This is a genomic window from Isoptericola sp. NPDC058082 (assembly GCF_042885055.1).
Classification (GTDB): domain Bacteria; phylum Actinomycetota; class Actinomycetes; order Actinomycetales; family Cellulomonadaceae; genus Isoptericola.
In genome coordinates, this window is record NZ_JBHVSQ010000010.1 from 1 (window position 1) to 57,341 (window position 57,341).

Below are 57,341 nucleotides of genomic sequence, written 5' to 3' on the forward strand. Positions count from 1 at the left end.
CCCTCGCGAGGGGGTGGGAGAGTAGGACGCCGCCGGACACCCATTCACGAAAGGCCCACCCCACACCGGGGTGGGCCTTTCGCATACCCCCGAACCCCCACCTGGCAGCCCGAGGATCTCCCGCCCTGACGGCCACGGGGTTCTGCCGGTCCGCCTCGCGGCGTGCCTACCGCGCCTCGACGGACCGGGCGATGCCCGCTCCCGCGCCGACGGTGTTCCCGTGTCGGCCCTGGCGTGGGCCGGCGGCCTGCCCCGATGGTCGGGCGCGGACGACGGCGGCGGCACCTTGAAGACCACCGACCCCACTACTCCGTGTCCGTCGCGTCCGCGCCTCACTGGCCGCCTGCACGGCGCGCGGCGGCATCCGGGACGCGGTCTGCTGGTCGGGTCCGTGGCGGGTGAGGGTGTGGCGTGGTGGCATGGATCGCGGGGAAGACCGCGCGGTGCGCGGGGATCGACGGGGCATGCGATCGTGCCTGAGCCGGTGCCCGAGGGGTGCCGTGTCCGTGCCTGCCGTCACATCCGGTGAGGGCCGTGCACTCGCTCTTCGAGCAGCGTGGCGTGGGAGAATACCGCTCGTGTCGGCGTCGGAAAGGAAGATCGTGAGCGATTCAGAGCGGGACGGAAACAGGGGCGGTGCGGGGGGTCGCGCATCGTCGTCCCGTGACGGCTCACGCGATCGAGCTCGTGACGGTGGTCGCGGCTCGTCTTCGTCGTCGGGGGCGTCGGGCCGCGGCGATCGCCCGCAGCGCGCGGGTGGTCCGGGCGCGCGCCAGGGCGGGGCACGGCCGGCGGGTGGTGGCTCCTCCCGCGACGGGCAGGGGGCGCCCGGCGGTCGTGGACGCGAGTACCGGGAGAACCGCGCGGGTGGTGCGGAGCGCCGGGGGCGTGCCGACGGCCCGTCGCGCGGCGACCGGGAGCGCACCGGCCGGCGGCCGGAGGACGGCCGTGGGTCGGGCGGCGACGCCCGGGGCTCGCGCGACCGCCGTGACGGCGGTGCGCGGGAGTGGCGCGACGACCGCCCCGGCCGGGGCCGCGACCTGAGCCGCGACGGCTACGGCCGACGGGAGGACCGCGGCGGGGCCGCGAACCGTACGGACAGGCGAGACTCTCGGGACCGGGACACCGCCCGCGAGGAGCGTCCTCGTTCGGCACGTCGGCCGGGCGGGCACGACGCTCGCGGTGCCGGTGAGGACCGGGCGCGCCAGGGGCGCCGGCCCGATGAGCGCGAGGCTCGCGACGCGCGTGGCTCGGGCGAGCGCACCGGACGCCGTCCGGACTCGGGGTACGGCCGCACCCGCGACACCCGCGACGACCGCCCTCGCGGCCCGCGTCGCGACCGCGACGACGACCGTCGCCCCGCGCGCGGGGACCGGGACGGCAGCGGACGTCCGGACTACCGCTCCGGCGGACGACCGGACGGTGGAGGGCGCGGCCGCTCGGACGGCCAGGGGCGCGCGGCGGGTCCGGGACGACCCGCACGGCCCGCGGCGGGTGCGGAGCGGCGCCCCCGCGTCGTGGAGCCGGAGATCGCCGACGACGCGTCGATGGGTCAGCTCAGCCGCGACGTCCGCGGCCGCCTGCGCGGGCTGACCAAGGAGAACGCCGAGCGCATCGGCCTGCACCTCGTGATGGCGGGGCGGCTCCTCGAGGTCGACCCCGAGCGCGCGTACGAGCACACACAGGCAGCGGTGCGTCGCGGCGGCCGGGTGGACGTCGTCCGGGAGGCTGCGGGCATCGCGGCGTACCGGACCGGGCGCTTCGCCGAGGCGCTGCGGGAGCTTCGCACGGTGCGACGTCTCAACGGCTCCTCCGAGCACCTGCCGCTGATGGCGGACGCGGAGCGTGGCCTCGGGCGCCCCGAGCGCGCGCTCGCCCTCGCCTCGAGCGAGGAGGCGCGCACGCTCGACGCCGAGGGGCGCACCGAGCTCGCCATCGTCGCGAGCGGAGCACGCAGCGACCTCGGGGAGCACGACGCCGCGCTCGCCGTGCTCGACCGGATCCCCGCTGCCGAGCGGCGCGGCGACCTCGGGCTCCGGGTGCTCCAGGCCCGCGCGGCGGCTCTGGAAGCGGCCGGCCGCGAGGAGGAGGCGGCACGGCTCTTGGCGGGGGTCGACCCGGCCGAGCTCGCGCGCGCCTCCGGCGTGCCGGAGCAGTCCGACGACGTCGTCGTCTACGACACGTACGACGAGGATGCCGTCGACGCGGACGACGCGGACGACGCGGATGACGCGGACGACGCGGCCGCGGACCCCGGCGACGCGGACGACGCGGCCGCGGACCCCGGCGACGCGGACGACGCGGTTGCCGTCGGCGTGGACGACGACGGCGAGAGGGCTGAGGCCGAGGACGCTGCGGGGTCCGACGTCGCCGGGTCCGACACCGACCGGACGGAGCAGGCGAAGGAGCCCGGGACGGACGCGGGCCAGGCATGACGGCGTCCCTGTCGGGCAGCACGGGCCCCCTCGCAGCGGCGCACGACCTGGCCCTGGTCGACCTCGACGGTGTCGCCTACAAGGGTCACCTGCCCATCCCGCACGCGGCCGAGAGCCTGACGGCGGCACGGGCCGCAGGGCTGCGGCTGGTCTTCGTGACGAACAACGCGTCGCGCGAGCCCGAGGAGGTGGCAGGCCAGCTCACCGGGCTGGACATCCCGACCGACGCGGACGAGGTCATGACGGCGGCCCAGGCGTGCGCGGCGCTGCTGCGCACGCGACTGGACCCCGGCGCCCGCGTGCTCGTCGTCGGCGGGGCGGGCCTGAGGACGGCGGTCGCCGGAGCGGGCCTGACGGTCGTCGACTCCGCCGACGACGCCCCCGACGCCGTCGCCCAGGGCTACGCGACGGGCCTGGCCTGGAGCGACCTCGCCGAGGCGGCCTATGCGGTCGCCGGCGGTGCCTGGCACGTGGCGAGCAACCTCGACCTGTCGCTCCCGACGGCGCGGGGCTTCGCTCCCGGCAACGGGGCGCTCGTCGGGGCGGTCGTGGCCGCCACCGGGGTCGAGCCGGACAGCGCGGGCAAGCCGTCACCCACGATGTACCGCCTGGCGGTCGACCGGGCGGGCGCGGAACGCCCGCTGGTGATCGGGGACCGCCTCGACACCGACCTCGCGGGTGCCCGCGCCGGCGGCATTCCCGGCCTGCACGTGCTGACGGGTGTGTCCACGGCGCGCGACGCCGTGCTCGCGGAGCCCGGCCTGCGCCCGGACTTCGTCGGCGCCGACCTGCGCGCCCTGCTCGAGCCGCACCCCCTCCCGGAGCGATCCACCGACGGCTGGTGGACGTGCGAGGGCCGCGCGGCACGGGTGGTGGACGGGGCGTTGGAGCTCGATCGTCGGGGCCCGCAGGGGATCGACGTCGTCCGCGCGGCCTGCGCTGCCGCGTGGGACGCCGCGGACCGAGGCGCCCCGGCGGCGGCGTCGACCGTTCCGGAGCTGCGCGCCTGACCGCGCGGTCGCGGGGCCCGGGGCACGCCCCGCCGTCGTGCCGCCGCCCGGTGGGCGCGGGCGGCGGAGGACATCTCGGGAACGGTCGCGACGGACCTGGTCGCGGGCTGTGCGTCGTGCGCTCGACGCCCGCGCCAGCAGGTAGCGTGGACCCGGACCTCGGACGGCGGCACATCCCGCGCGACCAGCCGCCCCTCGGACCGGCGGTCCGCGTGCACCCGCCCGGGTGCCGGCGACGAGACCACGACCGTGAGCGGCAGGGAGGGACCATGACGCAGGACCAGCCGACGACCGGAGCCGTGCCCGCCGACCCGACGGCCGACCGCGCCACCGCACCCGCTGCCGAAGCTCCCGCCGCGGCCCGGCCGACCCCTCGGCCTCCCCGCGCCCCCGGCGCCGATACCGGCCCGCGGACCGGTGTCGACGAGCTCGAGGGCCTGGACGACCTCCCCGTCGCCGAGCACGTGGAGCGGTTCGCCGCGGTGCACGACGCGCTGCGCGCACGGCTCGACGGCGCACCGGACGCCGGGCAGGACGACGGCCCGGCGGCAGGGCCACGGCGTTGACGGCGGTGGCACGCACGGACGTCCGGATGGACGCGGAGCTCGTCCGCCGCGGCCTGGCCCGGTCGCGCCGGCAGGCGGTCGAGCTGATCGACGCGGGCCGGGTACGGCTGGGCGACCGCGTGGTCACGAAACCCTCCGCGCCCGTGCCCGACGGCGCGTCCGTCACGGTGCTCCCGGACCCCGAGGACCAGGCGTACGCGTCGCGCGCCGGCGGCAAGCTGGCCGGGGCGCTCGACGCGCTCGCGGACGACCCCGCCGGGCAGGAGCTGCTGCGGGCGGTCGACGGCGGATGGTGCCTGGACGTCGGCGCGTCGACCGGCGGTTTCACGGACGTGCTGCTGCGCCGGGGCGCGCGGCACGTGGTGGCCCTCGACGTCGGGCACGACCAGCTCGTGCCGTCGCTGCGGGCCGACCCCCGGGTCACGGTCGTCGAGGGGTTCAACCTGCGCGACCTCACGCCGTCCGACCTGGAGCGCGCCCCCGACGTCGTGGTGGGCGACCTGTCCTTCATCTCCCTCACGCTCGTGCTGGGCCCGCTCGCCGCCGTGCTCTCCCCGGAGGGGCACGCCCTGCTGCTGGTCAAGCCGCAGTTCGAGGTCGGCCGCGAGCGGCTCGGCAGCGGTGGCGTCGTCCGCGACCCGGCCCTGCACGCCGAGGCGGTGCTCGCCGTCGTGCGGGCCGCGGCGGATCACGGCCTGCGCGCGTGCGCGGTGGTGCCGAGCCCGCTGCCGGGGCCCAGCGGCAACCGCGAGTACTTCTGCTGGTTCCGCCCCGACGGCGAGGCCGCGGCGGCGGCCGCCGACACGGCCGAGCACGCCGTGGTGGCCGCCGTCGCCTGGCAGCCGGGCGCCCCCGACGCGCCGTCGTCCGTCCCGCCCGTCCTGCCCATCGGAGGAGCACAGTGAGCCGCCGAGTCCTCATCGTCACCCACGGGGGCCGCCCGGAGGCCGTGGCGGCGCTGTCCGAGGCCGTGCGCGAGCTCACCGAGGCGGGCTTCGAGGTCGCCCTGCACGACGACGACCTCGCCGAGTCGTTCGGCGACCACATGGCCGCGGCGCGCGCCCGGGAGGGCGTCACGGACTCCGAGGCCGTCATGGTGCTCGGCGGCGACGGCACCATCCTGCGTGCCGCCGAGCTGACGCACGGCACCGGGGTCCCGCTCCTGGGGGTCAACCTGGGGCACGTCGGCTTCCTCGCCGAGAGCGAGCGCGACGACCTGCGCCACGCGGTGCGGCGGCTGGCCGCCCGCGACTACGAGGTCGAGGAGCGCGCCGTCGTCGACGTCGCCGTGCACCTGCCGGGGGAGGAGACCCCCCGGACCGGGTGGGCGCTCAACGAGGCGACCGTGGAGAAGGCGCGGCGCGAGCGCATGGTCGAGGTCGGCATCGCCGTCGACGGTCGCCCGCTCTCGTCGTTCGGCTGCGACGGCGTGGTGATGTCCACGGCGACCGGCTCGACGGCGCACGCGTTCTCGGCGGGCGGGCCGGTGATGTGGCCCGAGGTGGACGGCGTGCTGCTGGTCCCGCTGTCGGCGCACGCGCTGTTCGCGCGCCCCCTGGTGATCGGCCCCCGCTCGACGTACACGGTCAAGGTGCTCGAGCGCAGCCCGGTCCCGGCGGTGCTGACCTGCGACGGCCGGCGGCGCATCGACCTGCCGGTCGGGTCGTGGGTGGAGGTGCGGCGGGGCGCGCTGCCGCTGCGGTTCGCGCGGCTCTCGCCCGCGCCGTTCACCGACCGGCTGGTGTCCAAGTTCTCGCTGCCGGTCGTCGGATGGCGCGAGCTGGCGGCCCAGCGCCCGGACCATCGGGCGCCGGCGCCCGGGCCGGGCGACGACGAGAAGCTCGACGAGCACGACAAGGAGGCGTGAGGTGCTCGAGGAGATCGCGATCGAGAACCTGGGCGTGATCCGCGCCGCCCGGGTGCCCCTGGCCGACGGGCTGACCGTCATCACGGGCGAGACGGGCGCGGGCAAGACGATGGTGCTCACCGGGCTGGGCCTGCTCATGGGCGGCAAGGCCGACCCCGCCGCCGTCCGACCCGGCGCGGACGGCGCCGTCGTCGAGGGCCGGCTCCGCGTCGCCGCGCACCCGGGCGTCGCCGCGCGGGTCGACGAGGCGGGCGGCGAGGTCGACGACGACGGGACCGTCGTGGTGCTCCGCACGGTCGCGGCGGCAGGCCGCTCCCGCGCCCACCTCGGCGGGCGTGGCGTGCCGCAGGCCGTGCTCGCCGAGATCGCGGACGAGCTCGTGACCGTGCACGGCCAGGCCGACCAGCTGCGGCTGCGCACGGCGGCCAAGCAGCGCGAGGCGCTGGACACCTTCGCCGGCCCCGACCACCAGGACGACCTCGACACCTACCGGGCGGCGTGGTCCGAGCGTGCCGGGCTCCTGGCGGAGATCGACGACCTCACCGCGCGGGCCGCCGAGCGCGCCCGGGAGGCGGAGCTGCTGCGGCTCGGCCTGGCCGAGGTGGAGCGCGTGGACCCGCAGCCGGGGGAGGACGCCGAGCTGACCGCACTCGTGGGGCGGCTGGGCAACGCGGAGCAGCTGCGCGTCGCGGCCCAGGAGGCGCACGACGCCGTCGCCGGCGACGACGTGGAGACGGCCGGCAGCGCGGTGGAGGCGGTCGAGCGGGCGCGGCGGGCGCTGGAGGCCGCGGCCCCGGACGACCCGACGCTCGGTGGCCACGCGACCCGGATCGCCGAGGCGGGGTACCTCCTCGCCGACGTCGCGACCGAGCTGTCGTCGTACGTGAACGACCTGCAGGCGGACCCGGCGGGCCTCGAGACCGCGCACGCGCGGCTCGCCGCGCTCACGACGCTCACCCGGAGCTACGGCGAGACCATCGACGACGTGCTGCGGTGGGCGAGCGACGCCGGGCTGCGCCTGCTCGACCTCGACGACGGCGGCGAGCGGCTCGCCGGGATGCGCGAGCGCACGGCCGAGCTGGACGCCGAGCTCGCCGGCGCGGCGGAGCGGCTGACGACGGGCCGCCGCAAGGCCGCGGAGGCGCTCTCGGACGCGGTGACGCAGGAGCTGTCCGGGCTGGCCATGAAGGGTGCGCGGCTCGTCGTCGACGTCGCGCCCGCCGACGAGCCCGGGCCCTGGGGCGCCGACCAGGTCGCGTTCCTGCTCGAGCCGCACCCCGGTGCGCCCGCCCGCCCGCTGGGCAAGGGCGCGTCCGGCGGCGAGCTGTCCCGGGTGATGCTGGCCGTCGAGGTGGCGCTCGCCACCGCGCGCGTGGAGGCGGGCGCGGGATCGGGCCGGGCCACGACGCCCCTGCCGACGTTCGTCTTCGACGAGGTCGACGCCGGCGTCGGCGGTCGCGCGGCGGTCGAGGTGGGGCGGCGCCTGGCGGTGCTCGCGCGCAGCACGCAGGTCGTCGTCGTGACGCACCTCGCCCAGGTGGCCGCGTTCGCGGACTCGCACCTGGTGGTGACGAAGTCCACCCCCGAGGGCGGCGGGGCCGCGGCGGACGACGGCGCCGACCCGGGGGCCGGCATCACGGTGACGGGCGTGCGCGAGGTCACGGACGACGCCCGGGTCCGCGAGCTGGCGCGGATGCTTTCGGGGCAGGAGGAGTCCGCGACCGCCCGTCAGCACGCGGTCGAGCTCCTGGAGTCCTCCACCGTGGGACGATAGGGGCGATGAGAATGATCCTGCGCAAGTCCGAGCGTGCGCCCGACGCCGGCGACGAGAACACCGACGTGACAGGGCCGGCCCGGGTCGGATCGCGGACCAAGGACCTCACGAAGCGTCTGCACGCCGGTGACGTGGCCGTCATCGACCACGTGGACATCGACCGGGTCGCGGCGGACGCGCTGGTGGCGGTCAGCCCGGCGGCGGTGCTCAACGCCGCCCGCTCGACGTCGGGCCGGTACCCGAACGCGGGGCCGGGCATCCTCGTCGACGCCGGCATCACCCTGGTCGACGACCTGGGCCCCGCCGTGATGGCGCTGCCCGAGGGCGCCGCGGTGCGGATCGACGGCGGCACCGTGGTCGTCGACGGCACCACCGTGGCGGAGGGCGTGCGCCAGTCCCCGGAGACCGTCGCGGCCGACATGGTCGCGGCGCGCGAGGGGCTGTCGGAGGAGATCGAGAACTTCGCCGAGAACACGATGACGTACCTGCGTCGCGAGCGGGACCTCCTGCTCGACGGCGTCGGCGTGCCGGACGTGCGGACGAAGTTCGACGGCCGGCACGTGCTGATCGTCGTGCGCGGCTACCACTATCGCGAGGACCTGGCGATGCTGCGGTCCTACATCACGGAGAACCGGCCGGTGCTGGTCGGTGTCGACGGCGGTGCCGACGCGATCATCGACGCGGGCTGGAAGCCGGACATGATCGTCGGCGACATGGACTCGGTGTCCGACCGTGCGCTGTCGTCGGGGGCGGAGATCGTGGTGCACGCGTACCGCGACGGCAACTCGCCCGGGCTGGACCGCGTGCAGGCGCTCGGCGTCGAGCCCGTGGTGTTCCCCGCGACGGGGACCAGCGAGGACATCGCCATGCTCCTCGCCGACGACAAGGGGGCCGAGCTGATCGTCGCGGTCGGCACGCACGCGACGCTGGTCGAGTTCCTCGACAAGGGGCGGGCGGGCATGGCCAGCACCTTCCTCACCCGGTTGCGCGTGGGCGGCAAGCTCGTCGACGCCAAGGGTGTGTCCCGGCTGTACCGCACCCGGATCTCGAACCTGCAGCTCACGCTGCTGTCCCTGGCGGGCGTGGCCGCCGTCGTCGCGGCGCTGTGGTCCACCGCCGCGGGGCAGACGCTCTTCGGGCTGATCGGTGCCCGGATCGACGACCTCGTCTCCTGGGTGGGTAGCCTCTTCGGCGGGTGACGCTGCTGCGCGCCCCCCTGGCATCCCGCCCGACCTGACCCGACCGCCCCGACCTGACCGCCCCGACCTGACAAGGAACCTCTGCCGACCGTGATCGACTTCAGGTATCACCTCGTCTCGCTGATCTCCGTCTTCCTCGCCCTCGCGGTGGGCATCATCCTGGGTGCCGGCCCGCTCCAGGGCACGCTCGGGGACCAGCTCACCGAGCAGGTGGACGCGCTGCGCACCGAGCGCAACACGCTGCGCGAGGAGCTCGGGCAGGCGCAGACCACGGCGCAGGACCAGCGGCGCTTCATCGAGACCGCAGGCGACCAGCTGGTCGCCGGGTCGCTCGCGGGGATGAACGTCGCCGTCGTCGAGGTGGACGAGGTGAGCGACGCGAGCCGGAAGGCCGTGCTGGACCAGCTGGAGGCGGCGGACGGCACGGTCGTCGCGCAGGAGCGGCTGGCCGCGTCGTGGACGTCGGCCGACGAGCTGACCATGCGGGAGACGGTCGCGGACGGGCTGCGCGAGAAGCTGCCCGCCGAGGCGGTCGAGGGAGTGATCGACGAGGACTCCGGCCCGGCCGAGCTGCTCGCGGCGTCCCTCACCGTGGCGCTCACCGACGCCGCTCCGGCGGGCGCGGGCCCGTCCTCGTTCAGCGAGGCCGCCCTCGAGCAGCAGCACCTCCTGGAGCAGGTGGGCCTCGTGGAGCAGGTGGCCGAGCCGAGCGCGCCGGCGGACGCGATCCTGCTGCTGTCGGGCGGCGCCACGGTGGCCGACGAGGAGGAGCAGACGCAGGACGCCGACCCGGAGCAGACGGGGATGGGCGCGCTCGCCGCGCTCGCGGGGACGTCCGCGGAGATCGCGGGGACCTCGGTGGTCGCCGGGCCGACGACGCAGGACGGGGACCTGATCGCCACGATCCGCGCCGACGACCGGCTCAGGGATCTGGTGAGCACGGTCAGCGGGGTGGAGCAGACGACGGGGCAGATCGTCGTGCCGCTCGCGATCGCGGCCCAGGACGCCGGCGCCGTCGACCAGTACGGCTTCGAGGAGGGCGCGTCCGTCCTCCCGCCGGTGGTCGAGCAGGGTGAGACGCAGGGGAACGGCTGATGGCGGGCGGTACCGGCATCGGCGCGCTGCTGCGCGGCGCGGCCGTCGCGGCGGCGGGCACGGCGCTCGCCCGGCGCGCGCTCGAGACCGACCCGCCCGGCGGCGCCGCGCGCTGGACCCGCACCAACCACCGCGGGGAACCGGTGAGCATGCTCGAGGGCCCGGCCGTCGCGGCCGGGCTCGTCGCGGGGACCCTCGCGGCGGGCGGCGGACGGGCGCGGACCGGGGCCGCGCTCGCGACCGCCGGTGCGGCCGCGTTCGGGCTCGTCGACGACCTCGCCGAGGACACCAGCACCCGCGTCAAGGGCCTCCGCGGCCACCTGGGCGCGCTCGCCGAGGGGCGCCTCACGACGGGCGGGCTCAAGGTGCTCGGCATCGGCGCGACGGCGCTCGCCGGCGCGGCGGTCGGCACCCGTCGTCGCCCCGGCGGGAGCGCGGCAGGTCACCTGCTGGACGTCGCGGTGAACGGCGCCCTGGTGGCCGGGACGGCCAACCTGCTCAACCTCCTCGACCTGCGTCCCGGCCGGGCGCTCAAGGCGTCCGCGGCCCTGAGCCTGCCCGTGGCGGGCGGCGCGGCCGGCGCGGGGACCGGCGTCGTCCTCGGGGCGGCCGCCGTCGCGGCGCCGGGTGACCTCGCCGAGCGCGACATGCTCGGCGACGGCGGCGCGAACGCGCTCGGCGCGCTGGTCGGTGCGCAGTGGGCGTTCGGCGCCCCGCGCGGGGTGCGCCTCGCCGCGCTGGCGTCGGTCGTCGGGCTCACCCTCGCGTCCGAGCGCGTGAGCTTCTCCGCCGTCATCCAGCGCACGCCGTGGCTGCGTGCCGCGGACGGGTGGGGTCGCCGCCCGGCGGCGACGCCGGACCGGCCGCAGGACCCGGCGCGGGAACCCGCCGCGGGGGAGTGAACCCATGACGTCGCGCCCGGGCGGGCTGCGGGCGGCGACCCAGACGCTCGCCGGCGCCGCCGTCATGATCACCGTCGTGACGGTGGCGAGCCGGCTGGTCGGGTTCGCCCGGTCGTTGGTGCTGTCGTGGGCGGTGGGCACCGAAGGCGTCGGCCCGGCGTACAGCGCGGCCAACCTGCTGCCGAACGTGCTGTTCGAGGTGGCCGCGGGCGGCGCCCTCGCGGGCGCCGTCGTGCCGCTGCTCGCCGGGCCGATCGCGCGGCGCTCCGCACGGGAGACCTCCGGGGTGGCCTCGGCGCTGCTCGGGTGGACCCTCGCGGTCCTCGTGCCGCTCGGCGCCCTGCTCGCGATCCTGGCCGGGCCGATCGCGACGCTGCTCATGGCGGCCAAGCACCCCGAGCTCGTCGACGTCACCGCCACGTTCGTGCGGACGTTCGCGCTCCAGGTGCCCCTGTACGGGCTCGCGGTGGTGCTCGGCGGCATCCTGCAGGCCCACAAGCGGTTCTTCTGGCAGGCGTTCGCCCCGCTGCTGTCCAGCGTCGCCGTCATCGTCGTGTACCTCGTGTTCGTCTCGATGGCGGGCGGGAACCGGGACGACATCGAGGCGATCTCCACCTCCGCGATCGGCTGGCTGGGCTGGGGCACGACGGCGGGCGTCGCCGTGCTCGCGCTGCCCCTCGTGCTGCCGGTGCGGCGGACGGGGACGCGGCTGCGCCCCACGCTGCGGTTTCCGGGCGGCGAGGGTACCCGCGCCCGCAACCTCGCGCTGGCGGGCGTCGGCGCCCTCGTGGCGCAGCAGCTGTCCGTGCTCGCCGTGATGGGCGCGGCCCTGCAGTTCGGGCCGTCGCAGACCTTCCCCACGTACACGTTCGCCCAGCAGGTGTACCTGCTGCCCTACGCCGTGCTGGCGTTCCCGCTCGCGACGAGCGCGTTCCCGCGCCTCGCCGAGCACGTGGCGCACGGTCGCCACGACCGGTTCCGGGGGCTGCTCGCCACGACCACCCGCACGCTGCTCGTGGTGTCCGGGCTGGGCGCGGGCGCGCTGGTCGCCGCGTCGCAGGCCGTGGAGGCGGTGTTCGCGCGCATCGCGAGCGGGTCGGTCGCGGGGCTCGGCGACGCCGTCGCGTGGATGGCGCCGGGGATCGTCGGGTTCGCGCTGATCCTGCACCTGTCGCGGGCGCTGTACGCGATCGACCACCAACGGGTGGCGGTGGTCGTCACGGCGGCCGGGTGGCTGGTCGTGGCCGTGGCGGCGTTCGCGCTGCCCGCCGCGACGGGCGTCCGGGACCAGGCGGGGGTGCTCGCCCAGCTCGGGCTGGCCACGGCGGTGGGCATGACCGTCGCCGGGGCGGGCCTGCTCGCGGCCGTGGGCCGGTACGCCGGGCGCGAGGCGCTGCGGGGCGTCCCGCGGACCCTCGTCGTGCTCGTCGTCGCGACCGGGCTCGGGGCGTGGGCGGGGTCGCTGGTGTCGGGCGCGCTGCTCCCGGCGGACGCCGCGATCCTCCCGGCGCTGGGCGTCGGGGTGCTCGCCGCCGTGGTCGGGGGCGTCGTCGTCGTGGGCGGCTTCCTGCTGGCCGACCGGTCCGCCGTGACGGGGATCGTGCGGCGTCGCGGCCCCGCGCCGTCGGACGAGCCGGCCGAACCGGCCGACCGACCCGCGGAGTGACCAGACACACCGCGGGGCCCGCGTGCCGCCGTCCGACCCGCTGTTAGGATGGAGTTCCGTGGCCGACACCGCGAACAGACTCCAGCCCCGCTCCTCCAGCCGTACGGGTGCCACGCACCAGACGCGGCACATCTTCGTGACGGGCGGTGTGGCCTCGTCTCTCGGCAAGGGACTCACCGCCTCCTCGCTCGGGCGCCTGCTGCGCTCGCGGGGCCTGCGGGTCACGATGCAGAAGCTCGACCCGTACCTCAACGTGGACCCGGGCACGATGAACCCGTTCCAGCACGGCGAGGTCTTCGTCACCGAGGACGGTGCCGAGACCGACCTCGACATCGGTCACTACGAGCGGTTCCTCGACGTGGAGCTGCCGGCCTCCTCGAACGTCACCACCGGTCAGGTCTACTCCCGCGTGATCGCCAAGGAGCGCCGCGGCGAGTACCTCGGCGACACCGTCCAGGTGATCCCGCACATCACGGACGAGATCAAGTCGCGCATGCGTGACCAGGCGGGCCCCGACGTCGACGTGATCATCACCGAGATCGGCGGCACCGTCGGCGACATCGAGTCCCAGCCGTTCCTCGAGGCCGCGCGCCAGGTGCGGCACGAGCTCGGCCGTGACGACTGCTTCTTCCTGCACGTCTCGCTCGTGCCGTACATCGGCCCGTCGGGCGAGCTGAAGACCAAGCCGACCCAGCACTCGGTGGCCGCCCTGCGCTCCATCGGCATCCAGCCCGACGCGATCGTGCTGCGGGCCGACCGCGTGGTCCCGGAGTCGATCAAGCGCAAGATCGCGCTCATGTGCGACGTCGACAACGAGGCCGTCGTCAACGCGGTCGACGCGCCGAGCATCTACGACATCCCGCGCGTGCTGCACGCCGAGGGCCTGGACGCCTACGTCGTGCGCCGCCTCGACCTGCCCTTCCACGACGTCGACTGGGACGGCTGGAGCCAGCTCCTGGAGCGCGTGCACGAGCCGGAGCACAACGTCGAGATCGCGCTCGTCGGCAAGTACATCGACCTTCCCGACGCGTACCTGTCGGTGACCGAGGCGCTGCGCGCCGGCGGCTTCGACAACGACGCGAAGGTGGGCGTCCGGTGGGTGGCCGCCGACGACTGCCAGACCCCCGAGGGCGCGCAGGAGGCGCTGGAGGGCGTCGACGCGGTGCTGGTGCCCGGCGGGTTCGGCGTGCGCGGCATCGACGGCAAGGTCGGTGCCCTGCGCTGGGCGCGCGAGAACCTCGTGCCGACGCTGGGCATCTGCCTGGGCCTGCAGTCGATGGTCATCGAGTACGCGCGCAACGTGCTCGGTCTCGAGGACGCCTCGTCGACCGAGTTCGACCCGAACAGCACGCACCCCGTCATCGCGACGATGGCCGAGCAGCTGGCGATCGTGGGCGGCGACGGCGACCTGGGCGGCACCATGCGCCTCGGGGCGTACGACGCCCACCTCGGAGCGGGTTCGGTCGTCGCCAAGGCGTACGGCAGCGAGCGGGTGTCGGAGCGCCACCGCCACCGGTACGAGGTCAACAACGCGTACCGCGCCCAGCTCGAGGAGGCCGGCCTGGTGTTCTCGGGCACGTCCCCCGACGCGCAGCTCGTGGAGTTCGTGGAGCTGCCCGCGGACGTGCACCCGTACTACGTGAGCACCCAGGCGCACCCGGAGTTCAAGTCGCGCCCGACCCGCTCGCACCCGCTCTTCTCCGGGCTGGTCGCGGCGGCGCTCGAGCGCCAGGGCGCGTGACGGCGCCCGACGGCGCACCGGGGGCCGGCCCGTCTGTCGTGGACGAGCCTTTCCCGCGGCCGGTGCTGCGGCACGAGGTGCTGCAGCACGGCCGCATCGTCGACCTGGTGCGCGACGACGTCGACCTCGGCGCCGCGGGCACGGTGACCCGGGAGTACGTGGTGCACCCGGGCGCGGTCGCGGTCGTCGCGCTCGACGACGCCGACCGGGTCCTGCTGCTGCGGCAGTACCGTCACCCGGTGCGGGCGCGGATGTGGGAGGTCCCGGCCGGGCTCCTCGACGTCGACGGCGAGCCCCCGGCGGAGGCGGCCGCCCGCGAGCTCGCGGAGGAGACCGACACCACCGCGGCGCGGTGGCACGTGCTCGCCGACTTCGCGTCGTCGCCCGGCAGCAGCGACGAGGCGGTGCGCGTCTTCCTCGCCCGCGGCCTCGGCCGGGTGCCCGACGCCGACCGGCACACGCGCACGGGCGAGGAGTCCGAGATCGAGCTCCGGTGGGTGCCGCTGGACGAGGCGGTCGCCCGGGTGCTCGACGGCAGCCTGCACAACCCGTCGGCCGTGGTGGGCGTCCTCGCCGCGGCGACGAGCCGTGCGGGCGGGTGGGCGTCGCTGCGGCCGGCGGACGCCCCCTGGCCCTCGCGGCGGGGCGCGTGAGCGGCCGGTAGGCTCCACAGGCGTGCGTGACGCCCTCGACCCCGCTGCCGCTCCCGACGACGCGCCGGCGGGCGCGCCCGGGGTGCGGGTCCTCGGCCCGGTCCGGGTCGCGGGTCCGGACGGAGCCGAGCGCGCTCCCCGCGGGGCCCGTGCCGCGGCGCTGGTCGCGCTCCTGGCCCTCGCCGGGCACCGGGGCGTCTCCTCCGGCGCCCTCGTCGACCGGCTGTGGCAGGAGTCGCTTCCCGGCGACCCGCGGGCCGCGCTCCAGAACCTCGTCTCGCGGCTGCGTGCGGTCGCCGGCCGCGGTGTCGTGCGCGCGACCGAGACCGGCTACGCCCTGGGCGTCACCTCCGACCTGGACCGGGTGCGCGACGGGCTGACCCGGGCGCGCCGCGAGGTCGTCTCGGGGGACCCGGCGGTCGCCCAGGCGACCGCGGAGGACGCCCTGCGCCTGTGGGCCGGCACGCCCGGCGGCGACCTCGAGGGCGGCGAGTTCGCCGACGTCGCGCGCGAGCTGGCGACCGTCGCGCAGCGCTGGCGCGACGAGCTCCGTCTGGTGCGTCGTGACGCGGCCGAGGCCGCGGGCCAGCACGCCGTCGTCGCCGAGGCCGCCGGGGCGGACGTCGCCGCGGACCCCACGGACGAGGACGCCGCCCGCGCGCTCATGGGGGCCCTGGGCGGGCTCGGCCGGCCGGCGGAGGCGCTGCGCGTCTTCACCCGCCTGCGGTCGGTCCTGGTGCGCGAGCTGGGCAGCGAGCCCGGCCCCGCCACCGTCGCGCTCTACGAACGCCTCGCCGCCGACGTCGCCGGGGACGGCACGCCGGCGGTGCCGTCCCCGGCCCCGCCCTCGGCCGTGCCGACCGGCGCGGGGGGAGCGGCCGCGGCGCCCGCCCGTGCGCCCGCCGGGACGGCCCGCGGCCTCCGGCGCTACCCGACGCCCCTGCTGGGACGCGAGGCCGATGTCGCCGCCGTCCGCGACGCCCTCGGGACGGCGCGGCTCGTCACGGTCCTGGGGCCGGGCGGGCTGGGCAAGACGCGGCTCGCGCAGGAGCTGGCGCGCCGCGCGGTCGACGACACGGGCCTCGTGGTCGTCGTCGAGCTGGTCGGCGTGCGCTCCGACGACGACGTCGTCCTGGCGCTCGCCGACGCGCTGGGCGTGGCGCCCGGCTCGAGTACCCTGCGCCTGGCCGACCGGCTCCAGGCCGGCGACCTGGCGAGCCAGGTCGCCGCGCGGCTGCGCGACGCCGACGCGCTCGTCGTCCTGGACAACTGCGAGCACGTCGTGGAGGGGGCCGCCCGGTGGGCCGGCACGCTGCTGGACGTCTCGCCGCGGCTGCGGGTGCTGGCCACCAGCCGGACGCCGCTGCTGCTGGAGGAGGAGTCGACGTACGCGCCCGCGCCGCTCGGTGCCGACCCGGACGGCGAGGACGGCGGCCCCGCGGTGCGGCTGTTCGTCGAGCGGGCCCGCGCGGTGCGCCCTGACGCGCTGCTGGACCGCGCGGCGGTCGCGCGCCTGTGCGACCGCCTGGACGGCCTTCCGCTGGCCATCGAGCTGGCGGCCGCGCGCGTGCGGACCCTCAGCGTCGCCGAGGTCGAGGCGCGGCTCGACGAGCGGTTCGCCCTGCTCCGGGTGCGCGACCGCTCGGTGCCCGACCGGCACCGCACGCTCGAAGCCGTGCTCGACTGGAGCTGGAACCTGCTCACGGCCGGGCAGCAGGCGCTGTGGCGGCGTGCCGCGACGCTCCCCGACGGCTTCTCCGCGGAGGCGGCGCGCGCCCTGCTGCCCGGCGTGCCCGGGTGGCAGGTGGACGACGACGTCACGGCGCTGGAGCTGCAGTCCCTGGTGCGCGTCGAGGAGGCCGACGGCGCCACCCGGTACCGGATGGTCGAGACCGTGCGGGAGTTCGGGCTGCTGCGGCTCGCCGCGGCGGGGGAGGAGGCGGCCGCCGACGCGGCCGTGCTCGCGTGGTCGCTGACGGTGTCCCGGCGGTGCGCCTCCCGGATGCTGAGCCCGCGCCAGCGCGACGCCGTCGCGGAGCTCGGCCGGGAGCAGGAGAACCTGTTGTTCGCGGTGCGGCGCGCGATGGAGCTGGGCCGGCCCGACGCCGTGGTGCACGGCTTCGTCGGCCTGCTCGGCACCTGGGCCGTGCGCGGCGCGGAGGAGCGCGTCATCGGTCTGGTGCCCGGGGTGCTGCACTCCCTCGAGGGGTGGGCGGTGCCCGAGGAGCATGCGGACGCCACGGCGATCGCGCTCGAGGCGATCGCGGCGGCGTCGGTCTTCGGCGTCCCCGGCGAGGCGGCGCGCCCGCTGGCGCGCCTGCGGCGGTTGCTGCGTACGAGCGGGTCGGTGGGGTCGCGCACGCGAGGGCTCGCGGACCTCGTCCTGGCCAGGACCCCCGAGGACGTGCAGGTCGTGCTCACCCGGCTCCAGGGGTCGGACGACGGGTACACCGCCCTGCTGGGGCACATGTTCGAGGCGCAGCAGCGGGAGAACGACGGCGAGATCGCGCGGGCCGTCGAGCTCGCGCGGGCGGCGCACGACGTCGCGCGCGGGATCGACGACGCCGCGGCGTCGGCCATGACGGCGATGGTCCTCGCGTCGTTCCTCGCGGAACGGGGCGAGTCGGCCGAGGCGGTCCGCTGGGTCGCCGCCGCGAAGCAGGGCGTGATCGCGATCGGGGCGGAGGAGATGCAGTGGCAGGTCCGCTGGATCGAGCTCGGCGCCGCGCTCACCCTCGGTGATCTCGGCTCGGCCGAGGCCGTCGTCGCGTCGATGGTCCCCACCGTCGAGGGCGCGCACGGCGGGCGGGAGGCCCAGGCCCGCGGCGTCGTCGAGCTCGGTCGCGGCGAGCTGGCGTGGGCACGCGGCGACCGCACGGCGGCGCTCGCGCACCTCGCGCGGTCGCTGGAGACGTTCGGCGCGGGACAGCCGGAGGGGGACGCCGCGCCGTGGTTCCTCCTGCTGGCGTCGGCCACTCTGGTCCGGCGGGTGCAGGCGGGGGCCGACGAGGCCGGCCTCGCGCGCCGGATCGTCGACGTGGGTCGGAAGGTGCGCGGCGGCGGGCGCGGCTTCGTCGACCGGCCCGTGCTGGCGACGTCGTCGGTCGGCGTCGCGTACTGGGCTTGCCTCGTCCCCGCGGGGTCGGGCGACCTGGACCCCGGGCGGGTGACGGAGGGCGTCGAGCTGCTGACGATCGCCGGCCTGCTGGGGGCGCGTCAGGACCTGCCCGCCCTGCGGCTCGACGCGCTGCGTGCGGAGGTGGTCGACGCCCTCGCCGCGCACGGCGCGGACGTCGTGCGCGCGGGGGAGCGGCGGGCCGAGGCCCTCGACCGCGGCGACCTGGTGGCGCGCGCGGACGAGCTCCTGGTCCGCCTCGTGGGGGAGGCGGACCAGGAGCTCGGGCACCACGGGCCGGATCAGGCCTTCTTCATGTAGCTCCGCACGGCGAGCGGGGCGAACACCGCCACGACGACGGCGCAGCTCAGCAGCGCGATGCCGACCTGGCCGGTCACGCTGCCGGTGCTGGCGAGGTCGCGCACCGCCGTCACCAGGTGCGACACGGGGTTGACGTTGACGAAGCCCTGCAGCCAGCCGGGCATCGTGTCCACCGGGACGAACGCGTTGGACAGGAACGTCAGCGGGAAGAGCACCAGGAACGAGATGCCCTGGACGGACGACGCGGAGCGGCCGATGACGCCGAAGAACGCGAAGATCCAGCTCAGGGACCACGCGCAGACGATGACCAGCAGGCCGGCGAGCAGCACGCCGCCGACGCCACCGCCCGGTCGCCAGCCCATCACGAGGCCCATGACGATGGTCAGCGTCGTGGCGATGAGGTAGCGGACGAGGTCCGCGACCAGGGCACCGGCGAGCGGGGCGATGCGGGCGATGGGCAAGGACTTGAACCGGTCGAACACGCCCTTGTCCATGTCCTCGCGCAGCTGGGTGCCGGTGACGGCGGAGGCCGTGATGACGGTCTGCACGAGGATGCCGGGGATGATGACCGGCAGGTAGGCCGCGATGCTGCCGGAGATCGCCCCGCCGAAGATGTACGTGAACATCAGGGTGAAGATGATCGGCTGCACCGTGACGTCGATGAGCTGCTCGGGCGTGCGGCGGATCTTGATGAGGCCGCGGCGCGCCATGGCGAGGGAGTCGGACACGGCCTGACCGACGGTGACGCGGTTGCGCAGGGTGCGGTCGGCTCCGGGGACGATGCGTCCGCCGTGGACCTGGGCCGGCGCGGTGGTGAGGGTGGTCATGCGGAGATCTCCTCGAGCTCGGGGGAGCCGGCGGCGGCGCTCGCGGACCGGTCCGTCGCGGACTGGTCGGTGGCGTCGTGGCCGGTCAGGGTCAGGAACACCTCGTCGAGGGTCGGCTTGTCCATCGACAGGCCGTCGAGGTCGATGCCGGCGCCGCGCAGGCGGACCAGCAGGTCGGTCACGCGGGCCGGGTCGGCGACGGGCACGGTGAGGCGTCGGGCCTCGGGGGAGACCGTCGCCGCGACGCCGAGCACCTCCTGCACCGCCGCCTGGGCGGCGGGGGCGTCGTCGGGGCGCACGAGAGCGAGCTGGAGGGACTGCTGCCCGACCGACGACTTGAGCTCGTCGGCGGTGCCCTCGGCGACCACGCGGCCGCGGTCGATCACGGCGATGCGGTCGGCGAGCTGGTCCGCCTCGTCGAGGTACTGCGTGGTGAGCAGCACGGTCGAGCCCGTCGCGACGAGGCGGCGGATGGTGTCCCACATCTGGGCGCGGGTGCGCGGGTCGAGGCCCGTGGTGGGCTCGTCCAGGAAGAGCAGCGGGGGCTGCGCGATGAGGCTGGCGGCCAGGTCGAGGCGGCGCCGCATGCCGCCGGAGAAGTTCTTCAGCGGGCGCGCGGCGGCGTCGGTGAGGCTGAACTCCTCGAGCAGGTCGCGGGTGCGGCGCGTCGCGGCGGAGCCCTTGAGCCCGTTGAGCCGGCAGAACAGCAGGAGGTTCTCGGTGGCGCTGAGCGTCTCGTCGACGGACGCGTACTGCCCCGTGACGCCGATGAGCTGTCGCACGACGAATGGCTCGCGCGACACGTCGTGGCCGAAGACGGACGCCCGGCCGGCGTCGGGCCGCAGGAGCGTCGCGAGCATGCGGATCGTGGTGGTCTTCCCGGCGCCGTTCGGGCCGAGGACCCCGTAGACCGTGCCGGTGGCGACCTCGAGGTCGACCCCGTCCACGGCGCGGTTGTCGCCGAAGGTCTTGACGAGGCCCTCGGCCTCGATCGCGGTGGTGGTCATGGCACCACCGTGCGGGGTGCCGCTCCCAGCGTGCTGTCACGGCGCTGTCACGCGCTCGCACGCCTGCCGTCGGCGACCTACGGCACCTGCCAGGGCAGCGCGGCCACCCGGCGCCGGATCTCCTCCACGGGCCTCGTCGCGTCCGGGAGGTCCACCCCGTCGACCGAGGCGACGGCGACGATGCCGATCGAGTTGACGAGGAACGCCCCCGCGAAGCGGCCCAGGTCGTCGACGTGCACGGCGGCGGTCCGGGACGGCGTCGTCTCCTCGACCAGGGCGAGTCCGGTGCCGCGCAGGTGCGGGGCGTCGGGCCAGGTCACCTCGCCCGCCGGCCCGAGGAGGCCGACGTTGGCGATCGTCGACTCCGCGACGGCGCCGTCCGGGGCGACGAGCAGCGCGTCGTCGTAGCCCTCGCGCCCCACCTGCCGCGCCCACTGGGCCTGCGCGAAGCCGCCCAGGTGCTTGAGGTGCGCGAACGGGCGCAGGTACGGCACGGAGCGCAGGCGCTGGGGAAGGGCCGGGGGAAGGCGAGGCTCGCCCACCTGCACGGCGACGTGCTCCGGGTCGCGCAGCACGACGCGGACCGAGGCGTCGTCCTGACCGGCGAGGGCGTGCCGGAGGAGCCCGCGGACGCGGTCGCCGTCGAGCCCCTGCCCGAAGATCTCGCGGTGCGCGGCGTCGAGCCGCGCGAGGTGGTGGCTCAGTCCCTGCACGCCGCCGCCGCGCACCTGCATGGCGGTGAAGTGGCCGTCGGTGGACACGACCTGCTCGGCCGTCGCGGGGCGGCCGTCGACCTCGATGTGCACGGCGCCACGGTAGCGCGGCGGCCCGGGGACGCCGGGCGTCAGGACCGGGTGCGCAGCCGCAGGACGGCGTTCGCGGTGGCCCAGGCGAGGCAGCCGGCACCCACGAGGTGGAAGCCGACGAGCAGCTCGGGCAGGCCGGTGAAGTACTGCACGTAGCCGATGAGACCCTGCGCCAGGGTGACGGCGAGCAGCAGCCACGCGCCCTTGCGGGCCGCGGCGACGCGCGGGCCGGCGGCCGCGCGGTGCAGCAGCACCAGCAGCACGACGAGCGAGACGAGGAACAGCCACACGGACTCGGAGTGCGCCCGGGTCATGGTCAGCGGGTCGAGCGCCAGCCGGTACCCGACCGTGTCGTCCCCCGAGTGCGGACCGGAGCCCGTGACGAGCACGCCCAGCGTGACGACCGGGATGAGCAGCAGGCCGAGCAGGGAGCCGACCGTCGCGACGCCGCGGCCCGCGACGCGCTGCGGGGGGCCGTCGCCCTCGCCGTGCCGGTGCAGCAGGTACGCGCTGAACCACACGAGCGCCACGGAGACGCCGAAGTGCAGGGAGACCCAGCCCGGGTGCAGGTGCAGCAGCACCACGATGCCCCCGATGACCGCCTGGGTGAGCACGCCCGCCAGGGGCACGATGCCGAGGGCGCGGTAGGACTCCGACCGGCGGCGGTCCGTCCAGACCAGGAGCAGCACCATGACGCCGATGACGCTCAGCACGCCGGTCATGGTCCGGTTGCCGAACTCGACGAACGAGTGGATCGAGGACGCCTCGTGGAACACGGGGGTGAAGTGCCCCGGCTCGCACATGGGCCAGGTGGAGCAGCCGAGCCCGGAGTCGGTGAGCCGCACCGCGCCGCCCGTGCCGATGACGAGGATCTGCCCGATGACGTTCGCCAGCAGCACGCCGCGGGTCCAGGGGCGGAACCGGGCGAGGCGGTCGGGGCGGTCGGTCCGGTCGGGCGTGGCGCCCGCGCCCGCCTCGGGGGCGGGCGCGGCGGGGCTCGGCGAGGTCACGGGTCCACGCTATCCCTCGGTCCGGGCCCCTCGGGCGGCGACGGCCGCCCCGCGATGTGACGTTGGCCCGGTCGGGTCAGCGTCCGGTCACTGCCACCGGAAGAAGCGGGCCGCGGCCCATCCGAGCAGCGCGGTCCAGGCGGCGAGCACCACGAGGGCGAGCGCGGGGACGCCGGTGCCGAGCAGAGCGCCGCGCATCGCCTCGCCGAGCGCCCCCGAGGGCAGGAACGTCGCGAGGTGCTCGAGCGCGCCGGGGAGCTGCTCCGGCGGCACCAGCAGCCCGCCGCCCACGACGAGGAGGACGAGGACGAGGTTGGCGAGCGCCAGCACGCCCTCCGCGCGCAGCGTGCCGGCCAGCAGGAGCGCCAGCGCGGTGAAGCACGCCGTGCCGAGCAGCCCGACGCCCACGGCCGCCAGGATCCCGCCCGCCGCGGGCTGCCAGCCCAGCGCGAGCGCGACCGCGCCGATCACCACGACCTGCACCACCTCGACCGCCAGGACGCCGAGCAGCTTGCCGGCGAGGAGCCCGCCGCGGCCGAGGGGCGTCGTCGCCAGCAGCCGCAGCACGCCGTTACGACGGTCGAACGCGGTGGCGATGGCCTGCGAGGTGAACGCCGTCGAGACGCAGGCGAGCGCGAGGACGCCCGGCGTCACGAAGTCGATGCGGGCCAGGCCGCCGGTGTCGATCTCGACGACGCTGGTCCGCGTCAGGCCGAGGAGCACCATGACCGGGAGCACGATCGTGACGAGCAGCTGCTCCCCGTTGCGCAGCACGGCCCGGGTCTCGAAGCCTGCCTGCGAGAGCACGCGCCGCCAGGCGGGAGCCGCGACGGCGGGGGCAGGGCCGGTGGTGGTGGTCATCGCAGGTGCCGTCCCGTCAGGTCGAGGAAGACGTCCTCGAGCGTGCGCCGGCCCACGGTGAGCCGGCTCGCGAGGACGTCGTGGTCGGCGAGCCACGCGGTGAGGGCGGCCAGGGTGCGCGGCCCGACGGGACCGGCGACGACGTACGAGCCGGGCTGCGGCTCGGTCACCGCCCAGGGCCCCCGCTCGCCGACCGAGCCGGACGACGAGCCGGACGACGAGCCGGACGACGTGTCGAGCGTGGCGTCGAGGGCGCCCACGACGGCGGCCGGGTCCAGCCCCGCGACGGCGTCGAACCGGAGCGTGCGGTCGTCCTGCGCGTCGGGGGAGAGGAGCTCGGGCACGCTGCCGCTCGCGATGACGCGGCCGTGGTCGACGACGTGCACGCGGTCGGCGAGGTCCTCGGCCTCGTCCATGAGGTGCGTCGTGAGGACGACGGCGGTGCCCCCGTCGCGCAGCTCCCGCACGAGGTCCCAGACGGCGTGCCGGCTCTGGGGGTCCATGCCCGCGCTCGGCTCGTCGAGGAAGACCACCTCGGGCCGTCCGACGACCGCCGCCGCGAGGGACAGCCGCTGGCGCTGACCGCCGGACAGCCGACGCACCGTGGTCCGGGCGAACGAGCCGAGGCCGAGGCGCTCGCCGAGCTCTCCGAGGTCCCGCGGCGCCGCGTACATGGAGGCGACGTGGCGCAGGACCTCGCCGGCGCGGGCGCCGGTGGGCAGGCCGCCGTCCTGGAGCATGACGCCGACGCGGGGGCGCAGCGCGCGCGCGTCGGCCACCGGGTCGAGGCCGAGCACGCGCACGGAGCCGCCGTCGGGGTAGCGCAGCCCCTCGCAGCACTCGACGGTCGTGGTCTTGCCCGCGCCGTTCGGGCCGAGCACGGCCGTGACCGCTCCGGCGTCGGCGACGAGGTCCAGGCCTGCGACGACGTCGCGCCCGTCGTAGCGTTTGACCAGGCCCCGCACGCGGACGGCGGCCCCGGCGACGGGGTCGACGGAGCCGGCGCGCAGGTCCTCGGCAGAGTGCGCGGACGGCGTGACGCCGTCCGCGCCCGATGGCGCGATCGAGGTGGGCACCGGAAGATTCTACGGACGTCGCCCGGCCGGGTGGCGCACGCTCGTACGACTCGAGGAGCAGGACGGACATGACCTTCTACGCGTTCACGCCGCCCCAGGACGTCGCCGCGCTGGCGCGGCGGCTCTGGTACTGGCCGGTGGTGCGGGGCGTGCTCGCGCTGCTGTTCGGCCTGCTGGCGATCTTCCTGCCGGACAAGACACCGACGGTGCTGGTCCAGGTCTTCGGGGTGTTCGTGCTGGTCGACGGCCTGGTGAGCATCGTGGACGGGATCCGCCGGCGCGGGACGTCCGCGGGCTCGGTCAACACGGGCATCGGGATCGTGGCGCTGGTCTTCGGCGCGCTCCTGCTGCTCCTGCCCAAGGTGTTCCTCGGCGTCGTGCTGATCCTCGTGGCCATCTGGGCCCTGATCTTCGGCCTCCTGCAGCTCTTCGTCGTGCCGGCCATGCGGCGGCGCGGCGGGGCGTCGTGGGTGTGGAACCTGCTCGCCGGCCTGCTGCTGGTGGCGCTCGCGGTGGTGTGCTTCGCCAACCCGCCGAAGGCGATCGTGGGCCTGTCGATCGTGATCGGTGTGTTCGCGGTGGTCATCGGGATCGTGATGGTCGCCCTCGGGATCAAGCTGCGCCAGCTCGGCCGGCAGGGGCCCGGCGGGGGCGCGGGCGGCCGCCCGGGCGAGGTCATCGAGGGGCGCATCGTCACCGACGAGTGACGTTCGCGACACCGGGGCTCCTGGGGACCCCGGTGAGGCTTGCCTTGCTTGACATCCTGGATTACGCAACAAGGATGTTCCCTATATCGACGTCGTTCCCGGTGGTCGAGGTCTGCAGTGGGAGACCCGCCCCCGGGTGGTCCACGAGCCGGATGGGGGGATGAGCGCATGCCGACGAGCACGACCGCCCGCACGCCCGCGCGCCGTGCCCCCGTCGCCCCGGTGATCCTCGACGGCGTCCCCGAGACCGACGGCACCACCCGCCGTCGCGTCCTGGAGCTCGTCGCCGGCGAGGGCCCCGTGACGGCGGGAGAGCTCGCCGACCGTCTCGGCCTCACCTCGGCCGCCGTCCGCCGCCACCTCGCCTGCCTCGAGGAGGACGGCACGATCGCGGTGCACGCCGGACCGTCGTCGGGCCGCAGGGGCCGCCCCGCCCGCCGCTACGTCGTCAGCGCGCGCGGCCAGTCCGACCTCGCCGGCGGGTACTCCGAGCTCGCGGCGCAGGTCATGCGCTACCTGCGCGAGACCGGGGGCACGGACGCGGTCGCGCAGTTCGCCGCCGACCGGTACGACGCCGTCGTCGCGCGGTACGCGCCCCGCCTCACGGCCACCGACCCGCAGGAGCGTGCGGCCCAGCTCGCCGACCTGCTCTCGGCCGACGGCTACGCCGCCTCGGTCCGCCCGGTGAGCGGCCCGCTGCTGCCCACCGTCCAGCTGTGCCAGGGCCACTGCCCGGTGCAGCACGTCGCCGAGGAGTTCGGTGAGCTGTGCGAGGCCGAGGCCCGTGCGTTCTCGGAGCTGCTCGGCACGCACGTCCAGCGACTGGCCACGATCGCGGGCGGCGCGCACGCGTGCGTCACGAACGTGCCGATCGTCTCCACACCGACGTCCCCCCAGAACCTCCCCACCCCGGCCCACCGCACCCGCGGCACGCAGGAAGGAACACGATGAGCGCTCCCACCCAGGACGCCGCCCAGGCGGCTTTGGCACAGGGCACCGAGAAGCGGTCCGATGACGAGATCATCGACTCGATCGGCGCGTACCAGTTCGGCTGGCGCGACAGCGACGCCGCCGGCGAGGCCGCCACGCGCGGTCTGAACGAGGACGTCGTCAAGAACATCTCGGCGCTGAAGGACGAGCCCGAGTGGATGGCGAAGTTCCGTCTCAAGGCGCTGCGGCTGTTCGGGAAGAAGCCGATGCCCAACTGGGGCGCCGACCTCACGGGGATCGACTTCGACCGGATCAAGTACTTCGTGCGCTCCACGGAGAAGCAGGCCGCCAGCTGGGAGGACCTGCCCGAGGACATCAAGGAGACCTACGACAAGCTCGGCATCCCCGAGGCGGAGAAGCAGCGCCTCGTGGCCGGCGTCGCCGCGCAGTACGAGTCCGAGGTCGTCTACCACCAGATCAACGAGGAGCTCGAGAAGCAGGGTGTCATCTTCCTCGACACCGATACCGCGCTGCGCGAGCACCCCGAGCTGTTCCAGGAGTACTTCGGCACCGTCATCCCGGCGGGCGACAACAAGTTCGCCGCGCTGAACTCTGCCGTGTGGTCGGGCGGCTCGTTCGTCTACGTGCCGCCGGGCGTGCACGTCGAGATCCCGCTGCAGGCCTACTTCCGCATCAACACGGAGAACATGGGCCAGTTCGAGCGGACGCTGATCATCGCGGACGAGGGCTCCTACGTGCACTACGTCGAGGGCTGCACCGCGCCGATCTACTCGAGCGACTCGCTGCACTCCGCGGTCGTCGAGATCGTCGTGAAGAAGAACGCCCGCGTGCGGTACACGACCATCCAGAACTGGTCGAACAACGTGTACAACCTGGTGACCAAGCGCGCCACGGCCGCCGAGGGCGCCACCATGGAGTGGGTCGACGGCAACATCGGCTCCAAGGTGACCATGAAGTACCCGGCGATCTACCTGCTGGGCGAGCACGCCCGCGGCGAGACCCTGTCGATCGCCTTCGCGGGCGAGGGCCAGCACCAGGACGCCGGCTGCAAGATGGTGCACGCCGCGCCCCGCACGTCGTCGTCGATCGTGTCGAAGTCCGTCGCCCGTGGCGGCGGCCGCACGTCGTACCGCGGCCTGGTGCAGGTGCTCGAGGGTGCCAAGCACTCCGCGTCGACCGTGCTGTGCGACGCGCTGCTCGTCGACCAGATCTCCCGGTCCGACACCTACCCGTACGTCGACGTCCGCGAGGACGACGTGTCCATGGGGCACGAGGCGACGGTCTCGCGGGTGAGCGAGGACCAGCTGTTCTACCTCATGTCCCGAGGCATGGAGGAGACCGAGGCGATGGCCATGATCGTGCGCGGGTTCGTCGAGCCCATCGCGCGCGAGCTGCCCATGGAGTACGCGCTCGAGCTCAACCGCCTCATCGAGCTGCAGATGGAAGGGTCCGTCGGCTGATGGCCATCACTACCGATCACTCCCGCGCCGTGGCCGACGGCGCCCACTCCCACGGGGTCGTCCCGGCGGGCTCGCGCGCCGAGCGCAAGACGTCGTTCGACCTCGCCGACATCCCCGTGCCCACCGGGCGCGAGGAGGAGTGGCGGTTCTCGCCGGTCGCGCGGCTCCAGCCGCTGTTCGGCGACGACCTCGGCGCCGGCGGCGTCCTCACGGGCGTCGTCGAGACGCCGGAGGCCAAGGTCGAGATCGTCGGCAAGGACGACCCGCGCCTGGGCACGGCCGGCAAGCCGGGCGACCGCACCGCCGTCACCGCGTGGAACGCTGCGACCGAGGCGACCGTCATCACCCTGCCCGCGGAGGCCGTCGCCACCGACGTCACCTCCGTGCGGGTCGAGGGCGCGACCAAGGACGCGACCGCGCAGCACCTGCTGGTGCACGCGGAGCACCACGCCGAGGGCGTCGTCGTCATCGACCACCGCGGCGAGGCCGTCCTCAACCAGACGGTCGAGATCGTCGTGGACGAGGGCGCTCACCTCACCGTCGTCAGCGTGCAGGACTGGGCCGACGGCGCCGTGCACGCCTCGAGCCACCGTGCCCGCATCGGCCGCGACGCGAAGCTCAAGCACGTCGTCGTCACCTTCGGCGGCGACGTCGTGCGCATCACGCCCGACGCAACGTTCACCGGCGAGGGGGGCGAGGTCGAGATGGTCGGCCTGTACTTCGCCGACGCCGAGCAGCACCAGGAGCACCGCCTCTTCGTGGACCACGCCGTGCCGCGCTGCAAGTCGCGCGTCACCTACAAGGGCGCCCTCCAGGGCGCCGGCGCCCACGTGGTGTGGGTCGGGGACGTGCTGATCCAGGCCGAGGCCGAGGGCACCGACACGTACGAGCTCAACCGCAACCTGGTCCTCACCGACGGCGCCCGCGCCGACTCGGTGCCCAACCTGGAGATCGAGACCGGCGAGATCGAGGGCGCGGGGCACGCGTCGGCGACCGGCCGGTTCGACGACGAGCAGCTCTTCTACCTCATGGCCCGCGGCATCCCCGAGGTCGACGCCCGTCGCCTCGTGGTGCGCGGCTTCTTCGCGGAGCTGATCGACCAGATCGGCGTCCCGTCGGTCGAGGAGCGCCTGCTCGCGTCGATCGAGGCCGAGCTGGAGAAGTCGATGAGCGCCATCACCGGCGTCGCGGCGACGCCGGCGACGGGCGAGTGACGTCCCGATGACCTCCCAGCTGGCCTGCATGGCCGACGACCTCGCCCCCGAGGAGGCCATGCTCGTGGAGCTCGACGGCGCGGACGGGGCCCCGGTCCCGGTCGCCGTCGTCCGCGACGCCGACGGCGACTGGCACGCCCTCTCGGACATCTGCTCGCACGGACAGGTCTCCCTGTCCGACGGGGAGGTCGAGGGCTGCCTGGTCGAGTGCTGGCTGCACGGCTCGCAGTTCGACCTGCGCACCGGCAAGCCGGTCCAGCTCCCCGCGACGCAGCCCGTGCCGGTGTACCCGGTGACCGTGGACGGCGACCGCATCCTCGTGGACGTCGACGAGCGGCTCGCCGTCGCGTCCTGACCTGCCTCAGACTTTCGCAACACAGACCTGGAGACACGAAGCATGCCCACCCTGGAGATCCGCGACCTGCACGTCAGCGTCGAGACCAAGGAAGGCGCCAAGCCGATCCTGCGCGGCGTCGACCTCACCATCAACTCGGGCGAGACGCACGCCATCATGGGGCCGAACGGCTCCGGCAAGTCGACCCTCGCCTCCGCCCTCGCCGGCCACCCGAAGTACACGGTGACCTCGGGCACGGTCACGCTCGACGGCGAGGACCTCCTCGCGATGACCGTCGACGAGCGCGCCCGCGCCGGCCTGTTCCTCGCCATGCAGTACCCGGTCGAGGTGCCGGGCGTGTCGGTGGCGAACTTCCTGCGCACCGCCAAGACCGCCATCGACGGCGAGGCGCCCGCCCTGCGCACGTGGGGCAAGGAGGTCAAGGGTGCGATGGAGAACCTCCGCATCGACTCGACCTTCGCCGAGCGCTCCGTCAACGAGGGCTTCTCCGGCGGTGAGAAGAAGCGCCACGAGATCCTGCAGATGGAGCTCTTCAAGCCGCACTTCGCGATCCTCGACGAGACCGACTCCGGCCTCGACGTCGACGCGCTGCGCGTCGTGTCGGAGGGCGTGAACCGCGCCAAGTCGAACACCGACGTCGGCGTCCTGCTCATCACGCACTACACGCGCATCCTGCGCTACATCAAGCCGGACTTCGTGCACGTCTTCGTCGACGGCAAGATCGCCGAGGAGGGCGGCCCCGAGCTCGCGGAGCAGCTCGAGGAGAACGGCTACGACAAGTACGTCGGCACCGGCGCGACGATGGCCTGACCTCCTCGTCGAGAGGATTCGACCAGGAGCCGTCACCAGGAGGACAGCATGACCACCACCGACACCGTGCGCCCGTCGCTCACCGCGGCGGAGCTCGCCGCCGTGCGCGCGGACTTCCCGCTGCTCGGGCGCACGGTGCGGGGTGGCCAGCCGCTCGTCTACCTGGACTCCGCCGCGACGTCGCAGAAGCCGAACGTCGTGCTCGAGGCCGAGGTCGACTTCTACGAGCAGCGCAACGCGGCCGTGCACCGGGGCGCGCACCAGCTCGCGGAGGAGGCGACCGAGGCGTTCGAGGACGCCCGGTCGGCCGTCGCCGCCTTCGTCGGTGCGGACACCGACGAGATCGTCTGGGCGTCCGGCGCGACAGCGGCGCTCAACCTCGTCGCCTACGCGTTCTCGAACGCGACGGCCGGGCGCGGGGGCGCCGCCGCCGAGCGGTTCCGGCTCGCCCCGGGCGACGAGATCGTCGTCACCGAGGCGGAGCACCACGCCAACCTCGTGCCGTGGCAGGAGCTGTGCGCCCGCACGGGCGCCGTCCTGCGCTGGTTCGGGGTCGACGACGACGGGCGGATCGACCTGTCCGACGTCGCGAGCGTGATCACCGGGCGCACCCGCGTGGTGGCGTTCGGCCACGTGTCGAACGTGACCGGCGCGATCGCCCCTGTGGCCGAGCTGGTCGCCGCAGCCAAGAAGGTCGGGGCGCTCACGGTGCTCGACGCGTGCCAGTCCGTGCCGCACCTGCCCGTGGACCTGCACGCCCTGGACGTCGACCTCGCGGCGTTCAGCGCGCACAAGATGCTCGGCCCCACCGGCGTCGGTGCGCTGTACGGGCGCCGGGAGCTGCTCGAGGCCATGCCCCCGGTGACCACCGGCGGGTCGATGGTCGAGGTCGTCACCATGGCCGAGACCACCTACGCCCCGCCGCCGCAGCGGTTCGAGGCGGGCACGCAGATGGTCGCCCAGGCCGTCGGCATGGGCGTGGCCGCGCAGTGGCTGGACGAGCTCGGCATGGACCGTGTCGCCGAGCACGAGCGCGAGCTCGCGGCCGAGCTGGTGCGCATCGGCGAGATCCCGGGCGTGCGGATCGTCGGTCCGGCCGACGCGCGCGACCGTCTCGCCGTCGTGTCGTTCGTCGTCGACGGCGTGCACGCGCACGACGTCGGGCAGGTGCTCGACGACAAGGGCATCGCCGTCCGCGTCGGGCACCACTGCGCGCAGCCGCTGCACCGCCGGTTCGGTGTGGCCGCGACGGCGCGCGCGTCGGCCTCCGTGTACACCACGGCCGAGGAGATCGCCGCGTTCCGGGAAGCATTGGCGGGCGTGCGCGCGTTCTTCGGTGTGGACTGACGTAGGCGGAGAGGACAGCAGTGAGCTCGCTCGAGCAGATGTACCAGCAGGTGATCCTGGACCACGCGAAGCGCCCGCACGGGCGGGGTCTCGTGGACGCGCCCGCCGACCACCGGTCGGGGCAGTCGCACCAGGTGAACCCGACCTGCGGCGACGAGATCACGCTGCGCGTGGACGTCGACGGCTCCACCGTGTCGGGCGTGTCCTGGGAGGGACAGGGCTGCTCCATCTCGCAGGCGTCCGCCTCCGTGATGACCGAGCTCGTCACCGGGCACGACCTGGCCGACGTCGCGCGCCTGGACGCCGTCTTCCACGACCTCATGGCCTCGCGGGGCAAGGGCCTGGACGACGAGGACGCCCTGGACGCCCTCGGCGACGCGAGCGCGTTCACCGGCGTCTCGCAGTACCCCGCCCGCATCAAGTGCGCGCTGCTCGGCTGGGCAGCGCTCAAGGATTCGCTGGCGCGCAGCGGCGCGCTGGGCTGAAGCCGACCTGAACCTGAGAGGACACGATGACCGAGAACACGACCGACGCGGCCGCCCCGCCCGTCGCCGAGCCGGCCGCGGCCCCCACGCCCACCACGGCGGCGGACGTCGAGGAGGCCCTGCGCGACGTCATCGACCCCGAGCTGGGCATCAACGTCGTCGACCTGGGGCTCGTCTACGGCATCCAGGTGGACCAGAACAACATGTCCACGATCGACATGACGCTCACGTCGGCGGCCTGCCCGCTCACGGACGTCATCGAGGACCAGGCCGGCACCGCGCTCGAGGGGCTGGTCGACGGCTTCCGCATCAACTGGGTCTGGATGCCGCCGTGGGGACCGGAGAAGATCACCGACGAGGGCCGCGAGCAGCTGCGGATGCTGGGCTTCAACGTCTGAGAGACAGTCGGCGACGTCGGATCGAAGGTCTCGTCCCTCTCGGGGCGAGGCCTTCGTCGTCCTCCCGGGGTCGCGACATCGGCTCGACCGGTCGTGACGGGCGGCACCGCGGGCCGGGCTCGCCCGGGGTCAGACGGTGAAGCCGGCGGGGAAGGGGTCCGTCGGATCGAGCACGAACCGCGCCGAGCCGGTCACCCAGGCCCGGCCGGTGATGGCCGGCACGATCGCCGGGTAGCCGGCGACGGTCGTCTCCTCGACGACGCGGCCGGTGAACTCGGTGCCGATGAACGACTCGTTGACGAAGGCCTGGCCGCGCTGGAGCCGCCCGCGGGCGTGGTGCACGGCCATCAGGGCGCTCGTCCCGGTGCCGCCGGGGGACCGGTCGAGCCAGCCGGGGTGGTTGATCAGCGCGTGCCGGGCGCGCGCCGCGTCGGATCCCGGAGCCAGGAACACGGTGTGCTCGCAGCCGGAGTAGCCCGTCTCCGGGTGCACGGGCCGGGCCTGGTCGTTCACGGCAGCCATGACGGCGCGACCGGCGACGATCAGCTCGTCGACGCGGTCCCGCGCGAACGGGATGCCGAGCGACTCGGCGTCGACGAAGGCGTAGTAGTTGCCTCCGAACGCGATGTCGCACAGGACCTCGCCGTACCCCGGGACGTCGAGACGCCGGTCGAGCTCGTGGGCGTACGACGGCACGTTGACGATCGTGACGTCCTCCGCACGTCCGTCGCGCACCCGCACCTCGGCGGTGATCAGACCGATGGGGGCGTCCAGCCGGATCGTCGTGACAGGTTCGACGACGGGCACCATCCCGGTCTCGACGAGCACGGTCGCCACGGCGATCGTTCCCGCCCCGCACATCGGCAGCACTCCCGTGACCTCGATGAACAGCACGCCCCAGTCCGCGTCGGGGCGGGTGGGCGGCTGCAGGACCGCCCCGGACATCCAGCCGTGGCCGCGTGGTTCGCACATCAGGTAGGTGCGCAGCTCGTCCGAGTTCTCGATGAACCACCGACGCCGCTCGGCCATGTCGGCGCCCGGGAACGCCTCGACCCCGCCGGTGACCACGCGCACCGGGAGACCCTCGGTGTGCGCCTCGACGGTCTCGATCGTCCGGTCGGTCCTCATCGTGCCCACTCCTCGAGCTCGTCACGTACCGCCGCGGGCAGCCGCACGGTGGCGGACTCGGGCTTGCGTCGACCGAAGTCGGCGCCGTGCTCCGCCGCGAGCCGGCGGTGGTGCGCCTCGGCGCGCTCCACGAAACCAGGATCGAAGGCGGACGGGTCGAGCAGCAGGAGGAAGAGCCCGACCGCCGGCGAGACGCTGCCGCGGTCGAACGGCGCCGCATCGACGGAGAACGCGCCACCCGAGAGCGTCGCGAGCATCTCGACCATGACGGCGACGTTCGCGCCCTTGATCCCGCCGAACGGCAGGAGTGCGCCGGCCAGCGCGGCTGAGGCGTCGTCGGTCGGCGCGCCGTCCGGCCCGAGGGCCCACCCGGCGGGGATCGGGTCGCCGCGCTCGGCGGCCTGTCGCACCGAGACCCAGGCGGTCTCGCTCGCCGCCTGGTCGAACGCCCGAGGCCCGTCGGGGTGCGGCAGCGCGAACGCCAGCGGGTTGGTGCCCGTGATCGGCACACGGGAGCCGTAGGCCGCCAGCAGCGCCGGCGAGTTCGTGGCGGCGAGGGCGACGAATCCCGCTCGCGCCGCCGCCAACGCGTAGTGGGCGAGCTCGCCCGCCGGGAAGCAGTTCCGGATGCTCAGGGCGGCGACACCGGCCTCGCGTGCCCCGTCGAGCACCGTGGGGAGCGCGCGGGCGAACGCGACCTGGGCCGCGCCGCGATCGGCGTCGGCCACGACGATCGACGTACGCCGCCGCTCGACCACGGGGCTCGGATCGCCGTGGAGGCGGCCGTCCGAGATCGCGCGGACGAAGTCGAGCAGGTGCACGACGCCGACGGCCGGCCTGCCGCGGAACTCGGCGGCGACGACCGCCTCGGCAAGCGCACGAGCCGTGTCGGGCGAGCCGCCGGCGCCCCGCACGGCCCTCTCGCACAGGTCGACGAGCTCGGTCCGCTCGACGGTCCGGTCGGATGCGGCGGCCGTCGCGGATGCCGCGACAGGGAATTCGTCGTGATTCATACGCGGCCCACCGTATCCGGCACCGCGGCCTCACTGCGCCACGGTGCGCCATTTCAGCGCAGCACGAATCCGGGGGTCAGCGTGTCGTCCGGGTCGACCTCGAACACGGACGTGGCGACGTGGTGGGCGGCGCCGGTGACGACCGGGACGACGGCGCCGCGGCCCTCGTCGGTCATACGCTCCAGGACCCGGGCGCGGAACCGGGTGCCGACGATCGAGTCGTGGACGAGCACCTGTCCGTCGCCCAGCCGTCCCGTGGCGGCGAGGACGGCGACCCGCGCCGCCGTGCCGGACCCGCAGGGGGAGCGGTCGACCTGGCCGTCGGCGAAGATCGTCACGTTCCGCTGGTGCGGGCCCCCGTCGGGCGACGTGCCGAGGTCGTCGACGACGATGGTCCCGTACAGGCCGCTCAGCCGCGGGTCGGTCGGGTGCTCGAGGCGGGCGTCGCCCGCGAGGGCGGCCTTGACCTCGCGGCCGAGGGCGATGAGCTCGCCCAGGTTCTCGGGCGTCACCGTGAGGCCGGCGCTCGCGGCGTCGACGCACGCGTACAGCGCGCCGCCCCAGGCGAGATCGACGCGGATCTCGCCGCGGCTCGTCGCCACCGGCACCCCGGCGTCGACCAGCGCGCTCGGCACGTTCACGAAGTCGACCTCGCGCACCCGGCCGTCGTCACCGGTGCGCACGTGGGCGGTCACCCGCCCGGACGGCACGTCGATCACCACGTCGGTGACCCCGGACGGGTCGGCGGGCACCAGGCCGGAGCGCACGGCCCATGCCCCGAGCGCGATCGTGCCGTGACCGCACGCGGTGGAGAACCCGTCCTTGTGCCAGAACAGGACGCCGAGGTGCGCGCCGTCGTCGTCCGGCGGGGTGACGAAGCCTCCGTACATGTCGGCGTGACCGCGCGGCTCGAAGCACAGCAGGCGGCGCAGGCCGTCGACGTCCGGGTCGTCGATCGCACGCTCACGACGCTCGGCGACGGTCGCGCCGGGGATCGGCACGGGAGGCGCCGGCACGATGCGGAACGGCTCGCCCGCCGTGTGGTAGTCGATCGTCCGCACCGGCCCCAAGATCCGAGGCCGTCCGTCGGTGGCGGCGGCGGCGCCGCTCTGGTCGGTCATGCGCGCGACCCTACGGCAACCCGACGACGCGGGGCTCCCCGTCGAGACCGTGCGCGAACCTTCAGGTCAGAGCATGCGGGAGTGCTCGCCTCCGGAGGCGGCCGCGAGCGCGAGCCAAGTGTCGACGACGGTGTCGGGGTTGAGGGACACGGACCCGATGCCGCGCTCGACGAGCCACTGGGCGAAGTCGGCGTGGTCGGACGGCCCCTGCCCGCAGATGCCGATGTACTTGCCGTGGCGTCGGCAGGCGTCGATGGCGAGACCGAGGAGCTCGCGGACCGCGGGGTCGCGCTCGTCGAACGCGTGGGCGACGAGCGCGGAGTCACGGTCGAGGCCGAGCGTGAGCTGGGTCAGGTCGTTGGACCCGATGGAGAAGCCGTCGACGTGCTCGAGGAACTCGTCGGCGAGCAGGGCGTTGGACGGCACCTCGCACATCATGACGACCTGGAGGTCGTTCTCGCCGCGCCGCAGCCCGTTCTCGGCGAGGAGGGCGACGACCCCCTCCGCCTCGTCGAGGGTGCGCACGAACGGGATCATGACCCGCACGTTGGTGAGCCCCATGTCGTCGCGCACGCGGCGCAGCGCCTCGCACTCCATGTCGAAGCACTCGCGGAAGTCGGGGGAGAGGTACCGGGACGCGCCCCGGTAGCCGATCATCGGGTTCTCCTCGTCGGGCTCGTACAGCGTGCCGCCGAGGAGGTTGGCGTACTCGTTCGACTTGAAGTCGCTGAGCCGCACGATGACGGGCTCGGGCGCGAAGGCGGCGGCGATCGTGGACACCCCCTCGGCGACGCGCTGCACGAAGTACTCGCGCGGGGTGGGGTACGCGGCGACGCGGTTCGCGACCTCGTCCCGCAGCTCGGCGGGCAGGTCGTCCGCGTCGAGGAGGGCGCGGGGGTGGATGCCGATCTGCCGGTTGATGATGAACTCGAGACGGGCCAGCCCGACGCCGTGGTTCGGCAGCCGGGCGAAGGAGAACGCCTGGTCGGGCGTGCCGACGTTCATCATGATCTTCACGGGCGGCTCGGGCATCCGGTCGAGCTCGGTCGCCTCGTCGTCGAACGCCAGCAGCCCGGCGTAGACGCGTCCCTCGTCGCCCTCCGCGCAGGAGACGGTCACCTCGTGCCCGTCGGGCAGGTCGTGCGTGGCGGAGCCGGTGCCCACGACGGCCGGGATGCCGAGCTCGCGCGCGATGATCGCGGCGTGGCAGGTGCGCCCGCCGCGGTTCGTCACGATCGCCGCGGCGCGCATCATGATGGGTTCCCAGTCCGGGTCGGTCATGTCCGCGACGAGCACGTCGCCGGGGGCGAAGCCGTGCATCTGGTCGACCGAGGACAGCACCCGGACGCGGCCGGCGCCGATCTTCTGCCCGATGGCGCGCCCCTCGAGCAGGACCGAGCCCGGCTCGCGCAGCGTGAACCGGCGCGTGACGTTCCCCGAGTCGCGCGAGACCACGGTCTCGGGGCGGGCCTGCAGGACGTAGAGCCTGCCGTCCACCCCGTCCTTGCCCCACTCGATGTCCATCGGGCGGCCGTAGTGCTCCTCGATGACGAGGGCGATGCGGCCCAGCTCGGTCACCTCGGCGTCGGTGAGGGAGAAGCGCGCGCGCTCGGCGGGGTCGACGTCGGCGAACACCGTGCTGCCGCCGACGTGCCGGCCGGCGGCGTAGCGCATGGCGACCGCCTTCTCGCCGACGGACCGCTTGAGGACCGCCGGCCGGCCGGCGCGCAGCGCGGGCTTGTAGAGGTAGAACTCGTCCGGGTTGACCGCGCCCTGCACCACGGCCTCCCCGAGCCCGTACGAGCTGGTGACGAAGACCGCCTGGTCGAACCCCGACTCGGTGTCGACCGTGAACATGACGCCGGAGGCGCCGACGTCCGAGCGCACCATCCGCTGCACCCCGGCCGAGAGCGCGACGTCGTGCTGGTCGAACCCGTGGTGCGCGCGGTAGGCGATGGCGCGGTCGTTGTACAGGGAGGCGAAGACGGACCGCACGGCGTGGAGCACGTTGTCGATGCCCCCGATGTTGAGGAAGGTCTCCTGCTGCCCGGCGAACGACGCGTCGGGCAGGTCCTCGGCGGTGGCGCTCGAGCGCACCGCCCACGTCACCTGCTCCGGTTCGGGGTCCTCGGCGACCAACCTCGCGAACGCCGCGCGGAGGTCCGCCTCGACGTCGGCCGGGAACGGCTGCGCCTCGACCCAGCCCCGCACGGCGGACCCCACCTGCGCGAGGGCGGTGACGTCGTCCGTGTCCAGGCCCTCGACGGCGGCGCGGATGCGTCCGGCGAGGTCGTCGTGCTCGAGGAACCGGCGGTAGGCCTCGGCCGTCGTGGCGAACCCGCGCGGCACGCGGACGTCGGCCGCCGCGAGCCGGGACACCATCTCCCCGAGGGAGGCGTTCTTGCCGCCTACCCGGGCCAGGTCGTCCATGCCGATCTCGTCGAACCAGAGGATATGGGCCATCGTCGGTCCCTTCGTGGGTGCGGATCGTGGGTGCGGATCGTGCGGTGCCGTCAGCCGCGCAGCTTCATGGTCTGGAGGATGACGGCGGACATCTCCTCGACGCTCTTGGTGGAGGAGTTGAGGAACGGGACGCGCGTGCGGCGGTAGAGGTCCTCGGCCTGGCGCAGCTCGAGCCGGCACTGGGCGAGGCTCGCGTACCGCGAGTGCGGGCGGCGCTCGTGGCGCACCTGGCTCAGGCGCAGGGGCGTCGTGGTGAGGCCGAAGCACCGCGCGGCGTACGGGGCGACGGCGGGTGGCAGGCCGTCGGCCGGGAAGTCGTCCTCGGTGAGGGGGTAGTTCGCGACGAGCAGCCCGTGCTGCAGCGCGAGGTACATCGTGGTGGGGGTCTTGCCGCAGCGCGAGGGCGCGATGATCACGACGTCGGCGAGGTCGAGCGCGCGCCGGCTCTGCCCGTCGTCGTGCTCGATGGCGTACTCGACCGCGCGCATGCGGGCGAAGTACCGCTCCAGGTCGCCGACGCCGTGGGACGGGACGAGCTGTTCGCTGGACGTCGTGCCCAGGGCCTGCTCGAGCTCCACGAGATGCCCGCCGAGGAGGTCGATCAGGACACCCCGCGACCGGTCGAGCTCCTCGCGGACCGCCGGCGCCCGCACCGTGGTGAAGACGATCGGGGCCAGCCCGTCCGCCGCGGACCGGTCGATCTCGGCGGTGAGGTCGCGCGCGGCGCGGTCGGTGTCGACGAACGGCACGGTGTGGCGGCGGAACGTGATGGCAGGGAAGTTGACGAGGAGGGCGCTGCCCAGCGTCTCGGCCGTGATGCCCGTGCCGTCGGAGACGAAGTAGACCGCCCGTTCGCGCGGCGGCGGCGTGCCGGCGTCGTCGCCGGACGTCGCCCGGAGTGCTGTCATCCGCCGTCACCTCCGAGGTCCAGGATCTCGTCGTTCGAGCCGCCCGGCCCGCCGAGCGTGACGGGCGTCGTGCTGCGCACCCTACGCCCACCATGTGAATGACGGTTAACTTCTGGCGCGCCGGTGCGTGTCCCCGGCTCGGACGACGGATCGTGGAGCGTGACGCGAGCCCGCCCGACGGCGTCAGGGGGTGCGCGCTCCGGTGCGCGGCGCCGGACCGGTGCTCTCGCGCACCACGAGGCGCACGGGCACGGTCTCGTGCGTGCCGCTGAGGTCGACGTCGTCGCGCACCTGGCGCAGCAGCAGGTCGACGAGGCTGCTGCCGATGCGGGCGAAGTCCTGCTCGACGGTGGTGAGCGGCGGCCACAGGTGCTCGGCGAGGGTGATGCCGTCGAAGCCGACGACGGACACGTCGTCCGGCACGCGGCGCCCGGCCTCGTGCAGGGCGTGCAGCATGCCGGCGGCGGTCTCGTCGTTGGCGCAGAACACGGCGGTGACGTCCGGGTCGGCGGCGAGCTCGCGGCCGACGGCGTACCCGGTCCGCGCGGTCCAGTCGCCGTGCAGGGGCTCGGGGACGGTCCGGCCGGCCGCCTCGAGCGTGGCGCGCCAGGCGTCGGTGCGGCTGCGGGCGGGCAGCGAGTCGTCCGGGCCCGCGACGTGGTGCACGGTGCGGTGGCCCAGGTCCAGCAGGTGCTGCACGGCGAGACGGGCGCCCTCGGTCTGGTCGGCGCGCACGGCGGGGTGCGTCCCCACGAAGCGCGAGTCGGAGACGACGACGGGCAGCTGGGCCGGCAGGGCGAGCGTGTCCGGGGTCGCGGACTCGGCGCGCACGATGACGAGCCCGTCGATCGCCTGGTGGGAGAGGCGCGTGACGGCCGCGGAGACGTCGTCGGGGGAGGGGCTCTCGACGTCGACGATCGTGACGGTGTAGCCCTCCGCGCGGGCGGCCTCGACGACGGCCTCGACGGTGCGCGACTCGCCCGTGCGGGCCAGCCGGTGGGCGATGACCCCGAGGGTGCGGAAGCTGCCGTACCGCAGCGCGCGGGCGGCGGTGTTGGGGGCGTAGCCCAGCTCGGCCATCGCGGCGAGCACGCGCTCGCGCGTCGCGGGCCTGACGTTGTCGAGCCCCATCGAGACGCGGGAGACGGTCTGCGAGGAGACGCCCGCGAGCGCCGCGACCTCGGCCATCGAGGGGGCCGTCCGGGGGCGTCCGCGGCCTCGGGACCGCACGCCGGGAGCGCCGTTCGTCTCCACCATCGCCGCCTCTCGTGCCGCCTCTCGTGACTCCGCCGGCGTCCGAGGGCTTGACATCCCTGGCGCCTCGCGACACTCTAGTCCGGCCCGATGTTTACGTAAACATTTGGCCCGCCCGTCCTCCTGGGAGTTGCTTCGTGACCGCTGACGCTCCGGCATCCTCGCCGCCCGCCCGCACCGCTGTGCCCGTCGTGCGCCGCAGTCGTCGGCGCTGGACTGGATGGATGTTCGTGGGCCCGTTCATGGTCGTGTTCGCGCTGGTGTTCCTGGCGCCGATCGCCTACTCGCTCTACCTGTCGGTGTTCCGCACGCAGATGGTGGGCGGCACCACGTTCGTCGGGCTCGAGAACTACGCGCAGGCGCTCGCCGACCCGCAGTTCTGGGCAGGGCTGGGACGCGTCAGCCTGTTCCTCGTGGTGCAGGTGCCGATCATGCTCGGCATCGCGCTGCTGGTCGCCCTCGCGATCGACAGCGGCCGCCTGTACGGCAAGAGCTTCTTCCGCATCTCGATCTTCATGCCCTACGCGGTGCCGGCCGGCGTCGCGGCCCTCATGTGGGGCTTCATGTACGGCACGCGGTTCGGCCTGGTGGGCAACCTCAACGACGCCTTCGGCATCAGCCTGCCGAACCCCCTGTCGCCGGACCTCGTCCTGGCCTCGATCGGCAACATCGTGACCTGGGAGTTCGTCGGCTACAACATGCTGATCTTCTACTCCGCGCTGCGCGTGGTGCCGCACTCGCTGTACGAGGCGGCGGAGATCGACGGCGCCGGCCAGTGGCGCGTCATCAGCGCCATCAAGCTGCCCGCCATCCGCGGCGCGCTCGTCATCGCCACGATCTTCTCGATCATCGGCAGCTTCCAGCTGTTCAACGAGCCCAGCATCCTGCAGTCGCTCGCCCCGAACGCCATCACGACGTCGTACACGCCCAACCTGTACGCCTACTCGCTGTCGTTCTCCGGCCAGCAGTACAACTACTCCGCGACCGTGGCCATCATCATGGGCCTGATCACCATGGTGATCGCCTACGTGGTGCAGCTGCGCGGCATGCGCAAGGAGCCGTGACCCGTGTCGACGCTGACCGCCCCCGCCCGTCCCGCCCCGCGGCTGCGCACCCCGCGCTACCACTCGGTGGCCCGGCCGCGCCGCAGCCCGCTGCTCACGGTGCTCACCGCCGTCGTGCTCGTGTACTCGCTGGTGCCGCTCGCCTGGCTGCTCATCAACGCGACCAAGACGCAGGAGGACCTGTTCTCCTCGTTCGGCCTCTGGTTCGGCGACTCGTTCTCGCTGTGGGACAACATCGTCACCACGCTCACCTACGACGACGGCGTCTTCGTGCGGTGGTTCGGCAACACCGTGCTGTACGTGGTGGTGGGCGCCGGCGGCGCGACGTTCCTCGCCATCCTGGGCGGCTACGCCCTCGCGAAGTTCGACTTCCCGGGCAAGCGCGGGGTGTTCGCCCTCGTCATCGGCGCCGTCGCGGTGCCGGGCACGGCGCTCGCCGTCCCGACGTTCCTCATGTTCAGCCAGCTGGGCCTGACGAACACGCCGTGGGCCGTGATCATCCCGTCCCTGATCTCGCCGTTCGGGCTGTACCTCATGTGGACCTTCGCGGCGGAGGCCATACCGGGCGAGCTGCTCGAGGCGGCCAGGATCGACGGGGCGGGCGAGTTCCGCACCTTCTTCCGCGTGAGCCTGCCGCTGCTCGCGCCCGGGATCGTCACGGTGCTGCTGTTCACGATGGTCGCCACCTGGAACAACTACTTCCTGCCGCTGATCATGCTGCGCGACTCGTCCTGGTACCCCCTGACGCTCGGGCTCAACGCCTGGAACGCGCAGGCCGCCACCGCCGGCGGCGAGGCGATCTTCAACCTGGTCATCACCGGCGCCCTGCTGACGATCCTGCCGCTGGTCGCCGCCTTCCTGCTGCTGCAGCGCTACTGGCAGTCCGGCCTGGCCGCCGGGTCCGTCAAGGAATGACCCCCGTACCTCCCCGCGTATCCCCGTCTGACGATGAAGTGAGGACCCCATGAACGCACGATCCCGCCACCTGGCGCGCGGTACCGCCCTCGCCGGCGTGCTCGCCCTCGGCCTGGCCGCCTGCGGCTCCGGAGACGACGCCGGCTCGGGCGGCGGCGACGCCGCGCCCGTCGACACCGCCGCCGTCCTCGAGAAGGGCGGCGAGATCACCGTCTGGGCGTGGGAGCCCACGCTGGAGCAGGTCGTGACGGACTTCGAGAAGACTTACCCGAACGTCACGGTGAACCTCGAGAACGTCGGGACGGGCAACGACCAGTACACGGCCCTGCAGAACGCGATCTCGGCCGGCGACGGGGTGCCCGACGTCGCCCAGGTCGAGTACTACGCCGTGCCGCAGTTCGCCATCTCCGAGGCGCTGACGAACCTCGGCCCGCTCGGCGCGGACGAGCTGGACGGCACGTTCAGCACCGGCCCGTGGAACTCCGTGCACAGCGGCGACGGCGTCTACGGCCTGCCCATGGACTCCGGCCCCATGGCCCTCTTCTACAACGAGGAGGTCTTCGCCAGGTACGGCGTCGACGTGCCGACCACGTGGGACGAGTACCTCGAGGCCGCCCGGACCATCCACGAGAAGGACCCGAAGGCCTACATCGCCAACGACATCGGCGACGCCGGCTTCACCACCAGCATGATCTGGCAGGCGGGCGGCCACCCGTACCAGGTGGACGGCACGGACGTGACGATCGACTTCGCCGGCGACGAGGGCACCCAGAAGTTCGCCGAGGTGTGGCAGCAGCTGATCGACGAGGACCTGCTGGCCCCCGTCGGCTCGTGGAGCGACGAGTGGTACCAGGGCCTCGGCAACGGCACCATCGCCACCCTGACCATCGGCGCGTGGATGCCCGCCAACCTCGAGTCCGGCGTCCCGCAGGGCGAGGGCAAGTGGCGCGTCGCCGAGATGCCGCAGTGGGAGGCCGGGCAGCACGCCACGTCGGAGAACGGCGGCTCGTCGCTGACCGTCCCCGCCGCGAGCGAGAACGCCGAGCTCGCCTACGCCTTCGTCGACTACGCCACGAACGGCGACGGCGTGCAGGCCCGCCTCGACGGCGGCGCGTTCCCCGCCACCACGGCCGACCTCGAGTCGGACGAGTTCCGCGGCGCCGAGTCCGAGTACTTCGGCGGCCAGAAGATCAACGAGGTGCTCGCCGACTCCGCCGCGAACGTCGTGGAGGGCTGGCAGTACCTGCCGTTCCAGGTCTACGCGAACTCCATCTTCAACGACACGGTGGGCCAGGCGTACGTCTCCGGCACCACGCTGACGGACGGCCTGGCGACGTGGCAGGAGCAGTCCGCCACGTACGGCAACGGCCAGGGCTTCACCGTCAACAAGTAGTCCGGGCGAGCGTTCCTGCGGTCGGGCTCCCGGGCCCCGGAGGCCCGACCGCAGGGACACCCGTGCCCGACCTTCGCCCCGCAGACCCGGAGAGGTGCCCCGCCCCATGCCCACGTTCGAGATCGGCGAGCGGGACTTCCTGCTCGACGGCCGCCCCTTCCAGGTGATCAGCGGGGCGCTGCACTACTTCCGCGTGCACCCCGACCAGTGGGCCGACCGGATCCGCAAGGCGCGGCTGATGGGGCTGAACACGATCGAGACGTACGTGCCGTGGAACTTCCACGCGCCGGAGCCGGAGGGGTTCGACCTCAGCGGCCGGCGCGACCTGGGCCGCTTCCTGGACCTGGTCGCGGCGGAGGGGCTGCACGCGATCGTGCGCCCCGGGCCGTACATCTGCGCGGAGTGGGACGGCGGCGGGCTGCCGGCGTGGCTCTTCGCGGACGGGGGCACGGGGGTGCGCCGGCACGACCCGGCGTTCCTGGACGCGATCGGCACCTACTACGCGCACCTGCTGCCGCTGGTGGCCGAGCGGCAGGTGACGCGCGGTGGCCCGGTGCTCCTGGTGCAGGTGGAGAACGAGTACGGCGCCTACCCGGGCGTGCCCGGCGACGAGCGCGCGCGCTACCTGCGCGCGCTCGTCGACCTCACGCGGGCCCAGGGGATCGACGTGCCGCTGTTCACGTGCGACCAGGCCGACGACGAGCATCTCTCGCTCGGCGGCCTGCCGGAGCTGCACAAGACGGCGAACTTCGGCTCTCGGTCCCTCGAGCGCCTCGCCGTGCTGCGTCGTCACCAGCCCACCGGGCCGCTGATGTGCACGGAGTTCTGGGACGGCTGGTTCGACTCGTGGGGGCTGGAGCACCACGTCACCGCCCCGGAGACCACGGCGGCCGACCTGGACGACCTGCTCGGCGCGGGCGCGTCGGTCAACCTCTACATGTTCCACGGCGGCACCAACCTGGGCCTGACCAACGGGGCCAACGACAAGGGCACGTACCTGCCCATCACCACGTCGTACGACTACGACGCGCCGCTGTCCGAGCACGGCGCGCCCACCGCGAAGTTCCACGCCCTGCGCGCGGTGATCGCCAAGCACGCTCCGGTGCCCGACGAGGTGCCCGTCGAGCCGGCGCCGGCGCCGGCGCTCGACGTCGTCCTCGACCGGAGCGCGGCGCTCGACGCCGTCCTGGGCCTGGTGTCCGGGCCGAGGTCGCGGACGTCGTCCGCCCAGCCGCCGACGATGGACGACCTGCGTCAGTGGTCCGGGTTCGTGCTGTACGGCACGCGGGTCACGGCCGAGGACGCGGTCCTCGTGGTGGACGAGGTGCGCGACCGGGCGCTCGTGGCGCTCGACGGCGACCCGGTCGGCGTGCTCGACCGCACCACCCACGCCTGGTCGCTGCCGCTGCCGCGCCGGGCGGGCACGCTGACCCTGCTCGTCGAGGACCGCGGCCGCGTCAACTACGGCCCCCGGATCGGCGAGCCCAAGGGGATCGTCGGGACGGTGCGCACCGCCACCCGCGCCCTCACCGACTGGGAGGCCGTGCCCCTGCGTCTCGACGACGCCCCGGCGCTCCTGGCCGACGCCGAGTGGGCGACGGCGGGCGGCGCCGACGCACCGGTCGGCGGGCCGTCGTTCCACCGCGGCGCGTTCGACTCCGTCGCGGGCGCCGACCACTTCCTGCGCCTGGACGGCTGGACGCGGGGGCTCGCCTGGGTCAACGGCGAGCTGCTCGGGCGGTACTCGAGCCAGGGCCCCACGGGCACGCTCGCCGTGCCGGGGCCGCTGGTGCGCGCCACCGGCAACGAGCTGCTGCTGCTGGAGCTGCACGGCGCGGCCGCACCGCGCGCCAGGTTCGTCGCCGCCCCCGACCTCGGCCCGACGGAGGCCTGACGGCGTCGCCGGGAGCGGGGCCCGACCCCTGGCTCGTGCCCGCCAGGGGCGGGCATCACCTCGTGACCGCGGTCGTCGCGGCCGGGAACCGGCCCACCACGTCGAGGCCCGCCCCCACACCTCGACCCGCGCGGAGCGACGGCGACGTGGACCACTGACGCGACGGCGCCGGCGCGCGGTCGGCGTGGTCCTTTGGCATCGTGGTCGACGTGACGGGTGCAGGAGGGGCGGACGGCTGGCAGGACCGCCCGCGCGTGCTCGTCGTGGAGGACGACCCGGACGCCGCCGCGTACGTGCGCACCGTCCTGACGCGACTCGGCGGGATGGACGTCGCGGTCGCCGGCGACGGCGACACCGCGCTCGAGCGCCTGGACGAGCACCCCGAGCTGCTCGTCACCGACGTCGAGCTGCCGGGCCTGTCCGGCCTGGAGCTGATCCACGAGGCCCGGGAGCGTGTGCCGGGTATCCCCGTGATCGTCATGACCGCGCACGCCAGCGTCGAGTACGCCGTCGAGGCGCTGCGCGAGAGCGCCGACGAGTTCCTGGTCAAGCCGCTGGACTCCGCGCGGCTCGTCGAGCGGGCGCACGCCCTCGTGGACGCCGCGCGCCGGCGGGCGAGGCCCACCGACCGGGTGCTCGCCGTGGGCGCGCACCCCGACGACGTCGAGATCGGGGTGGGGGCGACTCTCGCGTCCCACCGGTCCGCCGGCGACGAGGTCACGGTCCTGGTCCTGTCGGGCGGTGCTGTGGGCGGTGTGGCCGCCGACCGGCGGCTGGAGGCGGCCGCCGCGACCGCCGAGATCGGGGCGGGGCTCGTCGTGCGCGACCTCGAGGACACCCGGATCGACCTGGCGACGGCGATCACCGCGATCGAGGAGGTGATCGCCGAGGTGCGGCCGACGATCGTCTACACGCACTCGGCGAACGACCGTCACCAGGACCACCGCACCGTGCACCGTGCCGTGGACGTGGCGGCGCGGCGCGTCTCCACCGTCGCCTGCTACCAGAGCCCGTCGGCGACCATCGAGTTCCGGCCCACGCGGTTCGTGCCCGTCGACGGGTTCGTCGAGACGAAGCTGCGCATGCTCGCGGCGTTCGTGTCGCAGTCCCACCGGGACTACATGCAGCCGGACCTGGTCCGGGCCACCGCGCGCTACTGGTCGCGGTACGGCGGAGGCGAGTACGTGGAGCCGCTCGAGATGCTGCGCGCCAGCCAGCTGCTCGGTCGACGACAGTCCGCGGGCGCGAACGAGGACGAGGACGAGGAGCACGGCGCCGCCGTCCCGGCGTCCCGCTCCGAGGGACGAGGGGGAGCCTGATGACGAGGGTGCTCGTGACGGGGGCCGGGGGACCGGCGGGGGTGGCGGTGATCCGTTCGCTGCTCGCGCGCGGGGACGTCGAGGTCTATGCCGCGGACATGGACCGTTGGGCCAGCGGCATCTACCTCGTGCCGGACGGGCGCCGCCGGCTGGTGCCCCCGGGGCTGGCGGACGACTTCGTCGAGCGCGTCGCGCTGCTGTGCGCCGAGGACGGCATCGAGGTGCTGTTCCCGACCGTCGACGTCGAGCTGCCTCGCCTGGCCGCCGCGCGCGACCGGCTCGCGCGGGCGGGCACCACGCTCGCGTCGCCGAGCCTCGCGACGCTCGAGACGGCCCTGGACAAGCTGGCGCTCGCCCGCGCCTGCGCGGGCCACGTCCGCGTGCCGCGCACCGAGCTGCTCGGGGAGTCCGGAGCGGACCAGGGCTGGGACTTCCCCGTGATCGTCAAGCCGCGCCGCGGTGCCGGTTCCCGCGGGGTGCGCCTCGTGACCGACCAGGCCGAGCTGGAGGCCGTGCGCGGCACCGAGGACCTGCTGGTCCAGGAGCTCCTGCCCGGCGACGAGTACTCCGTGGACGTGCTCGCCGACGCGTCCGGGCACGTGGTGGCGGCGGTCCCGAGGGCCCGCCTGCGCGTCGACTCGGGGGTGTCCGTCGCCGGCGTGACCCTGCACGACGACGCCCTCGTCGCGACCGCCGCCGAGGTGGCGCGGGTCATCGGCCTCACCACCGTGGCCAACGTCCAGCTCAAGCGGGACCGCGACGGCGTGCCGGCCCTGCTCGAGGTGAACCCCCGGTTCCCGGGTGCGATGCCGCTCACGATCGCCGCCGGGGTGGACATGCCGTCCCTCACGCTCGACGCGGTGCTGGGGCGGGAGGTCCCGCGGCACGTCGACTTCCGGGAGCTGGCCAACGTGCGGTTCCTCGAGGACCGGTTCCTCCCGGTGGGAGAGATCCTGCCCGAGCCCCGCGTCGGCCGGGCCGACGACGGGGCGCCCTCGTGACCACCCCCGCGGGCGGCCCCGCCCCCACCGGCCTCGACCTGAGGGGCGACCACCACGTGCACTCGACGTTCTCCGACGACGCGGTGAGCACGCTGGCGGAGAACCTGGACGCCGCCCGGGACCGCGGGCTGACGGTCGTGCGGATGGTGGAGCACGTGCGCCGCGGCGCGACGCACGTGCCCGACTTCCTGCGGGCGGCCGAGGCGCTCGACCCGCCGGAGGGGCTGACGGTCCTCACCGGTGTCGAGGCCAAGCTCCTCGACACCGCCGGCTCCGTCGACGCGCCCCCGGAGGTGCTGGCCGCCGTCGGCGGGCCGCGGGGGCCGGGGCGCGTGCTGCTGGCCGACCACCAGCTGCCCGCCCCCGACGGGCCGTGGAGCCCGCGGGTGGCCCGGGAGCGCCTCGCGGCCGGCCTCCCGGCTGCGGACGCCGTGGGCTTCCTCGTCACGGCCTACGCCCGTGCTCTCGCCGCGAGCGGCCCGGCGCAGCTCGCCCACCCGTTCTCGATCCTGCCCAAGATCGGGCTGGCCGAGGACGAGGTCACGGCCGAGCACCTGGACGCCCTGGCGGACGCGCTGCGCGCCGCGGGCGGCGTCGTCGAGGTCAACGAGAAGTGGCGGTGCCCGGGCGCGCGGGTGGCCGGCGCCCTGCGGGCCGCGGGGGTCGACCTCGTCGCGTCGACGGACGCGCACGACGCCCGCGACGTCGGGCGCTACCGCTGGTTGGGCGGCGACGCATGACCCTCGAGCTCAGCGACGACCCGGTGACGAGGATCGTGACGATCGTCTGCATGGTCCTCGTCGTGTGCGGCGTGGTCCCCGTGGCGGCCGGCGTCTACCAGTACCTGCTGCTGCCGTTCCACGCCGTGAAGAACCACTGGAAGCGATCGGGACCGTACCTGCCGCGCGTGGTGGTCGTGGTCCCGGCGTGGAACGAGGGCGCCGTGCTCGCCGCCTCGCTCGAGCGCCTGATGCGGCTGGAGTACCCGCCCGACCGGCTGCGGGTGTTCGTCGTCGACGACGCGAGCACCGACGAGACCCCGGACGTCGCGCGGGCGATGGCCGAGGCCTACCCCGGCCGCATCGAGCACCTGCGGCGCGAACAGGGCGGGCAGGGCAAGGCGCACACCCTCAACCACGGGATCCGCGCGGCGCTCGCGGACGACTGGATGCAGGCCCTGCTCATCATGGACGCCGACGTCGTCTACCGGCCGGACTCCCTGCGGCGGATGACCCGCCACCTCGCGGACCCCGAGGTGGGTGCCGTCACGGGCTACATCACCGAGGGCAGCCAGCGGCCCGGGCCGGTGGCGCGGTTCATCGGCTACGAGTACGTCACCGCGCAGGCCGCCGCCCGCCGCGCCCAGAACGTGCTGGGCGTGCTCGCCTGCCTGGCCGGGGGCGCGCAGCTGCACTCGCGGGCCAACCTCGAGGACCTCGGCGGCGAGATCGACACGACGACGCTCGCGGAGGACACCTTCACCACCTTCCGCACGCAGCTGGCCGGGCGTCGCGTCGTCTTCGACCCGACGGCGATCGTGCGCGCCGAGGAGCCGGAGTCGGTCCGCGCCCTGTGGAAGCAACGCGTGCGCTGGGCGCGGGGGAACGTGCAGATCACGTCGCGGTTCCGCCGGGTGTGGTTCCGCCCGTCGCGCCGGCACCGCCTGGGGTCGCTGTCGTTCGGGCTCATCTGGTTCTCGGTCTACCTGCTGCCGGTCGCGGCCACGGCCGCGTCGGTCGGGCTGGTCGTGCTGCACGCGATCGACCAGGTGTCCGCGATCGCGGTCTTCCGGACGCTGTGGTGGGTGGCCGTGGTCGCCTACGTGTACGTCACCGTGCTCACGGTGCTCGTGGACCCGCGCACCGCGCGACGCACCTGGTTCGAGGCGCTCACCTTCCCCGGCATCGGGTCGCTGGTCGTCATGGTGGCCGCCTGGTACCCGGGGCTGTGGGACCAGCGCCTGCCGTCGCTGTTCGGGCTCGAGGTGTCCCCCACGGGGCGGTCGGTGCTCCTGTACCTCCTGTACGCGTGGCCGCTGGTGGCGATGCTGCTGGCGTGGCTCGTGCGGGCGGCGGACGGCGTGACGCGGCTGCACTGGCTCGCGAACCTGCTGCTGTACGTGGTCGGGTTCGGCCCGCTGCTGTGCGCGATCACCCTCGACGCGTACGTCAAGGAGGCCCGCGGGGCGTCGACGGCCTGGGACAAGACGATCAAGACAGGGAAGGTCGTGGGATGAGCACCTCGCCCGACGAGCGGCCGGCCGGCACGGCCGCGGAGCCCCGCACCCGACGGGAGCGCCAGGAGTGGTGGGCGACGCTCGCCCCGGACGCGCTCGAGGACGAGACCCGGACGAACCGGCGCCGGGAGCGCTGGCTCTTCCTGTCCGCGGGCGTGGCCCTCGCGGCGACCCTGGTCGTCCTGGCGCTGCACGCGGGGCCCCTGTTCTCGTGAGCGTCGACGCGCCGCTGGGACGGTTCGCCCCCGTGCGCGCGGCGTGGGCGCGGATCGACACCGTGCTCAAACGCCAGGTCGTCTTCGGGGTCCTGTATGCCGTGTCGCTGGCGCTGGTCCCGCTCGCGGGGGTGCCCGTCGCGTCGGGCTGGTTCATCGTCGCGGGCGCCCTCGTGGAGCTGCTCGTGCTCGCCGCGGCCGCGTTCGCCCCGTGGCACCGGTGGCCGCCGGCGGCGCAGGACGTGCTCCCGATCGTCAGCGCGCTCGCGATCGTGCTCCTGGAGCGCGGCACGTCGTTCACGGCGATCTACTTCACGTCGCTCGTCCTCCTCCCGGTCGTGTCGCTGGCCTGGAACGGGGGGTGGCGGGGGATCGTGCTGGCGACGATCACGGCCTCCGCGGTGGTCGCGGCCCCGCGCCTGTGGCACGGCCACGTGGTGGACCAGCAGAGCTCGATCGTGCGAGCCGTCCTGATCCCGCTCATCAGCCTCGCCCTCGCGTCCTTCGTCGCGGCTGCGGCACAGGGCCAGCGCAGCCGGAACGCGCGGCTGCAGGAGCTGACCGGCCAGCTGCGCACGTCGCGCGACCTCATGGCCGGGCTGGTCGACGCCGCCACGGAGCAGGCGATCGTGGCCACGGACGTCCAGGGCCGGATCGAGGTGTTCAACCAGGGCGCCGAGCGTCTCACCGGCTGGGCGGCCGGCGAGGCGGTGGGGCACTCGATCCTGGAGCTGCGCCTGCCGACGGAGCTCGACGTGGCGGCCGCGGAGGCCGGGCTGCGGCCGATGCCGGACGAGGACCCGGCGTCGGTGCGCCTGCAGGGCCTGCTCGGGGCCGCGATGGACGGCGGGGTCCAGGTGCGCGACTGGACGCTGCTGCGGCGCGGGGAGAGCGCCGGGACGGTGCGGGTCACCGTCACCCGCCGCCTGCCGCAGCCGTCCGTGCGCCACACCGGGTACCTCTTCGTCTCGACCGACATCACGGAGCAGCTCGAGGCGGAACGGGCCAAGGACCAGTTCCTCGGCTACGTGAGCCACGAGCTGCGCACCCCGATCAGCTCGCTCCTCGGCTACCTGGAGCTGCTGGGCCTCGACGACGGGAACCTCACCGACGAGCAGCGCGACTATCTCGCGGTCGTGGAGCGCAACGCGCGGCGCCTGCTGCGACTGGTGGAGGACCTGCTGCTCACGGCGCAGGTGGACGCCGGACGGTTCACGGTGGCGCTCGAGCCGACCGACCTGCGCACGATCACGGCCGGCGCCCTGCGTACCGCCGCGCCACAGGCCCGCGCCGCCGGCGTCGACCTCGTCGACGAGACCGAGGCCGAGGTGCCCTTGGACGGCGACGCCACCCGGCTCGGGCAGATGGTCGACAACCTGGTGTCGAACGCGCTGAAGTTCACGCCGCGCGGCGGGACGGTCACGGTCCGCGCCGCCCCCGGGACGGACGAGGACGGCGGACCGGCCGCAGTCCTGACCGTCCAGGACACGGGCGTCGGCATCCCCGGCGACGAGGTGCGGCGCCTCACCGACCGGTTCTTCCGCGCGTCCACCGCGACCGAGCGACGCATCCCCGGCGTCGGGCTGGGGCTGTCCATCTCGAAGGCGATCCTCGACGCCCACGGCGGCACGCTGACGATCGCCAGCGTGGTGGGGGAAGGCACGACGTTCACCGTGCGCCTGCCCGGGTCAGCGTGGGGAGAGGGCGAGACCGCCGGCTGACGGGCGTCGACGCCGAGGAGCGCCCCGTCAGAGCGTGCGGGCGGACAGGGTGTCGCAGTCGGTGAGGGTGCCGCCCTCGTAACCGACGGTGAACCACCGCACCCGCTGCTCGGAGGTGCCGTGGGTGAAGCCCTCCGGGCTGACCTGGCCGGTGGCCTGCTGCTGGATGCGGTCGTCGCCGACGGCCGCGGCGGCGTCGAGAGCCTGCCGCAGCTCGGCGGGGGAGATCGGGTCGAGGAACGTCACCCCCGTGTCGGGGTCGACCTCCGTCGCCGCGGAGCCCGCCCACATGCCCGCGAGGCAGTCGGCCATGAGCTCGATCCGCACGGAGTCGGACTCGGGCCCGCTGCCGCGGCGGTCGGCGGCGTCCATGGCGCCGGTGAGCTGCTCGACGTGATGTCCCACCTCGTGCGCCACGACGTACTCCTCGGCGAGCGGCCCGCCCTCGGCGCCGAACTGGGAGCTCAGCTGGTCGAAGAACGAGACGTCGACGTACACGGTCTGGTCGGGCGGGCAGTAGAACGGCCCTGTCGCGCTGGTCGCGGAGCCGCACCCCGTCGTCGTCGACCCGGAGAAGCTCTCCACCGGGGGCAGCACGTACTCCACCCCGGCCTGCTGCGGCAGCACGCGGTCCCAGTAGGCGTCGAGCGACTGCACCGTGGCGGACAGCCGGCACTCGCGATCGGTGTTCGCCTGCTCGGCGGTGCAGCCCTCGACGTACTGCTCCTGTCCGTCCCCCGCGGGCGCCCCGGCGTCCTGGACGGCGCCGCCCAGCGCGCCGGTGAGCTGGCCCAGGTCGCCGCCGCCGAGGAACACGGCCAGCAGCGCGACGACGATGGCGCCGATGCCGCCGCCGACGACCGCGCCGCGCCGTCCGCCCGCGCCCTTGCGGACCCGGCCGCCCTCGAACTCGCCGCCCTCGTTGAAGGTCACGAGCACCACGCTAGGCCCCAGCCGGAGCGATCGCGCGGGAAATGGGGAGCGCCGACGGGTGCCCGCTCCGTAGGCTCCGGCCATGCCCGCGACGATGCCCACGACGAGGCCCACGACGATGCCCACGAAAACGACCGGTACGGTGCTCGCCCTCGGCGGGGGCGGGTTCTCGATGTCGGACGACGGCTCCTCGGCGATCGACGACCACCTGCTCGACCTCACCGGCAAGGACACGCCGAAGGTGTGCTTCGTGCCGACCGCGAGCGGGGACGACAACGGGTACGCGCACCGCTTCGAGGAGGCGTTCGCCGGGCGGGCCCGGACGTCCGTGCTCTCGCTCTTCTGCCACGAGCCGTGGGGCTACGCCGACCCGGAGCTGCTGCTCGAGCAGGACGTCGTCTACGTGGGCGGCGGCTCGACGGCGAACCTGCTGGTCGTCTGGCGGCGGCACGGCCTGCCCGACCTGCTCGCCCGCGCCGCGGCGCAGGGGACGGTCCTCGCCGGCATCAGCGCCGGGATGAACTGCTGGTTCGAGTCCTCCTCGACCGACTCGTTCGGCCCCCTCGCGCCCCTGGACGACGGCCTGGGTTTCGTCCCGGGCAGCGCGTGCCCGCACTACCTGGGCGAGGAGGACCGCCGCGACGCCTACCTGGGCTGGGTGGCGTCCGGGGCGCTCCCGGGCGGCTACGCGGTGGACGAGTACGCGGCCCTGCGCTTCGTCGACGGCGTGCCCGTCGACGCGGTGAGCGAGCGCCCGGACCGCCCCGTCCTGCGCGTCGAGCGCGACGGCGACGGCGTCCGGGAGGTCCCGCTCGACGTGCGCCGGCTCCCCGGCACCTGACGGCGGGGCGGTGCCGGGTCAGTACTCCGTCGGCGTCTCGACCGACTGCCAGTGCCACGGCTCGGGCAGCCGGCCGTCGGGCTCGGCCCAGCCCGGGTGGGTCCAGCCGTGCTCCTCGGCGTGCTCCTTGAGCCAGGCGTAGCGCGCGCCGTCGAACCCCTCGGGGCCCATGGCGATGTCGACGGCGGTGCCCAGGCCGTGGTTCGAGCACCCGGGCGGCGCGGCCAGCGGGTTGGGGTCGTCGGGTTTGTACACCGCGACCTGCTGGTCGTAGCTGCGGTAGGCGGAGTTCACCGTGAGGTGCTGACCGAACTCGGCCCGGTAGGCGGCGTCGAGCGCCACCAGCCCGTCCAGGACGTCCGCGCGCACCGAGTGCTGCGGCGCCCACGGGATCGGCGCGAGCCGCTTCGCCGAGATCTTCCCGGCCTCCGGGAACCACACCTGGTCCGGCTCCGGGCACACGACGGCGTCCTGCGCGGTCAGCAGGTCCACGGTCGTGCCCGCCAGGTCGTCGCGGAGCGCGGACAGGTCCGCCGCGGCGGACTCGAGGTCGGCGAGCGACGCCGTGGCGAGCCGGTCGTCCTGGGTCTCGGAGGTCAGCTCGTCGGCGGTCCCGAGGGCGTCGCGCGACGTGGCGCGCAGCGTCTCGCCGGCGTCCTTCCCGTCCTCGGCGAGCTCGTCGGTCGCGGCCAGCACGCGACCCGCGCGGCGCGCCACCGGGGCGAGCGCGTCGCGGGACTCGACGGCCTGCGCGCGGGCGAACGCGAGCCGTGCGGCCTGCACGGCCGCCACGTCGTCGTCGAGCCGCGCGCCGAGCGCCGGGGCGTCGCCGGGCAGCCGGTCGAGGACCGGCGTCGCGTCGATCAGCGCGCGGGCGTCGACGATCGTCGCGGCGAGGTCCTCGCGGACGTCGGGGTCGGTCACCTTGTCGGCGGAGCCGTCGAGCGCGTCCTGCGCGACGACGAGCCGCGCGGACAGGTCCTGGGTCTCGGAGCGCAGCACCCAGGCGAGGGCCCCGCCCGCCGCGGCGAGCGCGACGACGAGCCCGACGGGCACCACGCGCGACGCGCGCAGCCGTCGGGGCCCGCGCGCGGCGCGCACGTGCCGCAGCGAGAGGTCCACCCCGCGCGACCGGGGGCGGACCAGGGCGAGCAGCGCCGCGCCCACCACGGCCCCGGCGGCGTACCAGGCCAGGTCGGCAGGCGTGAACGCCGTGCCGAGCGCATACCGCGCGAGCGGGAAGCGCGCGACCACCTGGGCCGGGACGTCGGTCAGCCAGGCGGCCTCGATCCCGGCGCACACGACGAGCCCGACGACGCCGGCCACGACCGGGCGGGTGCGCGGGGCGACGAACGCCACGAGGAGCACCACGAGCGTCGCGTAGAGGGCGTCCCCGAGCGGCCCGCCGACCGCGGGAGGGAGCAGGGTGCGGCCGCCGAGGCCGGCGAGGACCACGACGACGGCGAGGCCGGCGGTCGCCGGGCGGGGGGCGCGTGTCACGCGGGGAACCTTATCGACAGCGGGGTGCGGCCGGACCCCCTGTGACCTAGGTCGTCGTCGGACGGGGCGCCGAGCACTAGACTTGACGCAGAACCCCGCCCGCTTTTCGAAGGACACCCCTGCCTTGATCACCGCCCACGGCGTCGAGCTGCGCTTCGGCGCCCGTACCCTCCTGCACGAGGCGACGTTCCGCATCGCCCCGGGCGACCGCATCGGGCTCGTCGGCCGCAACGGCGCGGGCAAGACGACGCTCACCAAGACGCTCGCGGGCGAGACGCTGCCCGCGGCAGGGCAGATCACGCGGGGTACCGACATCGGGTACCTGCCGCAGGACCCGCGCACGGGAGACCTCGACGTCATCGCGATGGACCGGGTGCTCAGCGCGCGCGGGCTGGACCGCATCGTCACGCAGATGCGCGAGACCGAGGGCCTGATGGCCTCGGCCGACGCCGACACGCAGGCCGCCGCCCTGGAGCGGTACCCGAAGCTCGAGGCGCGCTTCCTCGCCGCCGGCGGGTACGCCGCGGAGTCCGAGGCGCACCGCATCACCAGCAACCTGGGCCTCGACGACCGCGTGCTCGCCCAGCCCCTCCACACGCTGTCCGGCGGCCAGCGCCGTCGCATCGAGCTCGCGCGGATCCTCTTCTCCGGCGTCGACACGCTGCTGCTCGACGAGCCGACGAACCACCTGGACGCCGACTCGATCGTCTGGCTGCGCGACTACCTCAAGTCGTACAACGGCGGGTTCGTCGTGATCAGCCACGACGTCGACCTGCTGCGCGCCACCGTCAACAAGGTGTTCCACCTGGACGCGAACCGCGGCGAGCTCGACCAGTACAACCTGGGCTGGGACGCGTACCTGGAGCAGCGCGAGCAGGACGAGCGCCGCCGCCGGCGCGAGCGGGCGAACGCGGAGAAGAAGGCCGGCGTGCTGCTGGCCCAGGCCGACAAGATGCGTGCCAAGGCCACGAAGGCCACGGCCGCGCAGAACATGATGAAGCGCGCGGAGCGGATGCTCTCCGGGCTGGAGGGGGAGCGGCGCGCGGACAAGGTCGCGCACCTGCGCTTCCCGAAGCCCGCCCCCTGCGGTCGCACGCCGCTCACCGCCGAGGAGCTGTCGAAGAGCTACGGCTCGCAGGAGGTCTTCGCGGGCGTCGACCTCGCGATCGACCGCGGGTCCCGCGTGGTCATCCTCGGCCTCAACGGCGCGGGCAAGACGACGCTGCTGCGCATCCTCGGCGGCGTCGAGGAGCCCGACACGGGCCGCGTCGTGCCGGGGCACGGCCTGAAGATCGGCTACTACGCCCAGGAGCACGACACCCTGGACATGGACGCCACCGTCGTGGAGAACCTGCGGCACTCGGCCCCGGACCTCACCGACACCCAGGTGCGCTCCGTGCTCGGGTCGTTCCTCTTCAGCGGGGACGACGCGGAGAAGCCGGCGAACGTGCTGTCCGGCGGCGAGAAGACGCGCCTCGCGCTCGCCACGCTCGTCGTCTCCAGCGCGAACGTGCTGCTGCTCGACGAGCCGACGAACAACCTCGACCCGGCGTCGCGCGCCGAGATCCTCGGGGCGCTCGACACCTACGAGGGCGCCGTCGTGATGGTCACCCACGACGACGGCGCCGTCGACGCGCTCAACCCGGAGCGGGTGCTGCTGCTGCCGGACGGCGACGAGGACCTGTGGTCCGCGGACTACGCCGAGCTGGTGTCGCTGGCCTGAGGCCGCTCGGCGGCGTCCAGCAGCGCGTCCTCGTAGTCCTCGTCCACCCGCGGCCGCCGGGCGCGCTGCGGACGCACGGCGGCGCCCGGCCGGCCGGTCCCGTCCAGCGGGTCCGGGCCCTCGCCCGCCGCGAGGAGGTCGCCCGCCGTGACGTGCACCGGCCGGGTCTCGCGCCGCCACAGCACGACGTAGCCGCCCAGCGCGCCGAGCGCGAAGATGCACCACTGCACGGTGTAGCTGAGGTGGGAGCCGGGATCGGTGTCCGGCTCGGGGAGCGCGCCCGGCGTCGTCGCGGCCGCCGGGTCCTCGGAGCGCAGCTGCCCGTACCCGCCCACGGTGGACCCGTCGGCCCACGCGGCGCCGTCCGCGCCCGCGGCGAGCACCTGGTCGGTGTGGATGGCCTGCACCTGGCCGGCGGGGGTGCCGCGGTCCGAGGCGGGCTCGTCGGGCCGCATCGTCATCGTCACCTCGACCTCGCCGGCCGGCGGGTCGGGCACGGAGGACGGCGCGCTCGCGTCCTCGCCCAGCGGCACGAACCCCCGGTCGACGACGATGACGACGGGCTCCCCGTCCGCCCCGGTGGTCTCGAGCGGCACCAGCACGTGGAAGCCGGGCTGGCCGCCGACGGGCCGGTTGCGCAGCAGCACCGTGTCCTCGGGGCGGTAGGTGCCGGTGGCCACCGCGGGTCGCCACTCGTCGTCCGGGTCGAGGACGGCGCCGGGCTCGGGCAGCACGTCGGCGAGGGGGACGGGCGCCGCCGCGTAGTTGGACTGCACCAGGTCGATCTGCGCCTCGCGCCAGGTGTAGCGGTGCCACTGCCACACGGCGGCCAGCACGCACACGGCGGCCAGGAGCACGGCACCCAGGCCGAGGGTGATCCACTGCCGGCGGGTGCGGGGGGCCGCCGGCGCGTCGGTGGAGCGGTGGTCGCCCGGCGCCAGGGGGCTGCCGGTCGAGGGGTGGTCGGTCGTCACGCGCGATCGAGCTCCGCGACGGGGACGGTCTGCTTCCAGAACGAGCGTGCGCCGAGGAACTGCTCGA

50 protein-coding genes (1 of these 50 running past the window's edge) are annotated in these 57,341 nt (G+C 74.6%); 34 read left to right on the forward strand and 16 right to left on the reverse strand.

What is annotated here, in order from left to right:
- Positions 1-1,547 precede the first annotated feature (1,547 nt).
- The 13 genes from ACFVS0_RS14140 to ACFVS0_RS14200 all read left to right on the forward strand — a co-directional run bounded on the left by ACFVS0_RS14140 (position 1,548) and on the right by ACFVS0_RS14200 (position 18,344).
- A complete protein-coding gene (locus tag ACFVS0_RS14140) occupies positions 1,548-2,435 on the forward strand; it encodes a hypothetical protein (RefSeq protein WP_430588307.1) in 888 nt (295 codons plus the stop codon).
- Complete coding sequence (locus ACFVS0_RS14145) at positions 2,432-3,445, forward strand: HAD-IIA family hydrolase (protein WP_430588308.1); 1,014 nt, start codon at positions 2,432-2,434, stop codon at positions 3,443-3,445. Before ACFVS0_RS14140 ends, ACFVS0_RS14145 begins: the two co-directional genes overlap by 4 nt.
- Before the next feature lie 269 nt (positions 3,446-3,714).
- Entirely contained in the window at positions 3,715-4,011 is a 297-nt protein-coding gene (locus ACFVS0_RS14150; protein WP_430588309.1) for a hypothetical protein, read from the forward strand.
- A 26-nt stretch (positions 4,012-4,037) separates the two neighbouring features.
- Entirely contained in the window at positions 4,038-4,916 is an 879-nt protein-coding gene (locus ACFVS0_RS14155) for a TlyA family RNA methyltransferase (protein WP_430588310.1), read from the forward strand.
- Positions 4,913-5,878 carry an NAD kinase gene (locus ACFVS0_RS14160; RefSeq protein ID WP_430551716.1) on the forward strand — a complete coding sequence of 322 codons (966 nt, stop codon included), beginning with the start codon at positions 4,913-4,915 and terminating at the stop codon, positions 5,876-5,878. The genes ACFVS0_RS14155 and ACFVS0_RS14160 overlap by 4 nt, the downstream gene beginning before the upstream one ends.
- 1 nt (position 5,879) lies before the next feature.
- Entirely contained in the window at positions 5,880-7,652 is a 1,773-nt protein-coding gene (gene recN, locus ACFVS0_RS14165; RefSeq protein ID WP_430565142.1) for a DNA repair protein RecN, read from the forward strand.
- A 5-nt stretch (positions 7,653-7,657) separates the two neighbouring features.
- Positions 7,658-8,851 carry a putative cytokinetic ring protein SteA gene (gene steA, locus ACFVS0_RS14170; protein ID WP_430551718.1) on the forward strand — a complete coding sequence of 398 codons (1,194 nt, stop codon included), beginning with the start codon at positions 7,658-7,660 and terminating at the stop codon, positions 8,849-8,851.
- Positions 8,852-8,941: 90 nt separating this feature from the next.
- Entirely contained in the window at positions 8,942-9,946 is a 1,005-nt protein-coding gene (locus ACFVS0_RS14175; protein ID WP_430551719.1) for a copper transporter, read from the forward strand.
- Positions 9,946-10,848, forward strand: a complete 903-nt coding sequence (locus tag ACFVS0_RS14180; protein WP_430562978.1) for a hypothetical protein — start codon at positions 9,946-9,948, stop codon at positions 10,846-10,848. Before ACFVS0_RS14175 ends, ACFVS0_RS14180 begins: the two co-directional genes overlap by 1 nt.
- A gap of 4 nt (positions 10,849-10,852) precedes the next feature.
- The gene (gene murJ / locus ACFVS0_RS14185; RefSeq protein WP_430588311.1) at positions 10,853-12,514 is read left to right on the forward strand and encodes a murein biosynthesis integral membrane protein MurJ; all 1,662 of its coding nucleotides are present in this window, start codon (positions 10,853-10,855) and stop codon (positions 12,512-12,514) included.
- Positions 12,515-12,572: 58 nt separating this feature from the next.
- Complete coding sequence (locus ACFVS0_RS14190) at positions 12,573-14,255, forward strand: CTP synthase (protein ID WP_430551722.1); 1,683 nt, start codon at positions 12,573-12,575, stop codon at positions 14,253-14,255.
- Between the two features lie 38 nt (positions 14,256-14,293).
- Positions 14,294-14,908, forward strand: coding sequence for an NUDIX domain-containing protein (locus tag ACFVS0_RS14195; protein ID WP_430588312.1), 615 nt, complete (start codon positions 14,294-14,296; stop codon positions 14,906-14,908).
- Positions 14,909-14,930: 22 nt separating this feature from the next.
- Positions 14,931-18,344 (forward strand): BTAD domain-containing putative transcriptional regulator, encoded by a 3,414-nt coding sequence (locus ACFVS0_RS14200; protein ID WP_430588313.1) that lies wholly within the window; start codon positions 14,931-14,933, stop codon positions 18,342-18,344.
- Here the strand turns inward: ACFVS0_RS14200 and ACFVS0_RS14205 are convergent.
- From ACFVS0_RS14205 to ACFVS0_RS14230, 6 genes are all read right to left on the reverse strand, one after another.
- Positions 18,326-19,171: an ABC transporter permease gene (locus ACFVS0_RS14205; protein WP_430562982.1), complete on the reverse strand. Its 846-nt coding sequence runs from the start codon at positions 19,169-19,171 to the stop codon at positions 18,326-18,328. The genes ACFVS0_RS14200 and ACFVS0_RS14205 overlap by 19 nt on opposite strands.
- Positions 19,168-20,178, reverse strand: coding sequence for an ATP-binding cassette domain-containing protein (locus tag ACFVS0_RS14210; RefSeq protein ID WP_430588314.1), 1,011 nt, complete (start codon positions 20,176-20,178; stop codon positions 19,168-19,170). Before ACFVS0_RS14210 ends, ACFVS0_RS14205 begins: the two co-directional genes overlap by 4 nt.
- 77 nt (positions 20,179-20,255) lie before the next feature.
- Complete coding sequence (locus ACFVS0_RS14215; protein WP_430588315.1) at positions 20,256-20,984, reverse strand: aminotransferase class IV; 729 nt, start codon at positions 20,982-20,984, stop codon at positions 20,256-20,258.
- 38 nt (positions 20,985-21,022) lie between these two features.
- Positions 21,023-21,994 carry a heme A synthase gene (locus ACFVS0_RS14220; RefSeq protein ID WP_430588316.1) on the reverse strand — a complete coding sequence of 324 codons (972 nt, stop codon included), beginning with the start codon at positions 21,992-21,994 and terminating at the stop codon, positions 21,023-21,025.
- A gap of 87 nt (positions 21,995-22,081) precedes the next feature.
- The gene (locus tag ACFVS0_RS14225) at positions 22,082-22,855 is read right to left on the reverse strand and encodes an ABC transporter permease (protein ID WP_430562986.1); all 774 of its coding nucleotides are present in this window, start codon (positions 22,853-22,855) and stop codon (positions 22,082-22,084) included.
- A complete protein-coding gene (locus ACFVS0_RS14230; protein ID WP_430588390.1) occupies positions 22,852-23,865 on the reverse strand; it encodes an ABC transporter ATP-binding protein in 1,014 nt (337 codons plus the stop codon). Before ACFVS0_RS14230 ends, ACFVS0_RS14225 begins: the two co-directional genes overlap by 4 nt.
- Positions 23,866-23,999: 134 nt before the next feature.
- Between ACFVS0_RS14230 and ACFVS0_RS14235 the strand changes: the two genes are divergently transcribed.
- The 9 genes from ACFVS0_RS14235 (at position 24,000) to ACFVS0_RS14275 (ending at position 31,658) form a co-directional block, all read left to right on the forward strand.
- Positions 24,000-24,638: an HdeD family acid-resistance protein gene (locus tag ACFVS0_RS14235; protein WP_430562987.1), complete on the forward strand. Its 639-nt coding sequence runs from the start codon at positions 24,000-24,002 to the stop codon at positions 24,636-24,638.
- Positions 24,639-24,806: 168 nt separating this feature from the next.
- On the forward strand, positions 24,807-25,589 hold the full coding sequence (locus tag ACFVS0_RS14240) for a helix-turn-helix transcriptional regulator (RefSeq protein WP_430562988.1): 783 nt from the start codon (positions 24,807-24,809) through the stop codon (positions 25,587-25,589).
- Entirely contained in the window at positions 25,586-27,049 is a 1,464-nt protein-coding gene (sufB, locus tag ACFVS0_RS14245; RefSeq protein ID WP_416343677.1) for a Fe-S cluster assembly protein SufB, read from the forward strand. The genes ACFVS0_RS14240 and sufB overlap by 4 nt, the downstream gene beginning before the upstream one ends.
- A complete protein-coding gene (gene sufD / locus ACFVS0_RS14250; protein ID WP_430551732.1) occupies positions 27,049-28,263 on the forward strand; it encodes a Fe-S cluster assembly protein SufD in 1,215 nt (404 codons plus the stop codon). The genes sufB and sufD overlap by 1 nt, the downstream gene beginning before the upstream one ends.
- 7 nt (positions 28,264-28,270) lie before the next feature.
- Entirely contained in the window at positions 28,271-28,618 is a 348-nt protein-coding gene (locus ACFVS0_RS14255) for a non-heme iron oxygenase ferredoxin subunit (RefSeq protein ID WP_430551733.1), read from the forward strand.
- Between the two features lie 42 nt (positions 28,619-28,660).
- Positions 28,661-29,428 (forward strand): Fe-S cluster assembly ATPase SufC, encoded by a 768-nt coding sequence (sufC, locus tag ACFVS0_RS14260; RefSeq protein ID WP_429767169.1) that lies wholly within the window; start codon positions 28,661-28,663, stop codon positions 29,426-29,428.
- A 48-nt stretch (positions 29,429-29,476) separates the two neighbouring features.
- Positions 29,477-30,775, forward strand: a complete 1,299-nt coding sequence (locus ACFVS0_RS14265; RefSeq protein WP_430588317.1) for a cysteine desulfurase — start codon at positions 29,477-29,479, stop codon at positions 30,773-30,775.
- A 20-nt stretch (positions 30,776-30,795) separates the two neighbouring features.
- Positions 30,796-31,260 (forward strand): Fe-S cluster assembly sulfur transfer protein SufU, encoded by a 465-nt coding sequence (sufU, locus tag ACFVS0_RS14270; protein WP_430551735.1) that lies wholly within the window; start codon positions 30,796-30,798, stop codon positions 31,258-31,260.
- A 26-nt stretch (positions 31,261-31,286) separates the two neighbouring features.
- On the forward strand, positions 31,287-31,658 hold the full coding sequence (locus tag ACFVS0_RS14275; protein WP_430551736.1) for a metal-sulfur cluster assembly factor: 372 nt from the start codon (positions 31,287-31,289) through the stop codon (positions 31,656-31,658).
- 129 nt (positions 31,659-31,787) lie between these two features.
- Here ACFVS0_RS14275 and ACFVS0_RS14280 read toward each other — a convergent pair whose 3' ends face one another.
- The 6 genes from ACFVS0_RS14280 to ACFVS0_RS14305 form a co-directional block, all read right to left on the reverse strand.
- Complete coding sequence (locus ACFVS0_RS14280; protein WP_430551737.1) at positions 31,788-32,786, reverse strand: proline racemase family protein; 999 nt, start codon at positions 32,784-32,786, stop codon at positions 31,788-31,790.
- Positions 32,783-33,799 (reverse strand): Ldh family oxidoreductase, encoded by a 1,017-nt coding sequence (locus tag ACFVS0_RS14285; protein WP_430588318.1) that lies wholly within the window; start codon positions 33,797-33,799, stop codon positions 32,783-32,785. The genes ACFVS0_RS14280 and ACFVS0_RS14285 overlap by 4 nt, the downstream gene beginning before the upstream one ends.
- Positions 33,800-33,852: 53 nt before the next feature.
- Positions 33,853-34,920 carry a proline racemase family protein gene (locus ACFVS0_RS14290; RefSeq protein WP_430588319.1) on the reverse strand — a complete coding sequence of 356 codons (1,068 nt, stop codon included), beginning with the start codon at positions 34,918-34,920 and terminating at the stop codon, positions 33,853-33,855.
- A gap of 66 nt (positions 34,921-34,986) precedes the next feature.
- Entirely contained in the window at positions 34,987-37,383 is a 2,397-nt protein-coding gene (ppsA, locus tag ACFVS0_RS14295) for a phosphoenolpyruvate synthase (RefSeq protein ID WP_430588320.1), read from the reverse strand.
- Positions 37,384-37,433: 50 nt separating this feature from the next.
- The gene (locus ACFVS0_RS14300) at positions 37,434-38,291 is read right to left on the reverse strand and encodes a pyruvate, water dikinase regulatory protein (RefSeq protein WP_430562994.1); all 858 of its coding nucleotides are present in this window, start codon (positions 38,289-38,291) and stop codon (positions 37,434-37,436) included.
- A 183-nt stretch (positions 38,292-38,474) separates the two neighbouring features.
- Positions 38,475-39,479, reverse strand: a complete 1,005-nt coding sequence (locus ACFVS0_RS14305) for a LacI family DNA-binding transcriptional regulator (RefSeq protein WP_430588321.1) — start codon at positions 39,477-39,479, stop codon at positions 38,475-38,477.
- A gap of 290 nt (positions 39,480-39,769) precedes the next feature.
- Here ACFVS0_RS14305 and ACFVS0_RS14310 point away from each other — a divergent pair, with 290 nt between their 5' ends.
- The 10 genes from ACFVS0_RS14310 (at position 39,770) to ACFVS0_RS14355 (ending at position 51,303) form a co-directional block, all read left to right on the forward strand.
- A complete protein-coding gene (locus ACFVS0_RS14310) occupies positions 39,770-40,609 on the forward strand; it encodes a carbohydrate ABC transporter permease (RefSeq protein WP_430588322.1) in 840 nt (279 codons plus the stop codon).
- 3 nt (positions 40,610-40,612) lie between these two features.
- Positions 40,613-41,524: a carbohydrate ABC transporter permease gene (locus ACFVS0_RS14315; protein WP_430588323.1), complete on the forward strand. Its 912-nt coding sequence runs from the start codon at positions 40,613-40,615 to the stop codon at positions 41,522-41,524.
- Positions 41,525-41,573: 49 nt separating this feature from the next.
- Positions 41,574-42,917 (forward strand): ABC transporter substrate-binding protein, encoded by a 1,344-nt coding sequence (locus ACFVS0_RS14320; protein WP_430588324.1) that lies wholly within the window; start codon positions 41,574-41,576, stop codon positions 42,915-42,917.
- A gap of 106 nt (positions 42,918-43,023) precedes the next feature.
- The gene (locus tag ACFVS0_RS14325; RefSeq protein WP_430588325.1) at positions 43,024-44,811 is read left to right on the forward strand and encodes a beta-galactosidase family protein; all 1,788 of its coding nucleotides are present in this window, start codon (positions 43,024-43,026) and stop codon (positions 44,809-44,811) included.
- Positions 44,812-45,020: 209 nt separating this feature from the next.
- Positions 45,021-46,130, forward strand: a complete 1,110-nt coding sequence (locus tag ACFVS0_RS14330; RefSeq protein ID WP_430588326.1) for a response regulator — start codon at positions 45,021-45,023, stop codon at positions 46,128-46,130.
- Positions 46,130-47,131, forward strand: a complete 1,002-nt coding sequence (locus tag ACFVS0_RS14335) for an ATP-grasp domain-containing protein (protein ID WP_430551746.1) — start codon at positions 46,130-46,132, stop codon at positions 47,129-47,131. Before ACFVS0_RS14330 ends, ACFVS0_RS14335 begins: the two co-directional genes overlap by 1 nt.
- Positions 47,128-47,871: a PHP domain-containing protein gene (locus ACFVS0_RS14340; RefSeq protein ID WP_430588327.1), complete on the forward strand. Its 744-nt coding sequence runs from the start codon at positions 47,128-47,130 to the stop codon at positions 47,869-47,871. The genes ACFVS0_RS14335 and ACFVS0_RS14340 overlap by 4 nt, the downstream gene beginning before the upstream one ends.
- Entirely contained in the window at positions 47,868-49,367 is a 1,500-nt protein-coding gene (locus ACFVS0_RS14345) for a glycosyltransferase (RefSeq protein WP_430588328.1), read from the forward strand. The genes ACFVS0_RS14340 and ACFVS0_RS14345 overlap by 4 nt, the downstream gene beginning before the upstream one ends.
- Entirely contained in the window at positions 49,364-49,582 is a 219-nt protein-coding gene (locus ACFVS0_RS14350; RefSeq protein WP_430551749.1) for a hypothetical protein, read from the forward strand. Before ACFVS0_RS14345 ends, ACFVS0_RS14350 begins: the two co-directional genes overlap by 4 nt.
- Positions 49,579-51,303 carry an ATP-binding protein gene (locus tag ACFVS0_RS14355; protein ID WP_430588329.1) on the forward strand — a complete coding sequence of 575 codons (1,725 nt, stop codon included), beginning with the start codon at positions 49,579-49,581 and terminating at the stop codon, positions 51,301-51,303. Before ACFVS0_RS14350 ends, ACFVS0_RS14355 begins: the two co-directional genes overlap by 4 nt.
- Positions 51,304-51,330: 27 nt before the next feature.
- Here the strand turns inward: ACFVS0_RS14355 and ACFVS0_RS14360 are convergent, their stop codons facing one another.
- A complete protein-coding gene (locus tag ACFVS0_RS14360) occupies positions 51,331-52,236 on the reverse strand; it encodes a neutral zinc metallopeptidase (protein ID WP_430588330.1) in 906 nt (301 codons plus the stop codon).
- A gap of 82 nt (positions 52,237-52,318) precedes the next feature.
- Between ACFVS0_RS14360 and ACFVS0_RS14365 the strand changes: the two genes are divergently transcribed.
- On the forward strand, positions 52,319-53,077 hold the full coding sequence (locus ACFVS0_RS14365; protein WP_430588331.1) for a Type 1 glutamine amidotransferase-like domain-containing protein: 759 nt from the start codon (positions 52,319-52,321) through the stop codon (positions 53,075-53,077).
- A gap of 18 nt (positions 53,078-53,095) precedes the next feature.
- Here ACFVS0_RS14365 and ACFVS0_RS14370 read toward each other — a convergent pair whose 3' ends face one another.
- Positions 53,096-54,577: a DUF2809 domain-containing protein gene (locus ACFVS0_RS14370; protein ID WP_430588332.1), complete on the reverse strand. Its 1,482-nt coding sequence runs from the start codon at positions 54,575-54,577 to the stop codon at positions 53,096-53,098.
- Positions 54,578-54,701: 124 nt separating this feature from the next.
- On the opposite strand from ACFVS0_RS14370, the gene ACFVS0_RS14375 reads away from it, so the two are divergent.
- A complete protein-coding gene (locus tag ACFVS0_RS14375) occupies positions 54,702-56,300 on the forward strand; it encodes an ABC-F family ATP-binding cassette domain-containing protein (protein ID WP_430551754.1) in 1,599 nt (532 codons plus the stop codon).
- On the opposite strand, the gene ACFVS0_RS14380 is transcribed toward ACFVS0_RS14375, so the two are convergent.
- Both ACFVS0_RS14380 and ACFVS0_RS14385 read right to left on the reverse strand, forming a co-directional pair.
- A complete protein-coding gene (locus ACFVS0_RS14380; RefSeq protein ID WP_430588333.1) occupies positions 56,273-57,274 on the reverse strand; it encodes an SURF1 family protein in 1,002 nt (333 codons plus the stop codon). The genes ACFVS0_RS14375 and ACFVS0_RS14380 overlap by 28 nt on opposite strands.
- Positions 57,271-57,341, reverse strand: partial view of a hypothetical protein gene (locus ACFVS0_RS14385; protein ID WP_430551756.1) — the end only. Its footprint extends 166 nt past the window's final position; 71 of the gene's 237 nt are visible here — the last part of the coding sequence; the start codon falls outside the window, past its right edge — the gene reads right to left on this strand; it ends in the stop codon at positions 57,271-57,273. The genes ACFVS0_RS14380 and ACFVS0_RS14385 overlap by 4 nt, the downstream gene beginning before the upstream one ends.

Bases quoted from the DNA above. Each gene is read 5' to 3' on its own strand.
- ACFVS0_RS14145 (WP_430588308.1), top strand. From the start codon at position 2,432: ATGACGGCGTCCCTGTCGGGCAGCACGGGCCCCCTCGCAGCGGCGCAC.
- sufC (WP_429767169.1), top strand. From the start codon at position 28,661: ATGCCCACCCTGGAGATCCGCGACCTGCACGTCAGCGTCGAGACCAAG.
- steA (WP_430551718.1), top strand. From the start codon at position 7,658: ATGAGAATGATCCTGCGCAAGTCCGAGCGTGCGCCCGACGCCGGCGAC.
- ACFVS0_RS14255 (WP_430551733.1), top strand. From the start codon at position 28,271: ATGACCTCCCAGCTGGCCTGCATGGCCGACGACCTCGCCCCCGAGGAG.
- ACFVS0_RS14235 (WP_430562987.1), top strand. From the start codon at position 24,000: ATGACCTTCTACGCGTTCACGCCGCCCCAGGACGTCGCCGCGCTGGCG.
- ACFVS0_RS14325 (WP_430588325.1), top strand. From the start codon at position 43,024: ATGCCCACGTTCGAGATCGGCGAGCGGGACTTCCTGCTCGACGGCCGC.
- ACFVS0_RS14155 (WP_430588310.1), top strand. From the start codon at position 4,038: ATGGACGCGGAGCTCGTCCGCCGCGGCCTGGCCCGGTCGCGCCGGCAG.
- ACFVS0_RS14240 (WP_430562988.1), top strand. From the start codon at position 24,807: ATGCCGACGAGCACGACCGCCCGCACGCCCGCGCGCCGTGCCCCCGTC.
- ACFVS0_RS14205 (WP_430562982.1), bottom strand. From the start codon at position 19,171: ATGACCACCCTCACCACCGCGCCGGCCCAGGTCCACGGCGGACGCATC.
- ACFVS0_RS14150 (WP_430588309.1), top strand. From the start codon at position 3,715: ATGACGCAGGACCAGCCGACGACCGGAGCCGTGCCCGCCGACCCGACG.
- ACFVS0_RS14180 (WP_430562978.1), top strand. From the start codon at position 9,946: ATGGCGGGCGGTACCGGCATCGGCGCGCTGCTGCGCGGCGCGGCCGTC.
- ACFVS0_RS14365 (WP_430588331.1), top strand. From the start codon at position 52,319: ATGCCCGCGACGATGCCCACGACGAGGCCCACGACGATGCCCACGAAA.
- sufD (WP_430551732.1), top strand. From the start codon at position 27,049: ATGGCCATCACTACCGATCACTCCCGCGCCGTGGCCGACGGCGCCCAC.
- ACFVS0_RS14140 (WP_430588307.1), top strand. From the start codon at position 1,548: ATGGGTCAGCTCAGCCGCGACGTCCGCGGCCGCCTGCGCGGGCTGACC.
- ppsA (WP_430588320.1), bottom strand. From the start codon at position 37,383: ATGGCCCATATCCTCTGGTTCGACGAGATCGGCATGGACGACCTGGCC.
- ACFVS0_RS14320 (WP_430588324.1), top strand. From the start codon at position 41,574: ATGAACGCACGATCCCGCCACCTGGCGCGCGGTACCGCCCTCGCCGGC.
- ACFVS0_RS14225 (WP_430562986.1), bottom strand. From the start codon at position 22,855: ATGACCACCACCACCGGCCCTGCCCCCGCCGTCGCGGCTCCCGCCTGG.
- ACFVS0_RS14275 (WP_430551736.1), top strand. From the start codon at position 31,287: ATGACCGAGAACACGACCGACGCGGCCGCCCCGCCCGTCGCCGAGCCG.
- ACFVS0_RS14300 (WP_430562994.1), bottom strand. From the start codon at position 38,291: ATGACAGCACTCCGGGCGACGTCCGGCGACGACGCCGGCACGCCGCCG.
- ACFVS0_RS14285 (WP_430588318.1), bottom strand. From the start codon at position 33,799: ATGAATCACGACGAATTCCCTGTCGCGGCATCCGCGACGGCCGCCGCA.
- ACFVS0_RS14310 (WP_430588322.1), top strand. From the start codon at position 39,770: ATGTTCGTGGGCCCGTTCATGGTCGTGTTCGCGCTGGTGTTCCTGGCG.
- ACFVS0_RS14345 (WP_430588328.1), top strand. From the start codon at position 47,868: ATGACCCTCGAGCTCAGCGACGACCCGGTGACGAGGATCGTGACGATC.
- ACFVS0_RS14290 (WP_430588319.1), bottom strand. From the start codon at position 34,920: ATGACCGACCAGAGCGGCGCCGCCGCCGCCACCGACGGACGGCCTCGG.
- ACFVS0_RS14280 (WP_430551737.1), bottom strand. From the start codon at position 32,786: ATGAGGACCGACCGGACGATCGAGACCGTCGAGGCGCACACCGAGGGT.
- ACFVS0_RS14210 (WP_430588314.1), bottom strand. From the start codon at position 20,178: ATGACCACCACCGCGATCGAGGCCGAGGGCCTCGTCAAGACCTTCGGC.
- ACFVS0_RS14265 (WP_430588317.1), top strand. From the start codon at position 29,477: ATGACCACCACCGACACCGTGCGCCCGTCGCTCACCGCGGCGGAGCTC.
- ACFVS0_RS14335 (WP_430551746.1), top strand. From the start codon at position 46,130: ATGACGAGGGTGCTCGTGACGGGGGCCGGGGGACCGGCGGGGGTGGCG.
- sufB (WP_416343677.1), top strand. From the start codon at position 25,586: ATGAGCGCTCCCACCCAGGACGCCGCCCAGGCGGCTTTGGCACAGGGC.
- ACFVS0_RS14305 (WP_430588321.1), bottom strand. From the start codon at position 39,479: ATGGCCGAGGTCGCGGCGCTCGCGGGCGTCTCCTCGCAGACCGTCTCC.
- ACFVS0_RS14350 (WP_430551749.1), top strand. From the start codon at position 49,364: ATGAGCACCTCGCCCGACGAGCGGCCGGCCGGCACGGCCGCGGAGCCC.
- murJ (WP_430588311.1), top strand. From the start codon at position 10,853: ATGACGTCGCGCCCGGGCGGGCTGCGGGCGGCGACCCAGACGCTCGCC.